Genomic DNA, 49,723 nt, shown 5'->3' with positions numbered 1-49,723 from the left:
CAGAGGGGGTTGCGGATGTCTGGTCCTGGGTCTGCGCTGCCGCAGCGCTGGCAGCTCCCGACCCAGTTCCCGACGTTCAGCTTGACGCAGCTATTTCCCGAAACCGGCCGTTTGATCATCTTGCTCCTGGTCGAGACCGGGGTGACTGACTCCGGGAATAAAATCACCATCCGCGATGGCTTCGGCGAACGGCAAATTCGCCCGAAAGCTGTGATTTCGGACCAAGCCTGGCCTTGCCGTAGAACATGCAGGCCTGTCGGCCTTCGACAACTTGAACTGAACACCTCGGACAGTCGCCTCGCCGACCCATCCCGAAAACGACCGAGTTTTGGGAGAGTACCCCGCCTCGGAAGGCATCCATCAGTAAAGAATAGAAACGACCGCCACGTAATCACGCCCAGGCTCCGCCCGCTCCTATATCCCTTTTGGCACCACTTCAGGACTACATATTGACCAATTGAGACTGGAGTGGGCCGCCGAAAATGATCAGTCGTGGAAATGGACGCTTTCCGAGACTGGCACGCGCGCCATCCGCATCCGGTTGGCCGGCGCATCATCGTCAGGATAGCCGAACGACATGCCGAACAGCATCTTCATGTCCGGGGAAATACCCAGGAACTCGCGGATCGTGCCGGCGTAGAAGCCCAGTGACGTCTGCGGGATGCCACCCAGCCCCCTTGCCGCGAGCGATAATAGAAACGTCTGGCCGTACATGCCGATGTCGCCCGCGGTGCGCACATCGTCGCCGAACGACGGCATGAACATCAACGCCACCTGTGGCGCGCCAAAGAATGACAGGTTCTTCGCGGCGGCGCGGCGGCGGCCCTCCCTGTCATCGCGCATGACGTTCATCGCCTCGTAATAGGCCTTGCCCTGTTCATTCTTGCGCTCGCCATAGCAGCCGTAGAACGCGCCCATGTCGAACGAGAAGTCGCCGGTGAACTCGCCCGCATCATTCTTCGCGTGCAGGATGCGCGACAGGTCTGCCAGCTTCGTCCCCCGGACGATATGCACGTCCCATGGCTGGGTGTTGCAGTTCGACGGCGCGCATTGGGCATCCTCCAGCACGGCGGCCAGCACGTCCTCGGGCACGACGCGATCGAGGAAGCCGCGCCAGGACCGGCGGGTGCGGACAGTCTGCTGAAACGACAACGTGCCCTCCGGGGCGGTAATGGATGGGGAGTCGGTCATGAATACCTCGTTGTAATCTCAAGCGTTCAGGTCAGGCGCGGGTCGCGGCCATATTGTGCCGGTGCGCCCAGATGATCGCGTAGCGTCGCCCCTTCGTAATCATGGTGGAACAGGCCGCGCTGCTGGAGGATCGGCACCAGTTCGTTGACCAGCTTCGGCAGGCCGTCCTCATAGACGTCGGGGCACAGCCAGAAGCCGTCGCAGGCACCGGCCTCGAACCATGTCTGCATATGGTCCGCCGCCTCGACCGCCGGTCCGACGATCATCGGGTGATAGTCGATGACGCCGTGCGCCAGCACGTCGCGGAGCGACCAGCCCTCGCGCGCGATCCTCAGCGCATAAGCGGAGCGCGGGTCCTGCGGGGACGGACGCGCAGCAGCGAGTTGCGCGGCGCTCAGCGGCTGATCGAGCTGCGTCGGATCGAGCGACAGCCCGATCATCTGGCCGAGATAGCCGATGCGCGGTTCGAAGCTGTGGCCCGACATCGCGATCCGGCGGTCCAGCGCCGCCCGCCGGTCGGGCGCGATGGTGGTCATCAGCCCGGCAAAGAACTTGATCTCGTCCGGATCGCGACCGGCGCGTTCGGCAGCGTCGCGCAGGGCGTCGCGCTGTGCCTTTGCATCTTCCATCGAGAACACCGCGCCGATCACGCCGCTGGCGTAGCGCCCGGCGACCTCCAGCCCCTGATCGCCACCGCCCGCCTGGAAGATCACCGGCTGACCCTGTTCGGAGGGCGGCAGCGCCAGCGGGCCGCTGGTCGCCAGATGGCGGCCGCGGAGATTCACCGGCTTGATCTGCGTCATGTCGGCGAACCGCCCCGACGCCTGATCGTGCAGCCACGCATCGCGGCCCCAGCTACCCCACAACGCCTGCACGATCTGGATGAACTCGTGCAGCCGTTCGTATTTCTCCCCGCGCGGCGGCAGGGCGCGGCCGTAATTGGCGGCGATCGCGGGATCGCTGGTCGGTACTGCGTTCCAGCCGGTGCGACCGTGATTCATCAGGTCGAGCGCCTTGAACTGCCGCGCCAGATTGAACGGCTCGCTGAACGTCGTGGAGCCGGTCGCGACCATGCCGATCCGCTCCGTCCCGCGCGCGACGGCGGCCAGCGTCATCATCGGCTCGATGTTCAGCTGCTGCGCATCGGTGCCGGTATTCGGCTTCAGCGTCGGGAAGTCGGGCATGAACAGGAACTGGAATTTCCCCCGCTCCGCCATCTGCGCATAGCGGACCAGCGTGTCGAAATTGGTGAAGCCCGTCGGATCGACGCCCGGCATCCGCCACGCCCCGGGCTGCGCGCCATAGCCGTTTCCGAACACCATCCCGATAAGCAGCTTATTAGACATTGGAGGTTCCGATCCTGTGGCGGTCCCCGATCGGAGACACGCTTCGCTTTAACGGGGGCTATCCCCGTTTCGAGAAATCAGATATGGGGAGGCTCCCCGTTTATCAAGGATGATCGTTGTGAGTGTGTCGCCAATTCCCCGAACGCCCCGCAAGGATGCGTTACAGAACCGCGCGCACATCCTCGACGTGGCCGGCCGGGCGGTTGCGGAGGGGGGCGTCGATGTGTCGCTGGACGCGATCGCCAAGCTCGCTGGCGTCGGCAACGCGACACTGTATCGACATTTTCCGACGCGCGACGCACTGCTTCTCGCGCTGCTCGCGCCACATCACGAGCGCCTCGACCGGGAAAAAGCCATGATCGAGGCAGACGGCGGTCATAGCGGGCGGATGCTGGAACGATGGATCGACGCGCTGGGCGACTGGATGCGCGCCTATGATGGCCTGCCCGAACCATTGCGCGCGGGCTGGTCGGTGACCGCATCGCCGTTCAAATCAACCTGCGACGGGATCATCGAAAGCACCGATGCTTTCCTGCGTGCGGCGCAACGCGACGGCTTTGCCCAGCCGACCGCCTCGGCGACGGATATCTTCCTCGCATCGCTGGCCGTCGCGTGGGCGAGCGGGCGAATGACGGCGCGCACCGACACGCAGGATCGGCTGCGAAACCTGCTCCGCGACGGGTGGTCCGCCGGCGGGTGCCACCCCGCGCGCCCCGACGACTGCTGATCTCCGCCATGCAGCTACAGCCACTCGAACCGATCCCCGCGTGGGAGGAGGATGAGAAGCCTTCGATGCCGGGGTCGCCCTCGACCCCGCGGCATCGCCCGGCCGTCCGCGCGTCGTATCTGCTGGTCGGGATTCTGGTCAGCGCGACCGGGGGGCTTGGCAACGCGCTGATCTCGGCCAACCTGCCGCAGATTCAGGGCGCGCTGGGCCTGACCCCGGTCGAGGGGACATGGCTGCCTGCCGCCTATGTGATGACGAACGTCTCGTCGAACCTGATCCTGTTCAAATGCCGCCAGCAATTCGGCATCCGCCGCTACGCCGAGTGCAGCCTGCTGGCCTATATCGCCATCACGATCCTGTATCTGATGATCCGCAGCTACGAGATGGCGATCCTCGTCCGCGCGGTAGCGGGGTTCGCCGCCGCGCCGATGAGCGTCCTTGGCTTCTTCTATGTGCTGCAGGCGTTTCCGAAGGCGAAGCTGGGTAAAGGATTGTGCGTCGCACTGGGAATTTCCCAAGTGTGGACGCCGGTCGCGTGGCTGATCTCGCCCGCACTCCTCGATCTGGGTGAATGGCAGACGCTGTACCTGTTCGAGTTCGGGCTGGCGCTATGTTCGCTGGCCGCGTGCGTGACGCTGAAGCTGCCGCCGGGCATCCGCATCGCCTCGTTCGAACGGCTCGATTTCCTCACCTTCGCGCTGATGGCCCCCGCCTTCGCGCTGGTCGGCGCCGTGTTGGCGCAGGGGCGAACGCAATGGTGGACCGAGCAGCCGTGGATGGCGTTCGCGCTGATCGCCGCGCTGGGGCTGTTCATCGTGGCGTTCATGATCGAGCATCATCGCCGCAACCCGCTGGTCAAGACGCGCTGGCTCGGCACCGCCGACACGGCGCGCTTCGCGGTCGGTGCGCTGACCATGCGGCTGCTGCTGTCGGAACAGACCTATGCCGCGACCGGCCTGCTGCGCACGCTGGGCATGGGGCCGGACCAGTTGCAACTATTCTACGCCGTCATGCTCGCGGGCCTGCTGCTCGGGATGACGGTATCGGCGGTGACGTTCGGGCCGAAGACGATGCCGGTCCAGTTCGTCGGCGCGATCCTGCTCATCATCGCCGGATCGCTGATCGACAACGACGCGACCAGCGATACCCGGCCGCAGACGATGATGGTCAGCCAGTTGCTGCTGGCAATCGCGTCCGGCCTGTTCATCGGGCCGCTGCTGCTGACCGGCGTGATGAAGGCGCTGTCGAAGGGGGCGGACCATATCGTCACCTTTTCTGTGCTGTTCGCGGTGACGCAATCGATCGGCGGCCTTGCCGGACCGGCGGTGTACGGCACGTTCGAACAGGTGCGGCAGCACGAATATTCGGCGCAGATCACCGCCAACCTCGACCCCGGCGACCCGGTGGTGGCGCAACGGCTCGCCCAGCAGGGGCAGGTCTATGCCGCGCAGATCACCGATCCGGTGCGTCGTCAGGCACAGGGGGTCGGCCTGTTGGCGCAGACCGCGACGCGCGAGGCGCATGTCCGCGCCTTCAACGATGTGTTCACGCTGAACGCCATCCTCGCCACGATCTTCCTCCTCTGGTCGCTGTACCGCGTCGCCGTGACGGCGCGGGCGGCGCGGGCGGCGCGGGCGGCGCGCAAGGCATCTCCACCCGCGGCAGGCGCCTCCGCCTCCGCCAGTTCCGTAACGGTATGATCCGATGACCGACACCCGCACCACGCTCGACCGTGAAACCACCGATGCCGCCGCGGCGGCGGAGCCGAGCCCGCCCGCACCGGCTCCCGCGCCGGACGATCCGCCGAAAACGATCCGCCCGACGCGGCGCGCCGTCATCGCGATGGCGATCCTGTTCGTCATCGGGACGCTCGTCGTGCTCTACGCATGGCGGCTGTGGCCGTTCACCAGCGGCGACCGGACGACCGAGAACGCCTATATCCGGGGGCAGATCACGGCGATGGCGCCACAGGTCAACGGCTATGTCACCGACGTGCTGGTGCGCGATTTCGCGCCGGTGAAGCGCGGGCAATTGTTGCTGAAGATCGACGACCGCATCTATCGCCAGCAGCTCGATCAGGCGCAGGCGCAGTTGAAGATCGCCACGGCCGAACTCGCCAACTGGGACCAGACGGTCGCGCAGAATGCCGCGACGCTCCGGACCCGGATCGCCGACCGGCAACAGGCGGAATCCGAACTGGTGCGCGCCGATGCCGACCTGTTGCGGGTCAGCGAGCTGGCGGATCGCGGCTCCGTGTCGCTGCGCGAACGCGATCAGGTGCGCGCGACCCGGCTGGCCGCCGCGGCAGGCGTGACCCGCAGCGAGGCGAATATCGACAGTCAGCGCCAGACGATCCGGTCGACGCAGGTTTCGCGCGCCGCGTTGGAAGGCGCGGTGCAGCAGGCGCAGGCACAGGTCGATCTTGCCAGAATAAACCTGTCGAACACGCTGATCCGCGCGCCGCGCGACGGACAGATCAGCGAGGCGTCGGTGCGCGTCGGCCAATATGTCGCGGCGGGATCGCAGCTCATGTTCCTGGTGCCCGAACAACTGTGGGTGGTCGGCAATTTCAAGGAGACGCAGACCGCGCGGATGCGGATCGGCCAGCCCGCCAGCTTCCGCGTCGATGCGCTCGACGGTGCGCGGTTGCGCGGCCATGTCGAACAGATTGCGCCCGCCACCGGATCTGAGTTCAGCGTGCTGCGCCCGGACAATGCCAGCGGCAACTTCACCAAGATCGTCCAGCGCATTCCGGTGCGGATCCGCATCGACCCCGATCAGCCACTCGCCCGTCGGCTGCGGCCGGGCATGTCGGTGGTCGCGCAGGTCGATACCGGCGGGGCGGTGTCGCCGCGCGAGCAGGAACGATGATGCGCGCTCTGATATCCATGGGCGTCGCCGCGATCATGCTGGCCGGATGTGCGCCGACGATCCGGCCGGCCCCGGGCTCGGCCGCGGTGGTTCCTCCGCCGGCGTGGCGCGACACGCCGACGGCAGCGACCGTGGCGGCGGATCGGGACTGGTGGCGGCGGCTCGGCGACCCGGCGATCCCGCCGCTCGTCGATCGCGCCATGGCCAACAATACCGACGTGCTGACCGCCGTCGCCCGCGTCGAGGAGGCGGAGGCGCTGACCCGGCAGGCCCGGTCGGCGCGCCTGCCGTCGCTCGACGCCAGTGGCGACGCAGGCGTGCAGCGGGCACCCGGCCAGACCGGCGGCGCGGCCCGCAGCGTTTCCGCACAGCCCGGCGTCGGCGGGGCGTGGACGCTCGACCTGTTCGGGCGGGCGCGCAATCTCGAAGGGGCGGCGCGTGCCCGCTACGTCGCCAGCCAGGCGGACCGCGACGCCGCACGCCTCGCGGTGATCGCCGCGACCGTGCGCGGCTATGTGACCCTGCTGTCGCTCGCGGCACAGGTGGAAATCAGCCGCAACACGCTGACCAGTCGCGCGGAGGCGCTGCGCATCGCCGACGACCGCGCCCGGCTGGGCTATAGCTCGCAGTTCGAACTGACGCAGGCGCAGTCGGAATATGAGGCGGTGGCGCAAACCATCCCCGTCCTCGAACAGGCGATGCGGGTGCAGGAAAACGCGCTGCGCCGGCTGACCGGCGACCTGCCCGGCCCGATCGTGCGGGGGAGCCTGGCGGGCGTCGCCCTGCCTGCCACACCTGCCGGTCTTTCCTCCACCCTGCTGCGTCGGCGGCCGGATCTGGTCAGCGCCGAATATACGCTGGTCGCTGCCGATCATGTGCTGGCATCGCGCCGCGCCGAGTTCCTGCCCGACGTGCAACTGACCGGATCGGCCGGCGCATTGTTCAGCGATGCGCTCGGCTGGAACCCGCTGACGCTGTGGAATGCGGGGGCCAGCGTCCTTGCCCCGATCTTCGCCGGGGGGCGGCTGACTGCCGATTTCGATGTGGCGACCGCGCAGCGCGATCAGGCGGCGTTCGCCTATCGCGGCGCGGTGCTGACCGCGTTCGGCGAGGTGGAGGACGCGCTGTCCGGCGAACGCCGGCTGCGCGAGCAGGCGGACCGCGTCAACCGGCGTCGCGCGGTCCTGCAACGCTCGCTCGTCCTCGCCCGCGATCGCTATCGCGGCGGCTATGCCGCCTATATCGAGGAACTCGATGCCCAGCGTAACCTGTTCCAGGCCGATCTGGACGCGATCGCGGTCCGCGAACAGCAACTGACCAACCTGATCCAGCTATGGGCGGCGCTGGGCGGCGGGTGGGGCGACGGAGCGCCGCCCCCGCCCGCCGCGACGGTCAGTCGGTAAAGGACGCGGCGGGCAGCACGATGCTGCTATTCAGCCCGTCGGCCAGCGCATCGTCGGCGACGCGGAGGGTGTAGGCTCCTGCTTCCCGTACCCAGCGCCGCGCGGTGGCATCGAACCGGGCGAGCAGGCGGGGGTCGATGCGCAACGTCACGTCACGGTGCTCGCCCGGCTTCAGATCGACCCGCGCGAATCCGCCGAGCCGGGGGACGAAGCCGCCCGCGCCCGATCGCGACACATAAAGTTGCACGACCGTGGCCCCCGCGCGGTCGCCGGTGTTGCGGACGGTGACGTTGGCCACGACCGTGTCGTCGCGGTGATCGACGGTCAGGTCGCGATGGTCGAACGCCGTGTAGCTGAGGCCGTGGCCGAACGGGAACAGCGGCACCAGCCCCTCGCGCGCATACCAGCGATAGCCGACATCCGATCCCTCGATATTGTAATCGATATCGAAGACCTCGCCCTCGACCGGCATCCCCGGATTGGAGGTGGTCGTCGCCGGATCGCGCTGCTCGGGGATCGGCAACTGCCCGACGTCGCGCGGGAAGCTGATCGGCAGATGCCCGGACGGGTTCACCCGCCCGAACAGGATGCCCGCAATCGCCTCGCCCCCGCCCGATCCGGCATAGAAGGCGGCGAGCACCGCCGGCACTTCGTCCAACCACGGCATCGCGACCGCCCCGCCGGACTGCACGATCACCACCGTTCGCGGATTGGCGGCGGCGACCGCCGCGATCAGCGCGTCCTGATCGTCGGGCAGGTCCAGCCCCGGCCGGTCCTCGCCCTCCGTCCGCCATTCCTCGGCGAACAGGAAGACCATGTCGGCTTCGGCGGCTGCTTTCACCGCCTTGCCCACGTCCGTGCCATCGACGAAATCGACCTGCGCCGCGCCGGACTCCGCCTTGATCGCGTGCAGCGGCGACGACGGATGATAGACTTTGGCCATCGGCACGCCCATCACCGCGCTGCCCTCGACCGACAGGCTGCCCACCGGCGACACCGCCGACGATCCGCCGCCCGCCAGCATACCGGCATCGGCACGGCGACCGATCACCAGCACGCGCCCCATCCTGCGGGGTGCCGGAAGGATGTCGCCCTCGTTCTTCAGCAACACGATGCCACGCTCCGCCGCACGCTGTGCGATCAGGCGGTGCGCCATATAGTCGATCGCGCCGTCCGGCGTCTCAGCCATGTCGATCGCGCCCACCGCGAACAGGCTGCGCAACTGCCGCGCGACCATGTCGTCGATCCGCGCCTGCGGCACCTGTCCCGCCGCCACCGCCGCGCGCAGCGGATCGGCGAAAAACGGTTTCGGGTCGAGATTCGCACCCGACTGCACGTCCAGCCCGGCGAGCGCCGCCTTGACCGTCGAATGCGTCGCCCCCCAGTCAGACATGACCCAGCCGGGATAGCCCCATTCGCCCTTCAGCACGGTGTTCAGCAGATATTCGCTTTCCGACGCCCAGTCGCCGTTGACCAGATTATATCCGGGCATCACCGCCCCCGGCGCCCCGATCTCGATCGCGATCCTGAACGCGAGCAGGTCGGACTCGTGGAGCGCCCCAAGGCCCAGCACCGAATTGGCCAGCACCCGCCCGGTCTCCTGCGCGTTGAGGGCGAAATGCTTCACCGTCGACACGACGCCTTGCGACTGGATGCCTGCGACCGAATGACCAGCGATGACGCCTGTCAGCAACGGATCCTCCGACACATATTCGAAATTGCGACCGCCCCGCGGCTCGCGCACGATGTTCGCACCGCCCGCCAGCTGAACATTGAAGCCCTTGGCCGACGCTTCGCGGCCAATCAGTTCGCCGGTCTCGCGTGCCGTCGCCGGATCGAACGTCGCCCCCAGCAGCAGCGACGACGGCAGCGCGGTGGCGTTGTCGCCCGGTCGGACGTTTGCAGTATTGGCGATCCCCAGGCTGGCGTCGGACTGCTGCTGCGCCGGGATGCCCAGCCGCGGGATGCGGGGATAGAAGGCCGCCGATCCTAGCGCGCCGTCGGGCTTTTTCGCGTCGCCGACGGGAATGGCCATGCGCCCCGAAAGCCAGGCGAACTTCTCGTCCTCCGTCATCGCCGCGACCACTAGCGCCGCGCGTTCCTCCGGCGGCAATGCCCGATCGTCCCAGGTCCGACCGGCCGTGTCCCCCCGGATGGTGGACGCCGATGTCCAATCTTCAGCCGCTTGGGCGGACGCGGGTGGATCGACCCTGGAATGGTTCATTGTCTGCCTGTGCGAATCGTGGATATCAGGCCTCCAAAGATACACCGTGTGTCTCTTGTTCCTGAGTTATTTTCCAAAGCAATGAGGGCAATCCGCCATACCGTGGTGACGGGCATTCAACCCAACCGTTGTTGCCATGCGAGCCAGTTGCTCGTCAGGCCAAGGCCCGCTGCTTCAGACCTGCATTTAAGCAGCGACGGTTCAGTAATTGCCTCTTATTTTTGTCAATTACCTGCCAATCGAAGGGTCTTGATTGAGAAGCCCCAATGGGGGAGGCCTTCGCGTTCCTACGACGCGGATATCCGGGAGCGGCAGTTTTCCCGAAATCTGTTCCCAAATGTCTTTTCTCGAAATTATATCCAGTGATAGAGGGGCGCAGCCTCAAGCGGCCATCCGTGTGGCCGGTTTTAAGACATCACAGAGATTAGCAGATTGTCTTCGATGCCGCTGGTTGACTATTTCATAACGCCCGGACGACTGCTCCTGTCAGACCCGGCCGTTCCGGCAGGATGACTGGAACGGCGTAATCTGGTCGGAAGCGGTCCGGCGTGGAAGCGACCCACCACTTATGGAGATGGGCCGCCCCAGTGTCAGATTTCGGTCCGTTCAGCTAGGACGAGGGCATCTTCGATGTCCACGCCGAGGTACCTGACAGTGTTCTCGATCTTCGTGTGGCCCAGCAGGATCTGGATCGCCCGAAGGTTCCCGGTGGCCTTGTAGATCATTGATGCTTTTGTGCGGCGAAGCGAGTGAGTCCCGTACTCGGCCCGGCGAAGTCCGATCGCAACAACCCACTCATCCACCAGCCGAGCATATTGCCTCGTGCTGAGATGGCCCGCATGATCGATGCGGCTCGGAAAAGCGTAGTCGTGGACAGTGCCGCCGCGGCGTTCAAGCCACGCGAGGAGGCTCGCTCTGACATCGGCCGTAAGCTCGAACTGGACAGGGCGTCCGGTCTTCTGCTGCATGACGATTGCTCGGGTCCTGATTTCAGGCCCGGAGACGAGGTCGCCGATCTTGATCTTCACGAGATCGCAGCCGCGCAACTTACTGTCGATCGCCAGGTCAAACAGCGCTCGGTCGCGGAGGCGGCCCTCTCGATCCAGGAAGAAGCGAACGGCCCAGATTTGCTTCTGCGTCAGCGGTCGCTTTGTGCCGACGGCCTTGCCTGCATTCCACACAGGGCGGCGATGCGTGGCAGGATCATACTGTGCGTGTCCCATTGTTCGTCTCCACGGCCGTAATTGGCCGTCGAATGAACGTGGTCATTTGCACGGAATAACGGGCCGCCCCGTCTGCAACCGACCCAAAATGCGCCGTTCGCCGGTCGGGTCTGCAACGGCAGACTTTACCAAGAGCCGACGTCCAGTGCTTCCCCGACCGGCCTTGGGTAGCGACCGGAGATGGGCCGCTCTCGGACTGGCTGGCTTTGCGAAGTGATCCCGAGAAAGCGGGCGTCTGCGCATCCCACGCCGACGCTAAGGACAAAGCCCCGACAACGCCGCCGCGGATGCGGCGCCGATCCTAGAAATCCGGCCCGATGCGCAGCTTGCCAATCGGCTTGGGGAATTTGGCAGTCTTGTTTCGGACCAACGGCTGAAACAGGTGGGAGAGCAGTGCGAAGGCTTGCAGGCGATCGTGAATGTTCCTGCGGTCGGTCTTGGTTACCGCCTTATAGGTTTGGGGGTTGGCACTATAAGCGGCAAACCACGATCTGAAGCCTGCATTCCAGACGCGCTCGGTGCCCACGACCGCCTGCTCAAGCTGGTCATAGGCGACGAGCGAGCGCCGCCAGCGATGCTCGTCAAAGTTTAGCGCTCCGCTGGCGAACTTCTGCCCGACGCTCAGGCCATATTGCATCAATGCAGCGGATCGCTTTTTCGGCATCGTCAGATTAAGTCCGCCTTCATCGGGCGACAGAAATACACGCGCAATGCGTTCGCGCTGGCCCGGCATGGTGCTGAGCAGCTGGTCCTGCCAGTCCTTGGCTGACCCCAGGATGCTTCCGGCGAACGCCCCGATATCATCGATCGGCCGGACCGGCAGCCAAACGCCTTGCCCGGCGCGCTGCGGAATGATCACGCGCTCACCGCCCATATCGGCATCGTCCGGCAGGTCGTCCAGGCTGAGCGCGAAGGTCGGCCGGGAGGGCAGCAGTGTATCGAACATATGGATCGGAAAATTGCTACTGATGCCACCATCGGCAAACCAGATCCGCGCTTTGCGGATCGCCGCGGCGGTCCCGGTTGAGCGTGCAATCGCATAGGTCGCAAGATCGCGGACGTAAGCCGGAATGGCCGCGAAGAGCAGCGGGAAGCTCAGGCTCATCCGGGTGGCAACGAGGACGGGAAACTGCGCTGCGCTGGGTAAGCCGCGAAGGTCCGCAAGCCGCGCAAATGGCTTGGTGTTCGCTTCGAGGAACGCGATCACGGGCGCCGGAAACAATTTGTCCCATTCTTCGAGCGAAAAGGCACCAGACAAGCCCAAAGTGGGCAATGTATGCGGCCGCCGCATCGACAGGTTGGTGGTGATCATCCGCAGATCGACAGCGGGCCTGAGGGAGCCGGCCCCGGCAAGATCGCCGAAGGTCAACGGGTCATGAGGTTCAGCGCCGAATGCGATCTCCTGGATCGATTCATGCAGCCAATCGGTCAGCCCTAGGCCCTTATTGCCAGGCACCGTCTTGCCCGTGCATAAGCCGAAGCCCGCCGTGGGCAGATGATGGAAGACGAGGCGCCACAGTGACAACACTAGCGCTATGACAAGACCAACCACGCCGCCGAGCACCGCGCCCGCAATGCCGCCACCGACAAGCCACATCGTCAACGCGCCGATTGCGCTCCCGACAAGCGAGATGAAGGGAAAGGCGAACGGCAACCCCAATATCCATGCCGACGCGCCGCTGGCTTGGCCGCGCATCAAATAGCGCATCAGCCCCCGAAAACGCGGCTCGGGTTGAAACATATCGCCCAAGATTTCAGGGATTGTGTCGCAGCGCGCCTGCAATCGCACGAACCCGCCCGGGTCGTTCCGCACGGTTCGTGCATATTCGGCGGCGGCGGCCAATGCCGCAGCGATAGCCCCGGCCGAAGTCCCGCCAATCGAGCGAAAGCGATAGCCGCGTGCAAGCTCGAGGATGGCGTAGGGATAGACGACGCCGGACGTGATCCCTCCCTTCATGACGATGTCGCATTCCTTGTCGGGATTGCCAAACATCTCGGCAGTGTAGCGCGGTAACGGCTTTGTCATCCTCTGCTCCTTCCCGCGAGTATCGTCGCTCAGAATTTTGCCCCGAAGCCGATCGTCCACTCGTTCGAACGCTCCAGCAGATCTTCGGCCCGGCCGCGCGTATAACCGATATCGACTCCGAAATATTTCTTCGCATCGAAGCTCGCACTCAGCACGAATTTGAGCTGGCTCAGATCCTCCGGGTTGCCGCTAAGGCCATAGAGATAGGATTCGGTGATAGTGAGGTCGATCGGCAGCCAGTCGATGTCGCTGGAGAGCGTGGCACCGACCTGGCCGCCGACGCGCAAGAAATCGACACTGTCAACCGCGAGGCGCGTCCCGGCCTTGCCAAAATGGCCATAGGTGCCGCGCAGCTCGCCGCGCGGCATTATCGAGAAGAGTGGGAGCTGATTGCTCCCTCGAATGCTGACCGCATAGTCGTTCAGCCAGTCGAGCACCGGAACGTACGCGAAATTCGCGGAAACGAGTTCGCTGCGATCTTTGCGATTGGCGGCATATTCGGGCCTAAACAGGAAATAATGCGTGCCGCCAGTCGTCGCCATGCGGTAGTTTAGCAGCAACCCTGTGCGCAGCGTGTCCTTATTCACGGTCTTGACCGTTTCGTCGGCGGGGGTGGCCAAGTCGTCCTTCTTGGTGCTCTTGTCGATCGAATAGCCGATATAGGGCACCGCTTCGAAGCCGGTGCTGACGGGTACGGTCAGACCAATGATGGCCGTCACTTGGAAGGTCTTTTTAGCATCCTTGCGATCGTCGCCGAACGTAACGGTCGCCTTGTCGAGCCCGGCGAACTGCGAACTACCGCGCCGGAACTGCAGGCCATCGGTCGAGCCGCGAACGCGCAGCGTCGCCTTACTGATATCGGGCTGCTTGATGGGAGTGAGCGCCTCCGCCGCTGCAGCGGCGATGACGGCTGCCGAAGGACAGGTAATGCGGATATTGGTCGAGCGCAGATACGCCGCTGCTTCGACGCCGGTCGGATTGCCAAAGCGCGGATCGCCAAGCAGTTCGTCGAAATAATTGCGGGCCTGCGCCAGTTTGTCCGCATCGCCCTTGTCGCAAACCGGCGGCCCAGCGGCCCCGGCGGGCAGGTCGCAAAATTTCGAGATGGCGAGCACCCGCACCGCGGCCGGAAGCTGGCCAAACGGATCACCGTTACGCCCAGCCCAGTAAAGTGGGTAAAAGGAAACCTGCGCATTGCTGAGCGCGAGGATCGCCAGACGTTCCTTGTCGACCACGCCGTCGTTGCAGATTATGGCGGGGTCGATCGCGGCGAGCGCCTCCCCGCTTGAGAGGGCTATAGCGGTTACCAATGCGGTGGATCGAAGCCAGCGCCGCATCAGCCAGTGACCTTCGAGGCAAGCGTGATACCGGACATGAGCGCACGCAGGTTGGTCGCCAGCATAGCGGTAATGAATGCATCCCAGCTTTTGTGATTGGGGGAGGCGAAGGCGCCGCCCGTAGGAAATGCAATACGAGGTGTTCCATCGCGCAGCCGTTCGGCTATCCGCAACAGGAAAGGCTCTAGACTATCTTCCTTGAAGCGGCACGGCGGATCGATCAGCTTGTTATCGGCATTGAAGGGCTTGCGCTTGCTGGTCTCTATTTCGATCTTCACCGCATTATATACCTTGGTGCCGCGGATCACATCGTCATCTTCATTTTCGACGGCACCGATAGCCGCGGATGAATATTTGAAAACTCCGGCTGGTGCTGCAGGACCAACCCCAGCAATTGATCCAATTTCGTCGCGCCGCGCTAATTTCTTGCGCTGACGGTTGCTTAATTTATGCCCACGCGCATCGTGACTGTCCGTCATCAATCCACCCCCGTCGATGTACCCCCTCTTACAGCATCTCATAATTTCGTCGGCGCAACAACGCCAGACAATACGAATCTGAGTCTATCCCTCCTGCTCCCGCCTTACCGCTGACCCAAGCCGATGCCGCGGCCATCTCTAAGCCCTTCAGCAAGTCGCACACGCCCCGGTACTCGTGCCGCCCTTAGTCCAAGCTGCCTCGGCGGACGCATCATCAGAAGTGTAACGGCGTTCGAAGCACGTTATCCAGGGCATCTTGGTCGGAATCGGACGCAGAATCGCAAGCGATTACCTGCCGTCTTTGGCAGCATAACACGAGTACACAGACGGCGGCTATCAGGATAAAAGCCAGTCCCCCGAACGACAGAAATAGGGCGCATTGCTGCCAGGCGTTATCACGCCGTTCGAGAGGCAGGTTCTGGCGAGAGCTGCCGTTCGACACGTCACGTAGGAATGGCAGAAAAGTCCCCATTTAACGCCCTTTGAGGCAACCTCGCTCGTTCCCACTTTAAAAATCGATGAGAAGGCCTTCGCATTGGTTATGCAGGCCTGCCTCGCACCATGAGGACGCCTTCGAAGAGCTTGGCGACACGTTCGTTTGTCGGAACGGCCAAGGCAGCGCTGATCGCGGCCTGGTTCAATCCACGCCGACCCGTTGCAGTTGCTCCGTCGGTTGCGACGGATCCCGACGTCGGCACGGCGCTTGGCGCCGACCAGGCGGGAATGATGTCATCGGGGGCCTGAGTGGCCTCGATCACGCGAAGGCTATTGGCAGCGATGGCTGGGTCCACGCGGATCTGGGGCATCTCCGGGGCCGGTATCTTAGTCCGCGCCGAGAGCTTTTTCTCGGCATAGTAACGGACCTTCTTTCCATAGGTCGCGTACATGCCTCGCCGGAAAACGATCAGATCGTCCTCCGGCAGCAACTCGACTTCCTGAGGGAGCATCAGCGGCCGGCGCTGATCGGAGTCCGAGGTGGAGCCGCCGCCTCCACCCCACGTTCCCATCGAGCGCGAGCGCGCCTTGAACGTGTAACTGCCGAGCTGGTCCGAAATCTTCTTCGCCTCGGCCAAACCGGCCGGACGAAGAACAAGCCGCACCGCGCAGTTTCGCTCGATGTCGGCCGCCACCTTGTCCCCATAGACCCCTTGAATCTGTTCGAGCGACTGAAACGCCGGCAGCATCCGCAACCCGTAGCCGGCGACATAGCTGAAGGCGTTTGCGAGCACGGTGCATTTGCCGAGGCTCGCGAACTCGTCCAGAGCGAGCAGCACCTTGATCTGATGCTTGTCGCCCTTCGGCAGCTCGCGGACGTTGCGGTCGATGAGTTGCTGGAAGAGCAGGCCGTAGATCGGCGCAACCCGCTCCAGGTCATCCGGCGACACGCCGAGATAGAGCGAGATCCGCTTGTCCCGAAAGTCACTGAGATCGAAGTCGCTCTCTGAGGTTGCCGCATCGACATATGGGTTCAGCCAGCCGTTGATCTTGGACGTAACCGACTGACGCAATCCGGAGAACGTGTTCGCCGACGAGCCGGTGTAATCCTTGATCGCGGAGACGCATCCTTCCGACAGGGGCTTTCCGGCCCTCTTACGATCGGCGATGATCTTCGGGAAACGCCGCTGCGCATCACCGGCCGCGAACTGGCGGTACACCTCGCCTAGCGTGAAGGGGAGGGCGTCCTCTCCATCGTCGACGGTCGCGGCGATATAGGCGGTGATGCCGAGGAACGCAGTTCGCGCCCCCTCGGCCCAGAACTTCTCGCCGGTAAGCGGATCGGGGTAGAGCATCGCAGCGATCTTCTGAAGCTCGTTGATGACCTCGACCGGGTCGCGCCGGTTGATGTAGCTCAGCGGGTTCCACCGCACTGTACGGCCGGTCGGATCGAGCGGATTGAAGAGCAGCACCTGCTGCCCGAGCACCTTCAGCCGATACCCCGCCGTGTTGTCGTAATTCTCCTGCTTGATGTCGAGCACCACGAGAGAATCGAGCCAGTCGAGCAAGTTCGGGATGATGACGCCCACCCCCTTGCCGGCGCGCGTCGGGGCTTCCAGCATCACATGCTCGGGTCCGCCAAAGCGCATCACCTTGCCGCCGAACTTGCCCAGCACGATGCCGGCCGAGGCGAGCATCTTGCCGTTGCGGACCTCGCCGACCCGCGCGAAGCGCGCCTCGCCGTGGAGCTTCTGCCGTTTGAACAGCGTGGAGAGGATGGTGATGACCGTCAGAACGAGACCGATCCCGAAGCCGATCAGGAACGGCTGATAGACGATCGGATAGCCCTTCAGCGCCCACAGCGCGGCCGGCACCTTAATCCAGGGCGTATGGGCGTTGAGGAGGTGGGCACGCCACAGGACGGCGAGGGCGCCGATCGTGGCGCTCGCCGCCAGGCCGATGATGCCGAGGAACACGATCGCGCCCGGCTGTGACCCTTCGTCACTTCGCACCCACTTTCCGTTCATGCCGGTACCCCCTTCAGTCGGTCGGTTTGCGCGCCGGATCGAACCACACTTCGGTCATGCGATAGCGTGCCGGCTGGCCCTCGCCGGGCGGCAGGCGGTGCATCTGCACGACGATATCGACGAGGGAGCGCAGCAGCGCGCGGATGTCGTGGCGGTCGAGATCGTTGCCGCCTTCCGATTCCTTCACCAACAGCGTCAGCTGCTCGAGCGCGCCCTCGGCCGTATTGGCGTGGACCGTGGTGATCGATCCGGGATGACCGCTATTGACGTTGCGCAGGTAGAAGAAGGCGGTGCCGTCCCGCAGTTCCTGAAGGAGGATGCGATCGGGCCGCATTCGCAGCGCCGATTCCAGCAACTCCTTGGCACCCGCCTTCTGGAGGCTCTTCCCATCCTTGGCGTACATCATGTGGACGTGGTTGCGCTGGGGTACGACGAGCTCACGCGTGTCCTCGATCGTCAGGATCCGCTCACAGTCCGGGATCAGCTTGATGAGACCCTTAGAGAAGCTCGTCTTGCCGGAGCCCGTCGCGCCGGAAATGAGGATGTTCTTGCGGGCTTCGACCGCCAGCTTGAAGAAGGCGCGCCAGTCGCCCGCCTCGCGCATCCGCAGCAGATCGGGGTCGACCTCCTCGTACAGGCCGTGCGCGCGAACCTCGCTGAAAAGGCCGGCACGCTCGAAATCGTCGATGTTCATCGTCACGCCCGACGCTTTGCGGATCGTGATCGAGATGAAGCCTTGCTCGACCGCCGGGGGGACGACGACCTGCGCGCGCTCGCCGCCCGGCAAGACCGAGGAGCAGATCGGATATTCGGAGTTGATGTCCTGCTTGGTCAGCCCCGCGATCAGCTTCGCCAGCGTCATGAGGGCCGCATTGTCCAGTGCGGGCTCGTCATGCCACTCCCAGCCGTTCCGTGTTTCAAGGCCGATCATCCCCGGCTCATTGATGACCAATTCGGTCACATCGTCGCGCAGAAGGTGCCGTCGGATCGGTTCGGCATTATGCTCGTAGATCAGCGACGTTGGACTGGATGCCACGGCCTTAACGCCTCAATCCCACGTCATAAACCGAGCGGAAATCGAAGTCCTTGGCGACGAAGATCGCAGCGGTGTCGCCCTGGTTCTTTTTCACGATCGGTTTGATGTTCATGGTCTGCTGAAGGACGGTCTGCCCGGTTTGCCCGGGAACCTGCGTGGTGTTGCTCCCCTCATTGGCAACCGCCCGACCGGCGATTTGCGAGGCATCCTCCAGCACCGAGATGACGAGCCCGACGCCGAAACGTGCCCAGAACTGGGTATCGACGCCGCCTGGCAACCCGGCCCGACCAAGGCTATCCGCTGCCGGCGATCCAAGGTCGATCGCGACGCCACGCGGCGTCAGGGCGCGCGTCCACAGTACAAACAGGCGCGCTTGCCCCTGCGTGATGCCGCCGGAATATTGCCCCAGCACCTTGGTCCCCTTGTCGAGCAGGACGATGCGGCCGTTCTCGGAATAGACGTCGTGATTGATGACGCAGGACACGAAGCCGGCCTGCGTCGAGTTGATCGCCGTTTGCAGCGTGCAGGGGATGACCGTGCCGGCACTCAGCAGGAGGTTGCGGTCCGGGACCATCGTTGCCCGGATCGTCTGGATCGCGGCATGGCCGAGCTGATCGCTGAAGTCGGTCGAGCCCTTGCCCGCCTCGGCCGGACTGTTTTCACCCGGCGCTCCGAAGCCACTGGCACCAAGGCCCCGCCGTGCGACAGTGGATTGGCCGCCGCGCGTCCGGTCGTCGAGGTCCGTGCCCTGTTGGGCGTCGGCACCGGCGGAGGCGGGAAGGGCGGCCGAGGCCAGCCCGGTGTTCCCAAAGGCCATGATCGGCGACCGCCGCGCCGCATCGGCCATGGCGCGTGCCTGCTCGGCACGTCGCTGCTCGGGAGCTTGCTGTCCGTTCGCCGTGGCGGAGGCTATCCCGCCCGTTGTCGGCGTCGGATTGCCGTTGGCATCGGCGACCTGCGTCCCCGCCGCTGCGGCGATCGGCCGCCCGAAGATGTCGGTCTGCGCCGCGCCGGGCTGGCCGAGTTGACCCGCGAGCGCCGCTCGCTGCGCGTTCGGCGATCCCATCACGTCGTCCACGGCACGGTCACTGGCCTTCGCGGGCTGCGCGGCAGCCGCGGTACTGGCCGATTGGTGAAACGCACCATAGCCTATCACGATGCCGCCTATGGCGCCGAGCAGTCCGATCCCCGCACCGATGAAGGCGAGGTTGCCCCACCCGCCGCTACGCGCGACCGGGTTATCGACCTCGCTTGGAGCAACGGTGTCTTCAGCGACATCGCCTCCGCGGTCAATGACGGTCCCGACCATGTTACTGCCCCTTCACTTTGCGTTCGACGACATTGGAGACGGTGCCCGTTCGATCGCCGCGATCGTTGCGCAGCGGCGCCTCGTTGTAGATGCACAGCACCGTCGCCCCGCGCCGGAGGCGCAGCTGCCGGTAGACCGCATGGATCACGACGAAATCCTCGCGGACATCGTAGGGGACGATCGTCTCGGTCCCGTCGACATCGACCGCGAAGATCGAGGGAATGTCGGCGTGGCCTGGATAGCGCAGCACGGTGAACTCGCCGTTGTCCGAGATTTCGGTGGGTTGCAGCGCGCTGTCACCCTGCACGGTGTAATTCATATTCCGGGTGCCCTCGATCACGGCATGGTCGAGAGCGGCGGTGGTGATGTTCGTCTCGATCGCCTTGGCAGCCTGGCCCTGGGCAAGCTGCACCTGCAGCGCCGCCATCGCTCGTTCCTCGCGCGGATAGCGGAACCGCACGCCGTACATCGTGGCGCCCGTCCCTAGTGCGAGGTTGAAATGATAGGTGCGCGACACGCCGCCCGCGTTGGTGACGACGATCAGGTTGGTGCCGCCAGCCTTCTCGCGGGGTTTGAGAAAGACGATATTGCCTATGGGTGCGATCTGCCAGGAGACCGTATCGCCCAGGGCGGCCTGCGTGACCGTTTCGCCGGGCCCGAACTGGATCTCGATCGCGTGCCGGAAACTGCCGACGATCGTCACCACCTGATCCGGATCGTAGTTGACGTTGCGAACGCGAGCGTCCTTGGCCCCAGGGACGGGAGTCTCCGACGCGAACGCAGCGTGCGGCGCGAGCGTGACTGCCGCAGCACCCAGAACCGAGAACGCGACGAGGCGGTGCCACACCGCCCCGACCCCGCGCCAGAAGCGGTTCCTGGCGCCATCCTCCGTCAGCACCAACTCCGTCGCCGGCGGTGACAGGCGCAGACCAAGCTTTTTACGCAGCGCGGGAATCAAGGGGACGGCGACACGGTCGCCATTGTCCGACGTAGTTGGCTGATCGTTCATGTCACGCCTCCGGGTCAGAACGATAATTCACGACCTGGAAGCCGAGCGGATTAATGTTCCGATCCTTCTCATGCTCCGGCGCTGTCGTGTATCTGAAGGTCAGTATCGCGTTCCAATTTTGCGCGATCGGCGTGTTCTGCCCGAAGGTGATGATCTTCGTGAAGCGCACCTGCGCCACGGTAGGACTGAGGAAACTGATCGTCCGGATCGAGATCGAGACGAAGCCCTTGTCGCCGTAAATGTTGGAAGGCGCGTTCTTGTTGTTCGCCTGAACGCTGTTCAGGTAACGAGCGCTCTCGGCGGAATCGCTGGTGAGCATGACCGTATAGGCGTTCTCGCGCGCGGCATCGTTGAGCCAGCCTTCGCGCAACCGTACATATTGCGAGATGAAGTAGCGGTTGACCGCATCCTCATAGGTGCGCGGCTGCGGCCCCTTGAGCGCGGTCACGACCTGCGTCTCGCCCGAGCTCTTGTCGACCCTGATGACATAGGGCTCGACGGTCTTCAGCGGGCTGAGCATCGCTACAGCCGCAACCGACGTCACGGCGAGCGTGCAGGCACCTGCCGCAACGCCCCAGGCGAGCCGCTTGGACTGGATCGCCGCACGCATACGGTCATATTCCCACGTCCTCGAGGTCTCGTAGTATTTTTCTTTATCTTCGGCCTTCACCGCGCCCATGGCGTCGATCCCTTCAGCAGGAGGAGTTGGTCGGCGCGACGTCCTGCGTGGACGTGCGCGGCGCCGATCGCGGGATATTCATGGCCCCAGGTCCGATAGGGGCGGCAGGCGCACCTCCGGCACCGGGCGTAGGAGTCGGTGCGGGAAGAGGCGCCGGTGCTTGCTCGCGTGATGGCGGCGCCACCATCGACTGCCCGGCGCCCTGCTGTGACGCCGGCAGTGGTACGGGCAAACTCGGCAGGATCGACCCGTAGAGATTGGCGGGACGCCGGTGCTTGCCGTCGCAGACCGAGACGGGCTTGATACGAACCCCGGTGCAACTGCCAAGCGCAAGCGCGCCTATCGCCACGATGGTCAGCCTTTTCATGACGTCTCCGTTCGTAAGGTCCCGCGCCCGGCGGTTCCGTGGTTCATGGTCTTGGACGCGCCAGCGGTCCTCAAATGGACCGAGACGCCGAGCCGCCCGCGGCGCCCCCTCCTGGCGGGGGACGGTTCGCTTGCGTCGCGCGCCGGAACATGAGCCGGTTGGTCAACATGTTCGCCCCGGTCTGCAGGAAGCCATGGCCGCCAGAGGACGCACCCCCCGAGATGCCCGCGGCGATGGCCGGCGATTGAAAGAAGAAGATCGTGCCGACGATGTAGATCGCCGCGCAGGCGATCGTCGCGACGAGCATCACGGCAGCTTTCAGAACGATGTAGCCGTTCTGCGCCATGACGAAGGACGAGCCGTCTTCGGGGATCGATCCCATGATGCCGTCCATGGCGGCTTCCTGGAGGCCGGTGATGAACTTCGTCATGATCGCCATGACGACCATCAGCAGGATGAAGTTGACGGTCTGCTTTAGCCAGCCGTCGAACAGCCAGCGGGAGGAGTTGAAAAGCAGACACGCCAGCGCGAGCGGCGCGAGCGCGACGCAGATCGCAACCGACAGCTTGGCAAAAATGACGATGCAAAAGCCGATCGACGCCGACATAAACGCGAAGATGTAGAGGACGGCAACGCACAGATAGGTGATCAGGGTGGCGCTGAGCTGGATCACGGGCGTCCGAAAGTCAGTGATGCCCTTTTGCTCTTGCGACTGAACTTTCAGGTTCGCATTGACCAACTTTTCCGAGAGCTTGCCGGTATCGGCGACATAGGTATCGAAGGTCGTGCCTGGGTTGGTGACGGGCGCGCCCGATCCAGCCGCGATGATCTCGCTCGGCAAGTTGGTGACCACGTTCACCACAAACGCCGAATAGCCGACGGCACTGGCAGCCGCGAGGGCGAACCCGACCTTGCCGGCCTGGAATACCAGCTCGCGGAGCGGAGCCTGGATAGCGCCTCGCAGCACGGCGAAGCCGAGCAGCAGGAAGTAGATGATCGCCGCCAGGGCCAAAGGCGCTGCAACGAAACTTACGAGCCCGGACCCGAAGCTCGCAACCGAGGTCGCTATGGCGGTCTCCACATACGAATACATCGTCGTGAACAGCGTCATTATGTTGGGTGGGCCGGCAGCCATTACGTCAGGTTCCGATCTTCGGCGATCAAAGCGCAGCGAGTAAATCTACTTCTTGCGGATCGTGTTCTGTTTGAAGAAGTCGGCTTCTTCGTTACCGGCCTTGGTCTGGGCGACCGAGATGGTGGCGTCTCCGGTCGTCGCGCACATCTTGGCCTTCTGATCCGCAGGGAGATGGCTGTACTCCCCCGCATCGCACTTCGCCTGCCACTGCGAGAGGAGTTGAGGACTGGCGATCAGCTCCTTGGCGGTAGGCACTACGACATTCTGCTGGCATCCGCAGACAAGGAGCAAGGAGCAAAGGGGTATGATCTTGCGCATGACTACTTCCTGATCGTGTTGGCACTGAAGAATGCGGCTTCATCGCGACCGGCCGCCACTTGCGCCGCGCTGATCTGCATGTTCGCCTGACCGGCCTGCGCCATCTGGATCGCCTGCATCTTGAGCATATCGTTCTGAAGCTGTGCCTGTTCGACCGAGATCCGGGCTTGCAGATCCATCACGTCCTTGGGATCCTTGGCATACGACAGTTGCTCGCGGAGCTGGTCGAGGCCTTGCATCCGGGTCTGGGCGATGCTGAGCGTATTCTCGCCCAGCGCGGCCGTGGCGGCCGATGAGCTGGTCGCATCCTTGAGCGCCTGGTTGTAGGCTAGGTCTGCGTCGGAGGACGACGTTGCCGGCAGCGCGTAACGAGACTGGATGCTTGATGCGAGCGAACCGAGCGAACCAATCTTCGACAGGTCGCCGCTGAGCAACGTCGAGGCGTCGATCGTCGTGTTGGGCAGGATGTTGCGCACCTGCGCGTTGAGCAATTGCGGGGCGAGCGCGTTGACGTTGGTCAGCTTCTGAAGCGAGCTGAGCGTTGTCGTCGCCGTCTGGATCTGCTGCTCGCCCTGCTGGATCATTTTGATCGTGTTCTGGACCTGGGCGAGCGCTTGCACATAGGTAGAGGTGTCGAACACAGGGATGCCCTGTGCAGCGGCCGGCGACGTAAACGCGACGATCGCGACCGGCGCGGCTGCAACCATGATGATGCGCTTGAGCGACATGTCAGCTTCTCCTTTGGTTGGCATAGAAATGCGGCAGCCACGCCGCAGGATCGTTGCCCGCCAAGGCAATGGCCTCCTCCATGGCGACGAGGGTTTCCTCGCGGCCAGAAAGCACTTTCAGCTCATTGGGCATCCCGCCGAGATCGAGCGTCGCAACGATCGAGGTATGCCCTTGCTTGACCAGAAAGGTCCGGCTCTCCGGCGTCAGGTCTTCACGGATCAGCCGATACTCCGCATCCGTCAGGCCGAGCCCGTCGCAATAATCCGATCGCTTGGCGTCCGAGTTTGGAAGCAGGATCTTGGTCGCGGTCTGCTCGATGATCGAGTGCGCGATCGGCGAGCGCAGCGCATCGGCCGGCGACTGCGTACCGAACACCATGAAGGCGTTGCGCTTACGAAAGGTCTTGAGGCCGTCCTGCGCAAACGCCCGAAAGGCATCGTCTTGAAGCGCCTTCCAGAATTCGTCGACGTCGACCACGACACGCTGCCCGTCCAGCAGTTCGTCGACACGGTGGAAGAGGTACAACATCGTCGGGGTGCGGATTTCCGGGTTCTCGAGGAAGTCCGTCATGTCGAAGCCGATGAACCGTGCCGACATCGACACTTCGTCCTGCGGACCGTCAAAGGCCCAGCCGAGCGGGCCGCCCAGACACCAGCGCTCCAGCCGAGCGCCGATGCCCTCGGCATCGGCGTAGCCCAGCATCTCGCGCAGGGCGGTGAACGAGCGTGACGGCGCTGGCAGCCGCATCACCGCCTCGATACCCTCATCGATCAGTCGCTCTTCCGCGACGCTGAGCGGCCGGTTCTCCCGGCGTACCAGGACGCGAATGAATTGCCGCAGAAACGCGATGTCGTGCGGAGACGGGGTGAGACCCTTCAACGGCGCGAAGCCGGTGGGCTCGCCGTCGCGCAACGCCAGATAGGTGCCGCCACAAGCGCGGACGAAGATCTCGGCACCGCGGTCCTTGTCGAAAAACACCTGTTTCGCGCCGGTCTTTTCGAGCTGCGCTTGGAGGAAGTTTTGCAGCACCGTCTTGCCGCCACCGGTTGGCCCGATGATGAGTGTGTGGCCGATGTCGGCACGGTGGAAATTGAACCAGAAGGACGAGCCTGCGCGCGTCTTGAGCAGCGTTACCGCGTCGCCCCAGTGGTTTCCAGACTTGCGGCCTGCCGGGAAGGTGTAGAACGGGCTCAAGCCCGCGAAATTGCGCGTGTTGATGACCGCGGGGCGCGCGCGCATCCGAAAATTGCCGGGAAGCTGCGCCCAGAAGGCGGCCTCCAGCGCGACGTCCTCGCGCGCCATCACCATGCCTGTATCGGCCGCGGCCGATCGTGCGATCGACAAGCGCTCCAGCAGCCGCTTCGGGTTCTCGTCGATGACCGCGATCGAGAGGTGATGCTCGCCCATGGCGAAGCGGTTCGCCATGAGATCGTCGACGCCGTCGAGCAGCTCCTCCGCCTGGCTGACGCCGGCATCGTCCGACGAGACCATCTGCTTGTATTTTTTCGTGAACCGGTCGCTCGCGACCGACTTCACCAATGGCGCGAAACTCTGGGTCAGCACGAACGGAAAGTCGAGCGTGAGCAGGCTGTTGAACTGACCGGTCCGCGTGCTGGCGACATACTCGCGCACGCCGAACATTCCGAGGAAATGCGACTTGTGCGGAAGCCGGATCTCGGCCGCCTCGCGACCGAACACCACGCGTGAGGCATACAGGGCTTGGCCCAGCCTGCCGTCGAGCAGCGGCACGCGGATGCGGTCGCCGGTCAGGATGAAGTGAAGCACCTCCATCGGTCGTGAAAATAGAATACCGTTGTGCTCATACATCGAGAGCGGCTCCGGAACGACATCAGCAAGCAGCGTTTCGAAGTCGCGGCACTTGTCCGCCATGATCGTGAGCGCGCGATCGTCGATCTCGGCGTTGGCTTTTCGCCTGGAGAAAAGCCGCGTCACTTGCTCGCCGGCCATGCTCGACGGCCGGACGATGATCGTGACGTAGAACTCGTTGTGGTAGAGGACCTTCTCCTTCAGCGTGTCGGCGTATTTCTCCTGCAAGGTTCGCGCGAAGTCGGAGTGGAAGTCGCCGCCGAGAACGGGGTCTGTGGCTGTCCGCACGAGATGGGTCCACAGCGCAACGCGATCGTCACCGATCGAGCGCCACGCGATGTTGAGCTTGTTATGCCAGGTGTTGAGGTCGCCGATGTCGCTGGTCTCGAACGGCCGCCCATCGACGCGGTACATGCGCATGAGCGAGCCGTCTTCGAGAGCAACCAGCGTGTCATCGACGTGCCGCGTGTAGGGAATGAACTTGATGTCATCCGTCTCGCGGACAGCGATCTTCTTATGCTTCAGCCTGAAATCAGTCATTGCCGAAATGCTTTCGCTTCACGCCTTTGGCGAGGCGGACGGCAGAGTAGCTCCCGCCCCCCCAGAACTTGCGGTTCTTGGATAGAAAGCCGGTCTGGAACCACAGGCCCCACAGCCGGAACGCATTGAAATCGTAGTGACAGATCATGCGCGCCGGGAAGTAGAGCGCCCCGAACAAGGCCAGGGGGTAAAACGGATTGTGGAAAATCCCCCAGATCACCATGCAGACCATGATGATCGGCAGGATCGCCTCGAGCGGCAATCCCATGAACACCGATGGCCTGGTCAGGGCGAGGAACACCTTATCCTCGGCGAGCCTCTCCGCGTCAGCCACCCGAGCTGCTCATCCAGCCGACGATCGTCGTGGCCGAAAAGATGATACCGATGCCAATCAGCACCGTGACCGCTTTTCCCCAGTCCATCCGACCGGTCAGCTTGGCATAGCCGACCGCCATGACGGCGATGACGCCGACCACCGACGCGACGGTGGTCATCCACGTCTTGATGGTGTTGAGGCCACCTTCGATCGCGGTTCCATCGGCAAAGGCCGGCTGCGCGATCGAGATGAGGGCGAGCGCACCGGCAAAGCCGATGACCTGCCGGGCGCGGGCGTCGGACATTATCCGGCCCATGCCTTGAGTGAACTTCATACGGGTCTCCATGGCTTGAGGTTACCTCTCGAGATCGTGGGTGGGGCGGATCGGCTCGACCTGCCGAACAGGCGTCGGCTCGCGGACCGAAACATCCAGGCCGCGCCGCAGCACGTCCGAGATCAGGTGGCGGCTCTCCAGGCTCGCGGACGTCATCCGGTCCGCGTCCCCGTCGAAAGCCGCGCCGAGATGCTGATCCATCGCCGCCTGCGCCTGGAGCGCGCCCGCGAGGCGCGGCTCGGCGGCAATCCGCTCCTCCCCGCCATGCAGGAACAGATCGGCCAGTTCGTCATTCTCGTGACGTCTCGGTGGTGCGGCCTGAGGGAGGCGCTCCTCGCGGACGATATGTGGTTCCGGTTCGGGCTGTCGCTCGGGCGGAGCCGTCGATCCCGCGACTAGGCGGTCTTCGCGCTCGCCGGCGAGCGCGTTGGCCAGCGACACGTTCGCGCCAGCTACCCTGGCGACTTCGTGCCGGTTGAGCCCGGAACGGACGAGGTAGATCGCGTCGGCGACCTCGCCGTCCCACGCGCCGTCGCGCGCCATCTGGCGCAGATCGTCGGGTTCATATCCGGACCTGGAGAAGGCGCCGACCAGCGTCGGGCTTTCCAAGGCCCGCTCCAGCGCCCCGTTCAGCGCATCCCTGTTCAGATCGATACGTTCGGCCTGAACCTCCCTCCGCAAGGGGTCCATGTCCTCGCTGACGGCCGCGTAGAGCGCCTTGCGATCCTGCGTGTGGACGCTCACCGTCAACAGGAGGCGCTTGTCTACGTCGGACAATTCGGTGCTGCTTCCGCTTGGCAACGGCTGAGGCGCGCCGTTCCTCTCCGCGTCGGCCGGCGGCGCGATTACTGTCGCCTCCGTCGCTCCGACAGCCGCCGTCGGAGCGACGGGTTCGACAGTCGGCGCCGGCTTCTCCGCCACCTCACGGTCGCGTCGTGCAGCATCGGCGCGACGCAGCTCTTCCATTCGCGCCTGTTCGTCGAAGCTCGGCTCATAGCCGCGCACGGTCAGGCCTTCGCGCGACGCCGCCGTCCAAACGGCCTGACGAAACTCAGGCGAACCTTCGATGTCGATCCCCGCCCAGCCATTGTGCTTGGCGATCGTGACCAGGGCCGAGACGGTCTCAGGATCCTCGTTTCGAGCAATGATGCGATCGCCGGCAATCTCGATCGACGGATTCTCACGTTCTGTCGGCAGGAACATGCCGACGCGGCGCTCGCTGCCGTCGGACGGCTCGATGATCCGGACCTGATAACGCGTCGCCAGCTCAGGCGGGATCTGGAACGCAGCCTGTTCGGCTTGCGTCTGCGCGTCGAGGCCGCCCCGCGCAACGCTGTTATCCGCGCTCATTTGAAGACCTGAACCGCGCTGGGATCGATCTGCCCCACCACCCAGCTAGCTTCGGCGATCCCTTGCTTTGCCGAGGCGGGCGTGGCGGTCGGCGCCGACGCCGAGCCCGGGATGGGCGGGGGTGTCTGGATCGTCCCCATGCCGCTCGCGGCCGACCAGACGCGACCGACATAGCCATTGTGGAAACCGCGCGTCAGTGTGCCGGTGTTGTAGAGCGAATAGGTCGCGGAGATCGCGTCCAACCCCGTATAATGCTGGATCGCAAGGCCATATCCCGCCCGAAGGATCGAGGATGCGAGCCTCAGGTTCGTACAGGGGTCGAAGGCCTGCTCGACGGTGACACCCAATCGCGCGAAATTGGCGGAGTTCACCTGAGCCAACCCGACATCGACCGTATAGCCGGCCGCCATGTACCGCCGCACCAGCGCGGCACCGTCGGCGATCGACGCGGCGCGGACACGCGGCCCCTTGTTGATATTGATCGCCAGATCGTCGCCGCCGCTTTCGGTCACGACGAGGGGAACAACCGCCTCGGTCGCGATCTCAGGCGCGCATTGCTGCGCAAGCATGGTGATCGCGGCGATGGCGTGGATCATTGCTGCGTCACCGTCTGGTAGCGGGTGTCGAGCGCGTACCGCGACGTTCCGCCATCGGCCTGCGTTACGGTCAGGTCGTAGCCGTGCTTGGCTTTTTTCATTTTGACGCCGACCCCGGTGCAGGTCGGGAACGATCCGCCGACAGCGAGGGCGTTCCAGAGTTTCGTAATCGGGGGAACGCACTCGACATATTTCGTCGGCGAACCAGGTGTCGCGAGGCAGAGGACCACCTGACACCCCCAGTCCGACGCGTAGGCGGGTTGTGGGGCCGCGACCGCCACGACGCCGGCCACGCAAAGCGCGATGGCGCCAGTAGTGCCGCCCAGCTTGGGCATCAGATATCGGATCATGAGCCACCTCCATGAACTGCGCGCCACTCTTCGGTTGCGAATACGTCCCACTGCGCCGGTGCATTGGCGGCAAGGGCGAGGGTCGAGGCCGGCGCGGTCGGTGCGGGGGCCGCTTCAACTCCGGCGGGCGTCGGCGGCGACGGTGCGTCGCCTTGTGCGACGGTGATGATCCAGTCCTCGTCGCCTTCGATCGGTCGGGTTCGGTCGATGACCTGCCCGGGTCGCGCGAACGCGACATGCCAGTGGTTCGCGTGACCGCGATCCCCCGGCCCGAGCAGCTCGATGATACGGATACCGCTCTGTGCCATTAGGGCCCGGATCTGCTTGCGGTCGATCGCGTGGACGCCGCCTGCGGGAACGAAATCGACCGCCTGGCCGAACTTGTGCCAGCTATACCGCGCGCCGTAGCTGGCGTTCATTGGGCGGATCGTATCGGTGATCCGCGAGCCAAAGGCGCGACGAACGAGGGCTGCGACGTTCGACGCCGAGAGCGCGCCCACGGAGCCGATAGAAGACTGGTCGTCGTCGATATGCGAGAGTGCGCAGGCATCAAAAACCGTTGCCGGCGTGATACCGTAAGTCACGAAATCACGGCCGCGGATCGCCAGCGGCCCCGCCTCGAAGTCCGCGCCCAACGCGATCAGATCACGCACCGTCGCCTCTGCGTCAGCTGTGTTGCCCGGCTGCCTAGCGAGGACCGCACCCGAACGAACGGAGATTGCGAGCGACGCGGGAGATGGCGTTCCGGCCCCGGCTAGCCCGGCGGCACAGACTTGAATTGCCTTCGCTACGATACTCGCCGGAAGCACACCAATGCACCATTGCTGAATTGAACCCAGGCAGATGTCAGCGACTACAGGACATCGACATCAACAGTTTAAACCTGAAGCAGAAGGTAAACAACAACACATCTGGAGCAATTCAGTCGCGATTATGGAGTGATACGGCGTAATCTATTGCGACGAAAGGCACGGTATTGCACCATGACCGAATGAGATGTGTTTCAAACGGCTTTAGGCAATTATCAGATAGGCCAGCACTTAGCTGAGTCAGTTGTCGAGTGGTTTCGAGGTGACTGGAACGACGGTGGATATACGGGCCATGCGCTCTTGAAGCTGCAAGCTATATCGGGCGGGTTGGCGCTCTTGATCGCCATCGGCGTCTGGTATCGGCCGTTCGATGACAAGCGGGCTGGGAGGCGAGGGGAGGTTTCGGCCTGCAGCGTCGCTGCGACTCATGACTTCTGCGATGCCGTTGCCGGCCTGTCGACGGCGCTCCGCAATCCCTTCTTGCGGGTGGACCGAACCAGCATCTTGCCGCCCCGCGACACGCCAGGGGCCGTCGATCCCTCTATTACTCAGGCGAACATCGGCACGACGATCTGCCGACCCGGCTATGCCCGATCGGTCCGCCCCGCCTTCGCGGTCACCGCGCCCGTCAAACGGCGCTTGATGGACGCGCAGCATCCAGGCGAGTCCTTCGCCGATTACGAACTCGACCATCTGATCCCGATCTCGCTTGGCGGCGCGCCGCTCGACCTACGCGATCTGTGGCTTCAGCCCCGGCGCGGCCAGGCGAACGCGGCCGACAAGAATGCCTTGGCCTATGTCCTGTGGCGATTGGTTTGCGAGCGCCGCGTGCCACTTCGGACGGCGCAGCAGGCCATCCGGCGCGACTGGACGAAGGCCTACGACACATACGCGACGCCCGAGAATTTGGCGCGCTACCACTTTGCGCACCGCCAAGAGGAGCGCGACTAGGCTCGCACAGGCCCGCCGGATCCGATCCGAACATCAACGAAGGAGGAAATCATGCCACAGAATATTGCCGAGTTCCGGATCATCGGTCGCATCGGCAAAATCACGGCGCGCGAGCAGGTCACCTATGTGAGCGTCGCCGCCAATTATAACCGGCGCGACGGCGACGACTGGAAGACCGACACGCTGTGGAACAGCGTCGTGTGCTTCTCCAATGTCGGACCCCAGGTCGAAGCAGCCGGGAAGGGTGATCTGGTGCATGTCACCGGCCGGGTCCGCGAGAGCAACCACGGCGAAGGCAACGAGGTCTCCTACCGCACCGAGCTGATCGCCGACACCTTCTCGATCCTGACCAAGGCCGAAGCCGAGAATAGCTGATGAGGGGCGGGAGCGGGTTTGCGACACGGCTCTACCTCCGCTGTGCTGCGGCCGAGCCAGCGTGACTGTCCCGACCCGGTCGGGTGACGATCCTCGCTTGGGTTGTCACCCGGACGAAAGAGATCATCGCGCAGCGCGCTGCCGATCGGCTCCTGCCGACCATCCAGAGTGGAGGATGCCGTCTGTGCCTTCGGTGATATTTTCCGGAGGCTAAAGTGACCGAAACCGACCAACTTCACAGGACGTGGCCGATGACGAGACTACCGCTCGATGCCGAAATCCGAGCCAAGAACATCGTCGAACAGCTCGGCGGGGTGTGGCGCGGCACTCGCGGCGAATGCCGCTGCCCGGCCCATGACGATGGCTCACCCAGCCTGTCCGTCCGCCTCGGCGATTCGGCGATCCTCTTCCACTGTTTTGCCGGCTGTACAGCGCTCGAGGTGCTGAAGGCGCTTCAGCGCCAAAAGCTCCATGACCGTTCTGCGCTGGCAATGCCGGAGGGCAAGCCGAAGCGCGACATGGGCGCGCTCGCCCTGCGTCTCTGGAACGCCAGCGTGCCGGTCTCGGGCACGCTCGCCGAAGCCTATCTCGTCGCCCGCGGCCTCTCCGCGCCCTATCCCAAGGCTTTGCGCTTCAACCCGGCGACCATATTCGGCTCCGGTGCCGACAGACGCGTAATGCCCGCGATGATCGCCGCGGTCGAAAACGACCTCGGACTGGTTGCCGTCCAGCGGACCTTCCTCGATCCTGTCGACGTGCTGCGCAAGCCCATTCCAAAGCCGAAGGTTGCGCTCGGACTGCTCGGCACAGCAGCGATCCGTCTTGCGCCCGCTACGCACGAGCTGGGCCTTGCCGAAGGGATCGAGGACGCCCGATCGGCGACTGAATGGTTCGGGACGCCGACATGGGCGCTGGGCGGTGTCGAACGGCTAGCCTTCGTCGCGATCCCGGAGAAGGTCCGCCGGGTGATCGTTTACGGTGACCGAGGCCGCGCGGCCGACCGCCTGCTGGAAAAGGCACGCGATCACCTGACAGCGAACGGGCGCGAGCTCATCAGCCGCGTGCCCGAGGATCATGACGACTGGAACGACGCCTGGCGCGCGCACCAGCGGAGCGCATGAAACCGCAACTGCGGCAGCTGAATTACGCGGATCATGGGCGTGTCAGCCGAGCCGCATCAACTGGGAAGGGTAGGGGGCGACGAGCCCCTTCAGATCGTCCCATGGTGCCGATAGCCAGCGATCATAGTCGTCGTCGTGAAGGACCACCGGCATCGCCTTTGGATGAATCGGCGCGACGATCGCATTCGGCTCGGTGGTCAAGAACCCATAGGCATTCCCGCGCTCGGTCGGGCGCCAGATTCCGGCAAAAGCAAAAATCGGGCGACTTGGCACGTCGAACCAGTGCAGCGGCTTCTTCCCGTCCTCACCAGGCGCAATCCCGTATTCGGAAAATGCCGTTACGGGCACAAGGCAACGGCGCGCCGGCGTCGTTAGCATCGACCGCCAGAAGCTCGAGCTGAGATTGCGCACGTTGGTCACGTACTTGGTGAGCTTTACGCTTGCGTCGCGCTTGCTCGGCACCTGGGTTGGTACGCCCCACTCCATCCGCTCGATCTTCCGGTCGGCACCGTCCTGGATGACCACTTGGCCGTAGAACGGCGTCTTCTTGCCCGTCGGAAAGATGTCGGGAGCCGGGTAAGTCTCGTCCGGCTCGTAAGGGGGCCGGATGCCGAACGTCGCGGCGATCTCCGCCTGTTTCGCGGTCAGCCTGTATCGATTGCACATTCGAGCACCCTGTCGTTGTGCCGGCAAGCTTTGCCCGCCGGCACTCTGGCCTTAGAGCTTGTCCTTCAAGCCCTTGGCGGGCGTGAACGAGACTTTCTTCGATGCCGCGATCGTCATTGCCTCGCCGGTCGACGGGTTCCGGCCCTGGCGCTCGGGACGATCCTTGACCGAGAACTTGCCGAAGCCGGCGATCGCGACCTCTTCGCCCTTTGCGGCCGCGCCTGCGATATGCTCAAACACAGCGGCAATCGCGGCCTTGGCTTCTGCCTCGCTCGTGCTCGTCGTACCAGCGACGGCCTTGACCAGTTCACTCATATTCATGCTGATGTACTTCCCTTATGAAACTCACACGACCTTAGCCATGACGAGCAACGTTTCAACGACGCTGCGCAATGCGGCCGGCATCGCGGCCATCCGCTCGAGTGATCGAACGTTGGCATATCATCACGTCTTCGAGGATATCGGACTGCGTGCGGACAGGCGCGGCCGCCCAACGGGAGCTTCGGCAGACGTGAAGCCTTGGCGTAGCCACCTACTGTGCACCGCGCTCCCGGGTGACGCGCGGATCTTCGTACAAGTCGCGGGTCGCGCGTAGGCGAAACACGTTCCACCAACGCTGCCAACGATGCTCGGCCGCATCGTGGATCATATGGCACCGCTGGCAGAGCGCCGCGAGATTGCCGGGCATGCTGTTGCCTGGATCGTGATCGAGATGCGCACAAGCCAGCACGACATAAGTCGTTCGTACCGATGCCAGAATGAAGCCGCCCTTGAGCGCGATCCGCTTGCCACGGCCGGAGCGCCAACACACGGCATCGGCATCCCACCAGCGACCATCGCCTAGATGTGCGACCCGACGCATATGCGGCCTCGAGCAGTGCTCGCAGCGCGCGCCGGCCCGATCGAACCGGATCACGTCCGACAGTTGGCGCCAGTCGATCGGGTAAAGCCAGCGGTTTTCAGGGCGGATCGGCATCTCGATTCTATGAGTCAGCCGATGGCAGAACGAAAGCGAAATCTTCTCGGTTTGTTTTTGGTCTCTTGTGTAACCGTTCCACGCGGTGCGTACCGTCAATTTTTGTGCCGAGGTCCGTGATCGTGCGCGGCGATACTGGCAACTCACTCGAGATCGCGCTGTAGAACTCGTGTTCGTTACGACTCCGTACTGTCCGGCCCTCGGCCGCGGTCAAGTGCAAAGACTCGATCCGGCCGACATAAATCCGTTGACCAAGCGTCGGCGGTAACGGAACATAAAGCGAACACGTAGAGTCTAGCCACCATGTCAGCCGTCCTCGATTCGCTTCCCCAGAGCATCGCCCATCTGCGAAGCATCGCGATGCCGCTCGCCGATTACCGCGTCCTGCCGTTCGGGGTTGGCGGCCTGGACAATCGTCTGAACGGGGGAGGGCTCCGGGCTGGAGCGCTGCACGAGGTCGCCGCACGCACCTGTTCCCTGGTCGATGATGCGGCTGCCACGCTGTTCCTTGCCGGTGTCGCCGCGCGAGAAGCGCGGAACACGCGTGCCCCGGTGCTTTGGGCAAGCTGCCGGAACGATCTCTACGCCCCCGGCTTGGCGCAAGCCGGCTTGTCCTCGGCGAACGTGATCTACGCCCAGCCCAAGGACGACGCAGCACTTCTGGCGGTCGTCGAGGACGCGATCCGGGATGGTACGCCGGCAGCGGTGGTGGCCGAGGCGGCAAAGGTTTCGATGGTCGCCACGCGGCGCCTGCAGCTTGTCGCCGCTGAAGCCGACATTCCCGTGCTGCTCCTGCGCCGCTGGCAGGGACGCTCCCAAGACCCGCTCGGCGAGCCCTCCGCTGCCTGGACGCGCTGGCGGGTCGCCAGCGCCCCGTCGCAGCGGCTCGCGGTTGCCGGGGTGGGACGCGCCCGTTGGTCGGTCGAGCTTGCGCGTCAACGCACCGGCGGGTCCTTCTTATTGATCGTGGAGGGGTGCGATGAGACGGGTTGTCTCGCTGTTCCTGCCGCACTTGGCCATCGAGCGGCTGAGACGGCTGGACCGGCACGCCACGCCGCGGCCTGAGCGGTTAGCGCTCCAGCTCCCGATCGACGACGATCCGGGTGAATGCTCTGTCCCCAGGGGTGGCGGATGGCGGCCGGGTGCGCGCTGGGCGCGGGCGCAATCGCTGACCAAGGTCGAGGTTGCCGGCAAGATTGCGGCGCTTCCGGCGCATGCGAAGCCGCCTATGCGCGAACTCGGGCGGCGATCGGAAACCGCGAGCCATCCGTACAAGAGCCAGTCGGTCACCCGACCGGCCATGATCGTGACACGGCCCGCAACCGCGCACGCTCCGCTGGCGCTTGTCGGCAAGGTCGGGCGGCGTGAGGAAGTCGTGGCGGCGTGCGCTGCGGCGGCCTCGCTCGGTATCCATGTCGGAATGGCCGCGACCCATGCCCGCGCGCTGGTGTCCGATCTCGACTTCCGGCCCGCCCAGCCAGAGGCGGACGCGGTTCTGCTCGACCGTCTCGCGCTGCTTGCCGTTCGGCGTTGGTCGCCCATTGCGGCCGCGACGCCGACCGATGGCCTGTGGCTTGACCTCGCCGGCTGCGATCACCTCTACGGGGGAGAAGAGCGCTTTTGCCGACGCCTGCGTGCCTTCTGCCAGCGCGCCGGATTCACCGCGCGCATCGCGGTCGCCGACACGCCCGGCGCTGCGCACGCGCTTGCAAGGTACGGCCGGGAAGATCTGATGATCGTGCCCGCGGGGGAGACGATACGAGCGATATCGCCGCTACCGATCGCCGCCTTGCGGCTGACCGGCACGGCGCTCAGCGCGGCCAAGCGGTTCGGCTTCGAAACCATCGCAGACCTTTTGCCGGTCGCGCGCGGTCCGCTCGCGCGGCGGCTGGGCCTGCCCGCCATCACCCGGCTCGATCAAGCGCTTGGCGGCGTGGCGGAGCCGATCACGCCGCGCGAAGATGTCACGGTTCCAGCCGTCGAGCGCCGCCTGCTCGAGCCGATCGGCACGGCCGAGGCGATCGCTCAGGTGATGGAAGATCTGCTGGGCGATTTGGCCGAGGTGCTGCAGGCGAGGGGGCTCGGTGCGCGATCGCTCCGCCTGTCGGGGCTGTGCGTCGATGGGACTGAACAGGTCGTGGCGGTCGGTACATCGCGGCCGACACGCGACGTCTGCCAACTTCTGCGCCTCATGAAGCTCAGGATCGAGCGCATCGATCCCGGACTGGGGCTTGAGCAGTTCCTGCTGGTGGCACCGCATACCGAGCCGCTCGATGCAGTGGATCTCGGCGCAGTGCTAGCCGGCGAGGTTTTGGTGCGCGACCCCGCGCGCCTCGTCGATGTCGTCGCCGGCCGCATCGGCCCGAATGCCGTCTATCGGATCTCGCCGATCCCGAGCCATGTACCCGAGCGAGCGGTCGCGCGCGCCGACCCGCTCGAAATGCCGGCAGGTTGGCCAATATGGCAGCGACCGGTGCGTCTGTTCGCCAGACCGGAGCCATTGTGGGGCGTCATCGCGCTGCTGCCCGATCAACCGCCGCGGCGCTTCGAGTGGCGTGGCGAGGCGCACAAGGTCGTCGCCGGCGATGGCCCCGAGCGGATCCACGGCGAATGGTGGCGCCGCGACGCCGAAACCTGGGCGGTACGGGACTATTACCGCGTCGAGGATGAGGCAGGCGGCCGTTTCTGGGTATTCCGGCGCGGCGACGGCACCCATGACGATACCGGCGATCTCAGCTGGTGGATCCACGGCGTGTTCGCATGAGCGCGCCCTATGTCGAGCTTCAGGTGCTCACCCATTTCTCGCTGCTGCGCGGCGCGTCGAGCCCCGACGAACTGTTCGCGGCGGCGGCACTGCTCGGGTATTCCGCGATTGGGATCAGCGACATCAGAACGGTGGCGGGCGTCGTGCGCGCCTGGGAGGCGCAAAAGGCGACCGGCGTCCGCTTGATCGCCGGTACGCGCGTCGATCTCTCCTGCGGGCGCCGCCTGATCCTCTATCCGACCGACCGCCCAGCCTGGTCACGGACCACGCGGCTCCTGACCCTCGGCAAGAAACGGGCGGGGAAGGGGGGCTGTCTGCTGCACTGGCACGACCTCGAGCCATGGTCTGAGGGGATCATCGCTATCCTGCTGCCGGACGAGGCGGACCAAGCGAACCTTGCGGCACTTGCCGACCTAAAGACGGTCTATGGGCGGCGCGGGTACATGGCGCTGTTCCAGCGCCGGCGACCGGACGACGCCGTCCGTATTGATGCGCTGGCTAGGCAGGCTGGCGGCGCCGGCGTCCGCGCGGTCGCAACCGGTGACGTCCTCTACCATGCGCCCGAGGCCCGTCTCTTGCAGGACGTGGTCACGGCCGTGCGCGAGAAATGCACCGTCGATGAGTTGGGCTACCGCCGTGAGGTCAATGCCGATCGGGCGCTCAAATCGCCGGAGGAGATGGTGAGACGCTTTCGCGACTATCCCGACGCGCTCCGCGCCAGCGTCGATATCGCCCGGGCTTGCACCTTCGATCTCGGCGAGCTGGCGTATCAATATCCCCACGAGCGGCTGATCGACGGCCTGAGCGCGCAGGACGCGCTGCAGAAGCTGGCGACCGAGGCGGTCGAGCGGATGTTCGATGGCAACGTGCCGGCTGCCTATACCGACCAGATCGGCCACGAGATGCGGTTGATCGGCGAGCTGGGTTACGCGCCCTATTTCCTGACCGTCTATGCGATCGTGCGCGAAGCACGCCGCCGCGGCATCCTGTGCCAAGGGCGTGGCTCGGCCGCGAACTCGTGCGTGTGCTTCGTGCTCGGCGTCACCTCGATCGATCCGATCAAGCACGAGCTGCTCTTCGAACGCTTCGTGTCGGGAGAGCGGCGCGAACCACCCGACATCGACGTCGACTTCGAGCATGAGCGTCGCGAAGAGATCATCCAGTGGATCTACGAAACCTATGGGCGTGATCGATCCGCGCTGACCGCGGTGGTCCAGCGCTACCGCGCGCGCGGTGCGGTGCGTGATGTCGGCAAGGCGTTGGGGTTGCCCGAAGACCTGACGTCCTCGCTGGCGGGGCTGGTATGGGGCTGGTCCGCTGAAGGCGTGGGCGAGAAACAGGTCCAGGAGCTGAACCTCGATATTGGCGATCGCCGGCTGCGCCTGACCCTGGAGCTGGCCCGCAAGCTGATCGGCGTGCCCCGCCACATGAGCCAGCACCCCGGCGGGTTCGTCCTGACCCATGATCGGCTCGACGATCTCGTGCCGATCGAGCCCGCCGCGATGGAAGATCGTCAGATCATCGAGTGGGACAAGGACGACATCGATGCGCTGAAGTTCTTGAAGGTCGATGTGCTGGGCCTCGGCATGCTGGGCTGCATGAACCGCGCCTTCAACATGCTCGAGCAGGACAAGGGCGTCCGCGTCGGCCTGGCCGACCTTCAGGACGACGATCCGGCGGTGTACGCGATGATCCAGAAGGCCGACACGCTCGGCACCTTTCAGATCGAGAGCCGCGCGCAGATGTCGATGCTGCCGCGGATGAAGCCGCGCCGATTCTATGACCTCGTGATCCAGGTCGCGATCGTCCGGCCCGGGCCGATCCAGGGCGACATGGTTCATCCCTATCTGCGGCGCCGCGAGGGGCTGGAGAAGCCCGAATATCCCCGGCCCGAGCTGCGTGCGGTGCTGGAAAAGACGCTCGGCGTGCCACTATTCCAGGAACAGGCGATGAAGGTCGCGATCGTGGGTGCGGGCTTCACCCCGGCCGAGGCGGATCAGCTGCGCCGAGCGATGGCGACGTTCAAGGTCACCGGTGGCGTGTCGCATTTTTCGGAGAAGCTGGTCGAGGGCATGGTCACGCGCGGTTATCCGCGCGACTTCGCAGAACGCACCTTCCGCCAGCTGGAAGGCTTCGGCTCCTATGGCTTTCCGGAAAGCCACGCTGCCTCGTTCGCGAAGATCTCTTACGCCTCGTCGTGGATGAAGCATCATCATCCCGACGTCTTCTGCGCCTCGCTGATGAACGCGCAGCCGATGGGATTTTATGCGCCTGCGCAGATCGTGCGCGACGCTCAGGCGCACGGTGTCCAGGTCCGGCCCCCGTGCATCAACGCGAGCCGCTGGGACTGCACGTTGGAGCCGACCGGCGGCCGCTTCCTCGCGGTTCGGCTCGGGCTTCGCCAGGTGTGCGGCCTGTCGAACGCCGACGGGGCCGCGATCGTAGGCGCGCGCAGCACGACATTGTTCGATTCTGTCGAGGACGTGTGGCGTCGATCGGGCGTCCAACGCGCGGCGATCGAGAAGCTGGCGGATGCCGATGCGTTTCACGCGTTCGGCGCCGACCGGCGGCAGGGCCTGTGGAAGGTGAGGGGCCTCGGCGAGGCGCCACTGCCGCTGTTCGCCGCCGCGGATCGCGCTGCGGAGACGATCAGCGCCGAAGGGATCGAACCGTCCGTCGCGCTCCGTCCGTTGACGGACGGGCGCGAGGTGATCGAGGATTACCGCTCGCTTCAGCTGTCGCTGCGGGCGCATCCGCTGACGTTCGTTCGGGGTGAGCTCGCGCGACGTGGCGTGACCAAATGCGCGGAACTCGCGAACATCCGGGATGGCCGGCACGTCGAGGTCGCCGGGATCATCCTGGTCCGCCAAAAGCCCGGCTCCGCCAAGGGCGTGCTATTCATTACGATCGAGGACGAAACCGGGATCGCGAACGGCATTCTGTGGCCGGATCGGTTCGAGCGGCAACGCCGCACGATCATGTCCGCGTCTATGATCGGCATGAAGGGCAGGGTGCAGAAAGAGGGCGAGGTGATCCACGTCATCTGCGACCGGATCATCGACCATGGTGATCTGCTGCACCGCGTAGGCGAGATGTCGTTCCCCCATCGTACCGGCCGCGGCGACGGGGCCAAGCATGCCGGATCGCCTGACCGGGGTGACGCGGGTTGGAAGCCGGAGCCGCGCAACTGCTACTGGCCGCCGCACGCCGAAGGCATGGACCCCGAGGACGCGGTGCGCTTCAAATCGCATGACTTTCGTTGAGCGATGGCAAAGCTCGCTCGCCACCAGCGCGTCGTCATCGCGCTATCGGTCCATATCCTGCGGAGCGGCGTCGCCCGCTGCTCGGACGCGCGCGTGGACGGCGTAGAGGTTCGCTTGGCGCTTCGGTGCCTCCTACCGCATTGCCCGGAGCGTTGGCCGCTTGAGCTTTATTGGGATGCGGCGCGCCAGGAGAATGAGATCGGGAGGGCGCAGGGTGTGACCGCCGCGTTCAACGGCATTGTCCGTCAGCTACGCCGCGCAGGCCGATATGAGGAAGTGCTGGATCAGTGAAAACAGAGTGCCGCCCGCATCCTTGGCTGAGGCACCTCGGGGATAATGCCCGTCGAATGCTCTGGATCGATCCAGCTGGCGCTTCCTTCCGCCACGGCTTCAGCCCTCTACGTCGGCCGCGGTCAGCAGGATCGGGGGCTCCCCGCCGAGCCGCTTGACGAACTCGCGCTGTGCTATGCGGTGAATGTCACTCTCGAATTCGATGAACACCTCGAGCGCAGTTTCGGAATCGAGCGTATCGCGATCGGGATCGAGGAGCTGCGTCAAAGCCTCGCTGGTGATGAGGAACTCGACCAACCCCAAGTTAGTGGTACCCGTGAAGCCGACGCTCTCGCGTTCGGCAACCCAGTAATAGTCCCCCATCTCGAAAAGGACGCTGGGATTGGCCATGCCGGCTTACTCCTCGCTCGGGCTGGAAGCAGGCAGATGGTCTGCCAGTGCTGCAATGCCTTCACCGGCAAAGGTCGAGCTGGAGGCGCCGTCGATCTGGACGGGATGCTCCACCGTCAGGACGGCCGCAGCTTGATGCTGGGGGTCAAGCTCCCGCCAATCGCTAACTGCCCGCTCGAGGTTGGTGACTTCAGCGACGTCGCTATCGCCGCGCGGGACGTTTTCGAGCGACGCGCTCATCCGCCAGTTGATCTCAGGCGTCTTCGCGCTTTCACCCCAGGTCGCTTCTGTCATGATCGTCTACCTTCTCGCGTCTGGTTCTTGGCGCAATTTCGAATGTAGCCTGACAGGGCGCGTCCGTGCCAGTCCGAAGCCCACAATGCTCGAGCTTCAAGGACCGCGAGGGGCGACCACGATGATATCGAGCTTGCGCAGGGCTCGTGCCATGCGTTTGGCATCGAGCAGCCCGATGCCATGTGCGCGAAAGGCGCTGGCGAGCTGTCGCTTGGTCAATGGCGCCGACACCTGATCGAGAACGGCAAGCGCTGCTGCGCGCACCTCAGGGGGTGCAGCCTTCAGGGCGTCTAGGGCTTTCATTCTGCCTCGTGAAGGTTGCTCGGTCCAATCGGTAGACCAACGACATAGCCCCACGCCATTTGACTTGCACGTACCACGCTCCGCGGTGCCGGCTACCTGGAGAACAAGCCGCCACGGCCGAGGCTTTGTGTGAGATTACCGGTTCTGTCGATGCCGCCGAGCAGGCATTGCATCCACCCCTGTCGAACCCAGGCAATGCGCCTCGAACCGGCTATCTCGACTGGCGGCATAAGGTCGTGTATAACGTACCGTATTGGCCTGATGGGCGCTTATATGAGACGCTAGATGCGATCGACCGTCGCTGACACCCTCCCGCCCCGCGTGCGGCGTAGCTTGTCGAAGCTGGGCGCCGATATCGCCTTGGCGCGCAAGAAGCGCAGCCTCACGGTGGTCATGATGGCCGAACGCATCGGTGTGGCCAAGAGCACATATCTCAAGCTGGAAAAAGGCGACCCGACCGTCGCGTTGGGTACATATGCCATGACCTTCTTCGTTCTGGGTTTTGGCGAGAGCCTTGGAGAGATCCTCGACGCCAAGAACGACGAGCAGGGTCTGTTACTCGACGTGGAACGCATGCCGCAGCGCGTCCGCCGACCCAAACCGCCGGCTTCGCTGTGAGGCGAACGATCGGCATCCAGATCGGCGACGAAGCCCGCTGCGTCGGGTTGCTGCACTACAATCAGCAAGGAAGTCGCGAGAGCGCGGGCTTCGAATATGATGACGGCTGGCTGGCCGACCCCGACCGCTTCGCCCTTGAGCCCGCGCTGCCGCTCATTGCCGGCCCGCAGTTTCACCGCAAGATCGGCACCGGTTCTGTCTTTCATGCCGCGATCGCCGACACCGAACCGGACGGCTGGGGCAAGCGCGTTATTCAGCGCGACCATGCCAAGCGGCGGCAGGATGCCCGCCGCCGTGGTGAGGAGGTCGACGCACGCGCTTTGAACGGCCTCGATTATCTGTTGGCGGTGGATGACGTCAGCCGGGTCGGCGCGCTGCGTCTCATCGACGAACAAGGGACCGCTCAGCGCGCGACCGAGGATGGTCGCCGCACCACTCCACCCCTCATCGAACTGGATCATCTCCTGGCCGCCAGTCGGGCGGTCGAGACCAATACCGAAACCGCAGCCGATCTCGCCTATCTGCGCGGTCGCGGCACATCGCTCGGGGGACTGCGCCCCAAATGCACCGTCGTCGACGACGAGGGGCGCTTATCGATCGGCAAGTTTCCAAGCGTCGCCGACGAGCGCTCGGTCACGCGAGGGGAGGTGCTGGCAATGCGGCTTGCCCGTCGCGCTGGGATCGACGCGGCTGATGCCCAACTGATTGAGAGCGATGGCGACGCGATCGCGCTGATCCGGCGGTTTGATCGCCCCGCAGAAGGCGGGCGGCTCATGTACGTCTCGGCGGCGACGATGATTGGTGCGGAACCCGGCGATGCGCAGGAGCATGCCTATACCGAGATCGTCGATGCGCTTCGCGTGAATGGGAGCGCCCCCACCGCCGATATCGAGGAGCTATGGCGCAGGATCGCTTTCTCGATCCTGATCACCAACGTCGACGACCATCTGATGAACCACGGCTTCCTGCACGTCGATCGTGGGCTGTGGCGGCTGGCGCCAGCCTTCGACATCAATCCGTTCCCCGAGCGCCTGCGCGAGTTGAAGACCTGGGTCTCGGAAGAGGTCGGGCCTGAGGCGACGATCGACGCCCTGATGTCGGTGTTGCCGTACTTCCGCATCACACCACTACGCGCCAAGGAGATGCTGGCGCAGGTCGACCACGCCGTCGCGGGCTGGCAGGACGAGGGACGTGCACTCGGCATGACCGGTGCCGATCTCGACAGCTTTGCCGACGCTTTCGAGCATGAGGAGCGGGCGGCCGCCCGGGCGGTGCTGGCATGATGCGACACTCGACGTCCCGAACTTCAGCCACCAGAAGGATCTGATGATACGCCTGATCCACACCGCCGATTGGCAGCTCGGCAAGCCGTACGGCCGTTTTGAAAGCGACGTGCGCGCGGCTCTGACTGAGGCACGCTTCGACGCGATCGATGCGCTAGGCAGGGCTGCGGCCGAGAACGATGCCGCGCATGTTCTCGTCGCTGGTGACGTCTTCGACACTGAAGGACCCGAGGATCGCGTTATCGTGCAGGCGGTGTCGCGGATGCAGCGCCATGCCTGCACCTGGTGGCTGCTTCCCGGCAATCACGACTTTGCGCGTAATAGCGGCCTGTGGGACCGCGTGCGGGCTAATGGCGCGCCGAACATCCGGATCCTCACCGAGCCAGCGCCTTGCGAGCTGGAACCCGGCCACTGGCTGCTGCCGGCACCGCTGACGCACCGCCACAACCTGGACGATCCGACCATCCTGTTCGACACGATGGAGACGCCGGGTGCCCAGCTGCGGATCGGGCTGGCCCACGGCTCGATCCGCGACTTCTCGTCTCGTGGCGAAGCGCAGAATCAAATCGCTCCCGATCGTGCCCAACGCTCCAGCTTGGACTACTTGGCGCTCGGCGACTGGCATGGCGCGCTCCGCGTCGATGCACGTACCTGGTATTCGGGCACGCCCGAAACCGACCGCTTCCAGCGCGACGAGCCTGGGCAGGCGCTGTTCGTCGTGCTGCAGCCGGGGGCAGAGCCCGTTGTGACGCCGATCCGCACCGGCAGGTTCCAGTGGCTGACCCGCGACTGGGCAATCTCGGATGCCGATAGCTTTGCCGCCGAGTGCGATCGCCTGCTTGCCGATGTCGAACCCTCGGCCACCCTCCTGCAACTCTCGCTCGCCGGCATCGTCAGCTTGTCCGACCGGATCGCAATCCTCGCGCGGCTGGAGAATGACCTGCAGCATCGTTTGCGGCACCTGACGGTCAGGTCCGACGATCTCGTCGGCCGCCCGAGCGAGCACGATCTGGCCGACCTCAAGGTCGAGGGAATGCTGGGGACGGCGGCCGCGAAGCTGATCGGCATCATCGATACTGGCGGCAGCGATGCGGCGACCGCGAAGCGGGCGCTGGAGCGGCTGTTCGTCGAATATCATCGTGGACAGGACGCGGCATGAGCCTTCGAATCCGGCGCGTTGCGCTGAACAATTTTCGCAAGTTCCGTGATCCGTTCGTTATCGAGGGGCTGACCGACGGGCTCAACGTGATCATCGAGCCCAACGAGACCGGCAAGTCGACGCTGCTCGAGGCGATGCGCGCCGCCTTCTTCATCCGCCACAACACCGCCAATCGGCTCGCCCGCAGCTATGCGCCGTACGGCGAGGCGGTCGCCCCGCAGATCGAGGTCGGCTTCGAGGCTAGGGGTGAAGACTGGCACGTCACCAAGCGCTTCCTCAAGAGTGCGTCTGTCGAAGTGCGTGGGCCGAACGGCCGCGCCCAGGGCGAGGACGCCGAAGCGCAGTTGCAGGCGCTGCTTGGCGCGCGGCGCGACACCAGCCAGGCCGGCGATGCCGCCGCGCATGGTGCACTTGGGCTGCTCTGGGTCGGCCAGGCGCAGGCACTTGAGGTTACCGCACCCGGCGAGATCGTCCGCGATACCGTACGGGGCACATTGGAGGCCGAGGTCGGGACGATCATGGGCGGCGCCGCATATCAGCGGGTGCGGCCTCGCATTGACACGCAGTTCGCCGAATACTGGACAAACACCGGACGGCCGACTGGCCGCCAGACGGCGGCGCGTGATACGCGCGACGCTGCCCAGCTCGCCGCCACGGAAGCGACGACCCGGCTCGTAGCGCTCGAACAGAACTTTTCCAATCTTGAAGCCGCGCGTGCGAGGCTGAAAGTGCTCGATCGCGACATTGCGGATACGACCGACGCGGAGCAGCGGAAGTCCCTTGTCGCGCAACTCGATATCGCGCGTTCCGCGGCACAGCTCCTCGAAACGCGGCGGGCCGAGCAAGGTCGACTGGCGGACCGGGCGAAGGGACTCAAGGATCTCGAAGCGCGTTTGGACGCCGCAAGGAAGGCGGTCGCCGATACCGGCGCGGCGCTGCGCAAGGCACGGGCAAATCGCTCTGGGCTGGCAGAGGAACTCACCTGCGCCCGTGAACAGGCGCGGGCGGCGCGCGAGCGGTTAGCAACCGCGCGGGCAAGCCGCCGGGAGGCGCAAGAGGCGCTTGCCAGCGCCAGCGCCCGTGTCGCGGCGCGACGCCGCTGGCTGGAGGTTGCAGACGCCCGCCGGCGTCACGCCGAACTACTGACCCTCGAAGCTGAGTGCGATTCCGCCCGAAGGCTCGGCAAGACGCTACTCACGCCTGACGTCCTCAAGGCCCTCGAAGCGAAGGAACGCACCGTCGACAAAGCCCGTGCGGCAGTCGATGCCGGTGCCACGCGGATCGAGTTCGTTGGTGATGTCAGCGGGCTGACGGTCAATGGAGCCGAAGTTGAGCCCGGCAGTCGGACGCTCTCTCGTGAGACACGCATTCGTCTTGGTGCTGCCGAGCTGATTGTCCGCCCTCCGGTCGGTGCGCAGAGCGCTGAGAAGGCTCTGGCAAACGCAACCGAGGATCTGGCAACGGTACTGTCCGAGCATGGCGTGGCGAGTGTCGCTGCGGCGCGGGCCCGCAACGAGGCCGCGCGGGACGCGATCGCTAACCTTCGCACGCTTGAGGCACGGATCACTGGGATTACGCCGGCAAGTGTGCTGCTCGGGATTGAGGCTGGCGCTGCAGCCTTGAAACTCTTCATCGGTGGGCTGGACGAGAGAGCGGAAGGTGAGGGGAGTGACGAGGCGGTTGAGGACGTCGAGGCACTGACGGTCGCCTTGCGCGGTGTCGATACTGAGCACGCAAAGGCGGAGGGTGTCGATGAGGCCGCGTCCGAGCGGCTGCGATTGCTGGAGGCCAAGAATGCCCCGCTACTGGTGCTGGAGACCGGTGCTGAGCGGGACGTGTCGAACGCGGAGGCTCAGCTCGTGGCGATAGAAGGCGATCCTGCGGTCGCGAACCTCACCGATGCGCTGCAGGAGGCTCGTCAATTGGAGGCGGCGGCACTGATCGGGCTTCAGGATGCCGAGCGGGCTGCGACGGCGCATGATGTCACGGTGATCAGTGGCAAGATCGGGGTGTTGGACAAGCGCTTCGAAGTGACCCGCACACAACGCAACGATCTGGAGAAGGTCATTGCCGGCCTCGAAGCGCGCATCGAGGCTGAAGGGGGCAAGGGTCTGGCCGACCGTGCTGCGGCCGCGCAGGAGAAGGCGGAAGCCGCGGCGGCCATCCTTGCTCGTGTGACGCAGGAGGCTGAAACATTGAAGCTGCTGCGCGATACTTTGGAGGGTGCACGCGCCGAAGCTTCGCGCACCTTCGTCGGTCCTGTTGCCAGGCGAGCGCGGCGTCACATCGAGCGGCTGTTGCCCGGTTGTGACTTGAGCTTCGGCGATGATCTGGGCCTGAATTCCATCAGCCGAAGCGGGCTCAGCGAAGGATGCGGTGATCTCTCCAGAGGCACTCAGGAGCAGTTGGCGGTTCTCACCCGCCTAGCGTTCGCCGACATGCTGCTGGAGCAAGGCGCGCCGGTATCGCTCATCCTGGATGATCCGCTCGTCTATTCGGACGATACACGGCTCGATCTCATGACCGAAGTTCTGACGGAGGCCGCGACGCGAATGCAGGTGATCCTGCTGACCTGTCGTGATCGGGCATTTCGTCACCTCGGGAATCGGATCGCCCTAACGTCCGAGCAGTAGCGCCTGTCGTGCAGCGGAAGGTCTGCATGCGTGTGAAATCTGGTGGAAACCTGAATGACCGGTTTGGAGCGCGGCAGAGGCTTAGCCGCCGCCCGTTCAGGTCGGGTGTCGTACCACTCCTGAGCTTCCGAGATCGGGAAGCGTGGCCGGCAGGCCGCCTTGCGGTAGCATTGGCATCCGGGATGCTTGTCGCCTTTGACGAGGGCGCGGACGGTGCGGGAAGTTTTCGGTTTGACGACTGGTCATACGAGCACTCGTATGACTGGTCGCATGGATGTCGTTGGCCGGGTGTCGGGCCGGCGCCGATGGTCGGATGCGGAGAAGCTGGAGATTCTGGCCGAGGCGTTCCGGCCGGGGGTGCGGGTTTGCGATGTCATCGCGCGTCGCGAGGTATCGAGCAGCCTGATCTACACGTGGCGCAAGCAGTTGCGCGAAGGCCAGCTCGCCGGGGTGATGCCGTCGCTGCCGGTGTTTGCCGAGGTGCGGGTCGCTGAACCGGTTGCGCCGGCGCCGCAGCCGGCGCCATGCCCATCACCGGGGCTTATCCAGATCGACCTGCCGGACGGGGTGCGGGTGAGCGTCGATGCCCATGTGGATGCGGGTGCGCTGGCACGGGTGTTGTCGGTGCTGCGGTGACCCCGGTGGCGTTGCCGACGCGGGTGTTCCTGGCGTGCGGCATGACCGACATGCGCAAGGGGTTCGATGGGCTGGCGGTGCTGGTGCAGCAGGTACTGCGCGAGGACCCGCATTCGGGGGCACTGTTCGCGTTCCGTGGCAAGCGCGGCCACCTCGTCAAGCTGCTGTGGTTCGACGGGCAAGGCCTGTGCCTGTTTTCCAAGCGTCTGGACCGGGGTCGTTTCATCTGGCCGGTGACCGCGACCGGCACGGTGACGCTGACGCCGGCGCAGTTGTCGATGCTGCTGGAGGGTATCGACTGGCGGCGGCCAGAGCGGACGTTCACGCCGACACTGGCGGGGTAGGAACGGCGGTTTCACGTCGCTTTTGCTCGTCTGTCGGCAGACGATCTGCTATGGAATCCGGGTGTCGGAAGCGTCCGTTGCCCCTGCTGATGCCACCGCGCGGATCGCCGCGCTGGAGGCGTCGCTCGCCCGGGCCAATGCCGCCCTTGCCGCCCGCGATCTGCTCATCGATACGCTGCGCGGGCAGATCGCGCGGTTGCGGCGGATGCAGTTCGGCGCGTCGTCCGAGAAGCTGGGTCGTGAGATCGAGCAGCTCGAACTGGCGCTGGAAGAGCTGGAGACGGAGCGCGATGCGCCTGTAGCCGAGGCTGCCACCGGTGTAGCGGCGCGACCATCTCCCGTCCGCAGCCTGCCGGACCATCTGCCGCGCAAGGAGGTCGTCCACGAGCCGGCCTCGGGTGCCTGCACCTGCCCCGACTGCGGAGGTGCCCTGCGCCAGTTGGGCTTGGACGCACACGAGATGCTCGACATCGTGCCAGTGCGCTGGCGGGTCGTGCGCAACGTTCGGCCCAAATACAGTTGCCGGGTGTGCGAGAAGATCGTTCAGGCGCCCGCACCGGTCAGCGCCATTGCGCGCGGGGACTGTCAGGAATTTTGTGCGGGAGGCCATAGGATGGAATGGAAGGGACCATCGATATGGCAATCGACAAGGACGTTTTGGATCAGCTTCTGGCTGGCCGTGACCCGCAAGAGCTTTTCGCCAAGGACGGCCTGCTCGACGAGCTGAAGAAGGCGCTTTCGGAGCGCATGCTGTCGGCAGAGCTCGACGATCATCTAGAAAACGAAGGCGCCGCAGGCACCATCAACCGGCGCAACGGGTCGTCGAGGAAGACGATGCTGACGGGCACATCGAAGGTGACGCTGGACGTGCCGCGCGACCGTGCGGGGACGTTCGACCCCAAGCTCATCGCCAAGTACCAGCGCCGTTTCCCCGATTTCGACGACAAGATCATCTCGATGTACGCGCGCGGGATGACGGTGCGCGAAATCCGCGGGCACCTCGAGGAGCTGTACGGGATCGACGTCTCGCCCGACCTGATCTCGAGCGTGACCGATGCGGTGCTGGAGGCGGTCGCCGAATGGCAGGGTCGGCCGCTCGACACCTGCTACCCGCTCGTCTTCTTTGATGCGATCCGGGTGAAGATCCGCGACGAGGGGTTCGTCCGGAACAAGGCGGTATACATCGCGCTGGGCATTCAGCCGGACGGCACCAAGGAGGTGCTCGGCATCTGGATCGAGCAGACCGAGGGTGCCAAATTCTGGTTGCGCGTCATGAACGAGCTCAAGAACCGCGGCGTCGCTGATATCCTGATCGCCGTCGTCGACGGACTGAAGGGCTTCCCGGAGGCGATCAACGCCGTCTTCCCCGAGGCTATCGTTCAGACCTGCATCGTCCATCTGATCCGCAACTCGATGAGCTTTGCGTCCTGGAAGGAGCGCAAGTTCATCGCCCAGGCGCTGCGCGGCGTCTATCGTGCCGAGACGCCCGAGGCCGGCATGGCGGCGCTGGAGGCGTTCGAGGAAGGCCCCTGGGGACAGAAACACCCGGCCATCGCCATGAGCTGGCGGCGGCACTGGGACCAGGTGATCCCCTTTTTCGCCTTTCCCGAGGGCGTCCGCCGGATCATCTATACTACCAACGCCATCGAGGCGCTGAATTCGA

The 49,723-nt window shown here is 64.7% G+C and carries 45 protein-coding genes and 2 pseudogenes (1 of these 47 running past the window's edge); 19 read left to right on the top strand and 28 right to left on the bottom strand.

All coding sequences use genetic code 11. The features are described 5' to 3' along the window. Positions 1–486 precede the first annotated feature (486 nt). Both ASE91_RS11025 and ASE91_RS11020 read right to left on the bottom strand, forming a co-directional pair. A complete protein-coding gene (locus ASE91_RS11025) occupies positions 487–1,191 on the bottom strand; it encodes a nitroreductase (RefSeq protein ID WP_056626145.1) in 705 nt (234 codons plus the stop codon). A 26-nt stretch (positions 1,192–1,217) separates the two neighbouring features. Continuing rightward, entirely contained in the window at positions 1,218–2,537 is a 1,320-nt protein-coding gene (locus ASE91_RS11020) for an NtaA/DmoA family FMN-dependent monooxygenase (RefSeq protein WP_056626142.1), read from the bottom strand. Between the two features lie 118 nt (positions 2,538–2,655). Here ASE91_RS11020 and ASE91_RS11015 point away from each other — a divergent pair, with 118 nt between their 5' ends. The 4 genes from ASE91_RS11015 to ASE91_RS11000 are packed head-to-tail and all read left to right on the top strand — an operon-like array spanning position 2,656 to position 7,538. Further along, on the top strand, positions 2,656–3,264 hold the full coding sequence (locus ASE91_RS11015; RefSeq protein ID WP_235530439.1) for a TetR/AcrR family transcriptional regulator: 609 nt from the start codon (positions 2,656–2,658) through the stop codon (positions 3,262–3,264). A gap of 8 nt (positions 3,265–3,272) precedes the next feature. Next, positions 3,273–4,964 (top strand): MFS transporter, encoded by a 1,692-nt coding sequence (locus tag ASE91_RS11010; protein WP_200911249.1) that lies wholly within the window; start codon positions 3,273–3,275, stop codon positions 4,962–4,964. Positions 4,965–4,968: 4 nt separating this feature from the next. Beyond that, positions 4,969–6,135, top strand: a complete 1,167-nt coding sequence (locus tag ASE91_RS11005) for an HlyD family secretion protein (protein WP_056626129.1) — start codon at positions 4,969–4,971, stop codon at positions 6,133–6,135. After that, positions 6,135–7,538 (top strand): efflux transporter outer membrane subunit, encoded by a 1,404-nt coding sequence (locus tag ASE91_RS11000; RefSeq protein ID WP_200911248.1) that lies wholly within the window; start codon positions 6,135–6,137, stop codon positions 7,536–7,538. The genes ASE91_RS11005 and ASE91_RS11000 overlap by 1 nt, the downstream gene beginning before the upstream one ends. On the opposite strand, the gene ASE91_RS10995 is transcribed toward ASE91_RS11000, so the two are convergent. From ASE91_RS10995 to ASE91_RS10900, 20 genes and pseudogenes are all read right to left on the bottom strand, one after another. After that, positions 7,528–9,573 (bottom strand): beta-glucosidase, encoded by a 2,046-nt coding sequence (locus tag ASE91_RS10995; protein ID WP_200911247.1) that lies wholly within the window; start codon positions 9,571–9,573, stop codon positions 7,528–7,530. The two genes, ASE91_RS11000 and ASE91_RS10995, sit on opposite strands and share 11 nt — an antisense overlap. Before the next feature lie 779 nt (positions 9,574–10,352). Further along, positions 10,353–10,985: a tyrosine-type recombinase/integrase gene (locus ASE91_RS10990; protein WP_056626123.1), complete on the bottom strand. Its 633-nt coding sequence runs from the start codon at positions 10,983–10,985 to the stop codon at positions 10,353–10,355. Positions 10,986–12,813: 1,828 nt separating this feature from the next. Then, a pseudogene (locus ASE91_RS21055) lies at positions 12,814–12,978 on the bottom strand (patatin-like phospholipase family protein); the annotation flags it as partial. Between the two features lie 62 nt (positions 12,979–13,040). Beyond that, positions 13,041–14,348: a hypothetical protein gene (locus tag ASE91_RS10980; protein WP_156357791.1), complete on the bottom strand. Its 1,308-nt coding sequence runs from the start codon at positions 14,346–14,348 to the stop codon at positions 13,041–13,043. Then, positions 14,348–14,827 carry a hypothetical protein gene (locus ASE91_RS19430; protein WP_156357790.1) on the bottom strand — a complete coding sequence of 160 codons (480 nt, stop codon included), beginning with the start codon at positions 14,825–14,827 and terminating at the stop codon, positions 14,348–14,350. Before ASE91_RS19430 ends, ASE91_RS10980 begins: the two co-directional genes overlap by 1 nt. Before the next feature lie 539 nt (positions 14,828–15,366). Next, positions 15,367–17,289, bottom strand: coding sequence for a type IV secretory system conjugative DNA transfer family protein (locus ASE91_RS10970; RefSeq protein WP_056626112.1), 1,923 nt, complete (start codon positions 17,287–17,289; stop codon positions 15,367–15,369). A 13-nt stretch (positions 17,290–17,302) separates the two neighbouring features. Next, positions 17,303–18,325, bottom strand: a complete 1,023-nt coding sequence (gene virB11, locus ASE91_RS10965; RefSeq protein ID WP_056626109.1) for a P-type DNA transfer ATPase VirB11 — start codon at positions 18,323–18,325, stop codon at positions 17,303–17,305. Positions 18,326–18,329: 4 nt separating this feature from the next. Continuing rightward, entirely contained in the window at positions 18,330–19,634 is a 1,305-nt protein-coding gene (gene virB10, locus ASE91_RS10960) for a type IV secretion system protein VirB10 (RefSeq protein ID WP_056626106.1), read from the bottom strand. A gap of 1 nt (position 19,635) precedes the next feature. Continuing rightward, positions 19,636–20,643 (bottom strand): TrbG/VirB9 family P-type conjugative transfer protein, encoded by a 1,008-nt coding sequence (locus tag ASE91_RS10955; protein ID WP_056626103.1) that lies wholly within the window; start codon positions 20,641–20,643, stop codon positions 19,636–19,638. A 1-nt stretch (position 20,644) separates the two neighbouring features. Then, positions 20,645–21,322: a virB8 family protein gene (locus ASE91_RS10950; protein WP_056626100.1), complete on the bottom strand. Its 678-nt coding sequence runs from the start codon at positions 21,320–21,322 to the stop codon at positions 20,645–20,647. Between the two features lie 437 nt (positions 21,323–21,759). Next, positions 21,760–22,800, bottom strand: a complete 1,041-nt coding sequence (locus tag ASE91_RS10945; RefSeq protein ID WP_056626097.1) for a type IV secretion system protein — start codon at positions 22,798–22,800, stop codon at positions 21,760–21,762. Between the two features lie 69 nt (positions 22,801–22,869). Beyond that, positions 22,870–23,142, bottom strand: a complete 273-nt coding sequence (locus ASE91_RS10940; protein WP_056626093.1) for a hypothetical protein — start codon at positions 23,140–23,142, stop codon at positions 22,870–22,872. Between the two features lie 2 nt (positions 23,143–23,144). Beyond that, positions 23,145–23,870, bottom strand: coding sequence for a type IV secretion system protein (locus tag ASE91_RS10935; protein WP_056626090.1), 726 nt, complete (start codon positions 23,868–23,870; stop codon positions 23,145–23,147). A gap of 1 nt (position 23,871) precedes the next feature. Continuing rightward, on the bottom strand, positions 23,872–26,238 hold the full coding sequence (locus ASE91_RS10930; protein ID WP_056626087.1) for a VirB4 family type IV secretion/conjugal transfer ATPase: 2,367 nt from the start codon (positions 26,236–26,238) through the stop codon (positions 23,872–23,874). After that, positions 26,231–26,572 (bottom strand): type IV secretion system protein VirB3, encoded by a 342-nt coding sequence (locus tag ASE91_RS10925; protein WP_082453975.1) that lies wholly within the window; start codon positions 26,570–26,572, stop codon positions 26,231–26,233. The genes ASE91_RS10930 and ASE91_RS10925 overlap by 8 nt, the downstream gene beginning before the upstream one ends. After that, positions 26,565–26,888 carry a TrbC/VirB2 family protein gene (locus ASE91_RS10920; RefSeq protein WP_056626084.1) on the bottom strand — a complete coding sequence of 108 codons (324 nt, stop codon included), beginning with the start codon at positions 26,886–26,888 and terminating at the stop codon, positions 26,565–26,567. Before ASE91_RS10920 ends, ASE91_RS10925 begins: the two co-directional genes overlap by 8 nt. A 21-nt stretch (positions 26,889–26,909) precedes the next feature. After that, the gene (locus tag ASE91_RS10915; protein ID WP_056626079.1) at positions 26,910–28,238 is read right to left on the bottom strand and encodes an LPD7 domain-containing protein; all 1,329 of its coding nucleotides are present in this window, start codon (positions 28,236–28,238) and stop codon (positions 26,910–26,912) included. Further along, a complete protein-coding gene (locus ASE91_RS10910) occupies positions 28,235–28,834 on the bottom strand; it encodes a lytic transglycosylase domain-containing protein (protein ID WP_037533363.1) in 600 nt (199 codons plus the stop codon). The genes ASE91_RS10915 and ASE91_RS10910 overlap by 4 nt, the downstream gene beginning before the upstream one ends. Beyond that, a complete protein-coding gene (locus tag ASE91_RS10905) occupies positions 28,831–29,184 on the bottom strand; it encodes a hypothetical protein (protein WP_056626076.1) in 354 nt (117 codons plus the stop codon). Before ASE91_RS10905 ends, ASE91_RS10910 begins: the two co-directional genes overlap by 4 nt. Beyond that, the gene (locus tag ASE91_RS10900) at positions 29,181–29,837 is read right to left on the bottom strand and encodes a muramidase (protein WP_235530438.1); all 657 of its coding nucleotides are present in this window, start codon (positions 29,835–29,837) and stop codon (positions 29,181–29,183) included. The genes ASE91_RS10905 and ASE91_RS10900 overlap by 4 nt, the downstream gene beginning before the upstream one ends. 492 nt (positions 29,838–30,329) lie before the next feature. On the opposite strand from ASE91_RS10900, the gene ASE91_RS10895 reads away from it, so the two are divergent. The 3 genes from ASE91_RS10895 to ASE91_RS10885 all read left to right on the top strand — a co-directional run bounded on the left by ASE91_RS10895 (position 30,330) and on the right by ASE91_RS10885 (position 32,440). After that, complete coding sequence (locus tag ASE91_RS10895) at positions 30,330–30,944, top strand: hypothetical protein (protein ID WP_235530437.1); 615 nt, start codon at positions 30,330–30,332, stop codon at positions 30,942–30,944. Between the two features lie 51 nt (positions 30,945–30,995). Next, positions 30,996–31,319, top strand: coding sequence for a single-stranded DNA-binding protein (locus ASE91_RS10890; protein WP_056626070.1), 324 nt, complete (start codon positions 30,996–30,998; stop codon positions 31,317–31,319). A 251-nt stretch (positions 31,320–31,570) separates the two neighbouring features. Further along, positions 31,571–32,440 carry a DUF7146 domain-containing protein gene (locus tag ASE91_RS10885; protein ID WP_056626178.1) on the top strand — a complete coding sequence of 290 codons (870 nt, stop codon included), beginning with the start codon at positions 31,571–31,573 and terminating at the stop codon, positions 32,438–32,440. A 42-nt stretch (positions 32,441–32,482) separates the two neighbouring features. Here the strand turns inward: ASE91_RS10885 and ASE91_RS10880 are convergent, their stop codons facing one another. The 3 genes from ASE91_RS10880 to ASE91_RS10870 form a co-directional block, all read right to left on the bottom strand. Continuing rightward, entirely contained in the window at positions 32,483–33,106 is a 624-nt protein-coding gene (locus ASE91_RS10880; protein WP_082453974.1) for an SOS response-associated peptidase, read from the bottom strand. A gap of 51 nt (positions 33,107–33,157) precedes the next feature. Continuing rightward, on the bottom strand, positions 33,158–33,427 hold the full coding sequence (locus ASE91_RS10875) for an HU family DNA-binding protein (RefSeq protein ID WP_056626067.1): 270 nt from the start codon (positions 33,425–33,427) through the stop codon (positions 33,158–33,160). Between the two features lie 211 nt (positions 33,428–33,638). Continuing rightward, entirely contained in the window at positions 33,639–34,181 is a 543-nt protein-coding gene (locus ASE91_RS10870; protein ID WP_235530435.1) for a hypothetical protein, read from the bottom strand. 204 nt (positions 34,182–34,385) lie between these two features. Between ASE91_RS10870 and ASE91_RS10865 the strand changes: the two genes are divergently transcribed. The 4 genes from ASE91_RS10865 to ASE91_RS10850 are packed head-to-tail and all read left to right on the top strand — an operon-like array spanning position 34,386 to position 40,400. After that, on the top strand, positions 34,386–35,147 hold the full coding sequence (locus tag ASE91_RS10865) for an ImuA family protein (protein WP_235530434.1): 762 nt from the start codon (positions 34,386–34,388) through the stop codon (positions 35,145–35,147). Further along, entirely contained in the window at positions 35,062–36,846 is a 1,785-nt protein-coding gene (locus ASE91_RS10860; protein ID WP_268795957.1) for a Y-family DNA polymerase, read from the top strand. Before ASE91_RS10865 ends, ASE91_RS10860 begins: the two co-directional genes overlap by 86 nt. Then, complete coding sequence (locus ASE91_RS10855) at positions 36,843–40,109, top strand: error-prone DNA polymerase (protein WP_056626061.1); 3,267 nt, start codon at positions 36,843–36,845, stop codon at positions 40,107–40,109. Before ASE91_RS10860 ends, ASE91_RS10855 begins: the two co-directional genes overlap by 4 nt. A gap of 3 nt (positions 40,110–40,112) precedes the next feature. Continuing rightward, a complete protein-coding gene (locus ASE91_RS10850) occupies positions 40,113–40,400 on the top strand; it encodes a hypothetical protein (protein ID WP_056626057.1) in 288 nt (95 codons plus the stop codon). Between the two features lie 99 nt (positions 40,401–40,499). Here ASE91_RS10850 and ASE91_RS10845 read toward each other — a convergent pair whose 3' ends face one another. The 3 genes from ASE91_RS10845 to ASE91_RS10835 form a co-directional block, all read right to left on the bottom strand. Further along, the gene (locus ASE91_RS10845; protein WP_031393324.1) at positions 40,500–40,790 is read right to left on the bottom strand and encodes a DUF1488 family protein; all 291 of its coding nucleotides are present in this window, start codon (positions 40,788–40,790) and stop codon (positions 40,500–40,502) included. 6 nt (positions 40,791–40,796) lie between these two features. Continuing rightward, the gene (locus ASE91_RS10840; protein ID WP_056626054.1) at positions 40,797–41,084 is read right to left on the bottom strand and encodes a hypothetical protein; all 288 of its coding nucleotides are present in this window, start codon (positions 41,082–41,084) and stop codon (positions 40,797–40,799) included. A 96-nt stretch (positions 41,085–41,180) separates the two neighbouring features. Next, positions 41,181–41,387 (bottom strand): hypothetical protein, encoded by a 207-nt coding sequence (locus ASE91_RS10835; protein WP_056626051.1) that lies wholly within the window; start codon positions 41,385–41,387, stop codon positions 41,181–41,183. A gap of 333 nt (positions 41,388–41,720) precedes the next feature. Between ASE91_RS10835 and ASE91_RS10830 the strand changes: the two genes are divergently transcribed. The 8 genes and pseudogenes from ASE91_RS10830 to ASE91_RS10795 all read left to right on the top strand — a co-directional run. Beyond that, complete coding sequence (locus ASE91_RS10830; RefSeq protein WP_235530433.1) at positions 41,721–42,005, top strand: helix-turn-helix domain-containing protein; 285 nt, start codon at positions 41,721–41,723, stop codon at positions 42,003–42,005. Continuing rightward, complete coding sequence (locus ASE91_RS10825; protein ID WP_056626045.1) at positions 42,002–43,288, top strand: type II toxin-antitoxin system HipA family toxin; 1,287 nt, start codon at positions 42,002–42,004, stop codon at positions 43,286–43,288. The genes ASE91_RS10830 and ASE91_RS10825 overlap by 4 nt, the downstream gene beginning before the upstream one ends. Positions 43,289–43,334: 46 nt before the next feature. After that, positions 43,335–44,447, top strand: coding sequence for a metallophosphoesterase family protein (locus ASE91_RS10820; RefSeq protein WP_056626165.1), 1,113 nt, complete (start codon positions 43,335–43,337; stop codon positions 44,445–44,447). Further along, the gene (locus ASE91_RS10815; RefSeq protein WP_056626042.1) at positions 44,444–47,080 is read left to right on the top strand and encodes an AAA family ATPase; all 2,637 of its coding nucleotides are present in this window, start codon (positions 44,444–44,446) and stop codon (positions 47,078–47,080) included. Before ASE91_RS10820 ends, ASE91_RS10815 begins: the two co-directional genes overlap by 4 nt. Before the next feature lie 258 nt (positions 47,081–47,338). Then, complete coding sequence (gene tnpA, locus ASE91_RS10810; RefSeq protein ID WP_056626039.1) at positions 47,339–47,716, top strand: IS66-like element accessory protein TnpA; 378 nt, start codon at positions 47,339–47,341, stop codon at positions 47,714–47,716. A gap of 11 nt (positions 47,717–47,727) precedes the next feature. Continuing rightward, complete coding sequence (tnpB, locus tag ASE91_RS10805; RefSeq protein ID WP_156357793.1) at positions 47,728–48,060, top strand: IS66 family insertion sequence element accessory protein TnpB; 333 nt, start codon at positions 47,728–47,730, stop codon at positions 48,058–48,060. 55 nt (positions 48,061–48,115) lie between these two features. After that, positions 48,116–48,640, top strand: a pseudogene (locus ASE91_RS18835) (IS66 family transposase zinc-finger binding domain-containing protein); the annotation flags it as partial. A gap of 56 nt (positions 48,641–48,696) precedes the next feature. After that, a protein-coding gene (locus tag ASE91_RS10795) for an IS256 family transposase (RefSeq protein WP_056626161.1) crosses the window boundary here: on the top strand, positions 48,697–49,723 show its 5' portion. It continues 173 nt past the right edge of the window; 1,027 of the gene's 1,200 nt are visible here — the first part of the coding sequence; it begins with the start codon at positions 48,697–48,699; the stop codon falls past the right edge of the window.

This window comes from Sphingomonas sp. Leaf62, from assembly GCF_001421915.1.
In the GTDB taxonomy this organism is placed as follows: domain Bacteria; phylum Pseudomonadota; class Alphaproteobacteria; order Sphingomonadales; family Sphingomonadaceae; genus Sphingomonas.
The sequence above is the reverse complement of the archived record's forward strand: the minus strand, read 5'-3'. Positions and strand labels throughout refer to the sequence as shown.

What these genes read in the sequence shown, in the direction of transcription:
- ASE91_RS10930 (WP_056626087.1), bottom strand. Translation starts at nt 26,238, where the DNA reads ATGACTGATTTCAGGCTGAAGCATAAGAAGATCGCTGTCCGCGAGACG.
- ASE91_RS10995 (WP_200911247.1), bottom strand. Translation starts at nt 9,573, where the DNA reads ATGGCCATTCCCGTCGGCGACGCGAAAAAGCCCGACGGCGCGCTAGGA.
- ASE91_RS10880 (WP_082453974.1), bottom strand. Translation starts at nt 33,106, where the DNA reads ATGTGCAATCGATACAGGCTGACCGCGAAACAGGCGGAGATCGCCGCG.
- ASE91_RS11025 (WP_056626145.1), bottom strand. Translation starts at nt 1,191, where the DNA reads ATGACCGACTCCCCATCCATTACCGCCCCGGAGGGCACGTTGTCGTTT.
- ASE91_RS10890 (WP_056626070.1), top strand. Translation starts at nt 30,996, where the DNA reads ATGCCACAGAATATTGCCGAGTTCCGGATCATCGGTCGCATCGGCAAA.
- ASE91_RS10875 (WP_056626067.1), bottom strand. Translation starts at nt 33,427, where the DNA reads ATGAATATGAGTGAACTGGTCAAGGCCGTCGCTGGTACGACGAGCACG.
- ASE91_RS10845 (WP_031393324.1), bottom strand. Translation starts at nt 40,790, where the DNA reads ATGGCCAATCCCAGCGTCCTTTTCGAGATGGGGGACTATTACTGGGTT.
- ASE91_RS10815 (WP_056626042.1), top strand. Translation starts at nt 44,444, where the DNA reads ATGAGCCTTCGAATCCGGCGCGTTGCGCTGAACAATTTTCGCAAGTTC.
- ASE91_RS10915 (WP_056626079.1), bottom strand. Translation starts at nt 28,238, where the DNA reads ATGAGCGCGGATAACAGCGTTGCGCGGGGCGGCCTCGACGCGCAGACG.
- virB10 (WP_056626106.1), bottom strand. Translation starts at nt 19,634, where the DNA reads ATGGTCGGGACCGTCATTGACCGCGGAGGCGATGTCGCTGAAGACACC.
- ASE91_RS10920 (WP_056626084.1), bottom strand. Translation starts at nt 26,888, where the DNA reads ATGAAGTTCACTCAAGGCATGGGCCGGATAATGTCCGACGCCCGCGCC.
- ASE91_RS10860 (WP_268795957.1), top strand. Translation starts at nt 35,062, where the DNA reads ATGAGACGGGTTGTCTCGCTGTTCCTGCCGCACTTGGCCATCGAGCGG.
- ASE91_RS10940 (WP_056626093.1), bottom strand. Translation starts at nt 23,142, where the DNA reads ATGCGCAAGATCATACCCCTTTGCTCCTTGCTCCTTGTCTGCGGATGC.
- ASE91_RS10950 (WP_056626100.1), bottom strand. Translation starts at nt 21,322, where the DNA reads ATGGGCGCGGTGAAGGCCGAAGATAAAGAAAAATACTACGAGACCTCG.
- ASE91_RS11020 (WP_056626142.1), bottom strand. Translation starts at nt 2,537, where the DNA reads ATGTCTAATAAGCTGCTTATCGGGATGGTGTTCGGAAACGGCTATGGC.
- ASE91_RS10935 (WP_056626090.1), bottom strand. Translation starts at nt 23,870, where the DNA reads ATGTCGCTCAAGCGCATCATCATGGTTGCAGCCGCGCCGGTCGCGATC.
- ASE91_RS10850 (WP_056626057.1), top strand. Translation starts at nt 40,113, where the DNA reads ATGGCAAAGCTCGCTCGCCACCAGCGCGTCGTCATCGCGCTATCGGTC.
- ASE91_RS10970 (WP_056626112.1), bottom strand. Translation starts at nt 17,289, where the DNA reads ATGAACGGAAAGTGGGTGCGAAGTGACGAAGGGTCACAGCCGGGCGCG.
- ASE91_RS10905 (WP_056626076.1), bottom strand. Translation starts at nt 29,184, where the DNA reads ATGATCCGATATCTGATGCCCAAGCTGGGCGGCACTACTGGCGCCATC.
- ASE91_RS11005 (WP_056626129.1), top strand. Translation starts at nt 4,969, where the DNA reads ATGACCGACACCCGCACCACGCTCGACCGTGAAACCACCGATGCCGCC.
- ASE91_RS10910 (WP_037533363.1), bottom strand. Translation starts at nt 28,834, where the DNA reads ATGATCCACGCCATCGCCGCGATCACCATGCTTGCGCAGCAATGCGCG.
- ASE91_RS10885 (WP_056626178.1), top strand. Translation starts at nt 31,571, where the DNA reads ATGACGAGACTACCGCTCGATGCCGAAATCCGAGCCAAGAACATCGTC.
- tnpA (WP_056626039.1), top strand. Translation starts at nt 47,339, where the DNA reads ATGACTGGTCGCATGGATGTCGTTGGCCGGGTGTCGGGCCGGCGCCGA.
- ASE91_RS10855 (WP_056626061.1), top strand. Translation starts at nt 36,843, where the DNA reads ATGAGCGCGCCCTATGTCGAGCTTCAGGTGCTCACCCATTTCTCGCTG.
- ASE91_RS10835 (WP_056626051.1), bottom strand. Translation starts at nt 41,387, where the DNA reads ATGAAAGCCCTAGACGCCCTGAAGGCTGCACCCCCTGAGGTGCGCGCA.
- ASE91_RS11000 (WP_200911248.1), top strand. Translation starts at nt 6,135, where the DNA reads ATGCGCGCTCTGATATCCATGGGCGTCGCCGCGATCATGCTGGCCGGA.
- ASE91_RS10980 (WP_156357791.1), bottom strand. Translation starts at nt 14,348, where the DNA reads ATGCGGCGCTGGCTTCGATCCACCGCATTGGTAACCGCTATAGCCCTC.
- ASE91_RS10840 (WP_056626054.1), bottom strand. Translation starts at nt 41,084, where the DNA reads ATGACAGAAGCGACCTGGGGTGAAAGCGCGAAGACGCCTGAGATCAAC.
- ASE91_RS10865 (WP_235530434.1), top strand. Translation starts at nt 34,386, where the DNA reads ATGTCAGCCGTCCTCGATTCGCTTCCCCAGAGCATCGCCCATCTGCGA.
- ASE91_RS10955 (WP_056626103.1), bottom strand. Translation starts at nt 20,643, where the DNA reads ATGAACGATCAGCCAACTACGTCGGACAATGGCGACCGTGTCGCCGTC.
- ASE91_RS19430 (WP_156357790.1), bottom strand. Translation starts at nt 14,827, where the DNA reads ATGACGGACAGTCACGATGCGCGTGGGCATAAATTAAGCAACCGTCAG.
- ASE91_RS10945 (WP_056626097.1), bottom strand. Translation starts at nt 22,800, where the DNA reads ATGACGCTGTTCACGACGATGTATTCGTATGTGGAGACCGCCATAGCG.
- ASE91_RS10990 (WP_056626123.1), bottom strand. Translation starts at nt 10,985, where the DNA reads ATGGGACACGCACAGTATGATCCTGCCACGCATCGCCGCCCTGTGTGG.
- ASE91_RS11010 (WP_200911249.1), top strand. Translation starts at nt 3,273, where the DNA reads ATGCAGCTACAGCCACTCGAACCGATCCCCGCGTGGGAGGAGGATGAG.